This window comes from Kribbella antiqua (genome assembly GCF_004345665.1).
Taxonomy (GTDB): domain Bacteria; phylum Actinomycetota; class Actinomycetes; order Propionibacteriales; family Kribbellaceae; genus Kribbella; species Kribbella antiqua.
On record NZ_SLWR01000019.1, the window covers coordinates 1 to 57288 of the forward strand.

Here is a 57288-nt window from a genome sequence, read left to right on the forward strand (position 1 = left end):
GGACGACGCCCCGGCCCCTTCTTCACACGACGAGATGAAGACAACACAACCTCCCAATTCAGGACGAAGTGTTGCAACCGTCAGTAGAAACCACCCCGCCGCCAGGGGGTCAGTTTTCAGCTGCCGTTGACAAACTGGAGTCAATTCGGGATGTCGGAGTTGTCCATAAGGGCCGAGAGAGACGCACCTGACGCCTAGAGATGGCAGAGTTGACCCCATCGCGCAGCCTTTTAAACTGCAGGTGCAGCGATCGACCGGACCGAAGGTACGCCTTGAACAGCGCAGAGCGGGCCAACTCCGGTGGTGTTGCCTTCCCTGGCGCGGCGGTGTACGTCATGCTTCAGGCTCCGGGACGCTTGGGTTTCCTGGGATTGACTGGCGGGGGGCTTGCCATGGGGGTTTGTGTTCATGCGCGTGGTGCGATCGGCCGCGTGGCGCTGATGGGTGCGTTGCTGGCGTGTTTGGCGTCGTGTGGGGGGCAGAGCGGGTCGGCGCAGCCGACGGTGACGCAGACGATGGTGTATGTGCCGACGGTGCAGCCGTCGTCGCCGGCCCCGTCGGTGTCGGGTGGGGATGCGAGCACGATCGAGGGTCGGCTGGCGACCTGTCGCGAGCTGAGGTATTTCGATCTGGCGCCGGTGACGACAGGGAACTCGACGGTCGCCGGCGGCGTGCTGGGGCAGTGGTTCCGCGCGAACGAAAGCAATGACGATCCGCGTTGGGTGGGGTGCGTCGTGGAGGATCCGTCGAACGAGCTGGGTATGTACATCGCGTCGACGCATCTGCTCACTGGCATGGTCGAGGGCGGGGTGCGGCCCGCTGACGGTAGCGGGCCGGAGCGCACCATAGAGGTTCGGGCCACGGACCCCCAGCAGGTGGAAGGCAACTGGGTGAACGTTACGGAGACGATGAACCTGCACGTGGTGTTCCACGCGTTGGCGCCTTACAAGACGGGGTTCGTTTTCTTGAAGGGCCTGCAGATCACCGCGCGGAAGGTGGTCATCCATGGCACAGATCTGGGGCCGGGCGGCACGTACGGGACGATGTGACCGGGCTCTATGGGGTGGCCTGGGCAACTAAACCCAGCATGTACCCGGTCGCGCTCGAGCGCGGGCTGCCGGGCCAGGGGACGATACCTGGCCGGATGGCGTGCCGAGCCGGTGAGGCGGTGTGTTCCTGGGGGCGGGTGCCTACCGAGCAGTCGACCAGTGAAGTGCATCTTGTGCCACGCGAGCGTTGCGGTCCCGGGGCGCTCGCCTTAGGCGTGGTGCGGGTCGTGGTGGGAGGTGGTGTCAACTCATGCGGGATGTGGCCGTGGTGCGAAGAGAGTGATGGCAAAGTTGCTGGTAGAGGCCAGATGCGGCGGCGTCGTTCTTCTCGTAATAAGGTCGTCCGTACTCCCCAACTCGCCAGCGGACTGGCGCGAGCGTGTCGAGATCTCGCCGCAGCGCCGTGCAGCAGTGCCGAGCGGGCATTGAACTCGGTTCGCCGTCATGCTTGAGGTCGTTATAACCTGACTTGGGCCACGATTCGGGCCTGAGCGACGCGGCAGTGCGCTGACCTGCGAGTTTGCATGAGCTGCGGCGAGAATCTGCGCACCAATTCGGGTCATCAGCACCCGCCCGGCGCCGTCATTGCGATCATGCGGCCAGTACTCTGCATGCAATCTCGTTGCCTCGAGCAATGTCTTTTGCCCGGCAGCAGCCGCAGGCTGGCCGGTTCAGGCCTGAGGTGAGCCGACGCCCATGAAGGGGCACTTCCCATGTCAAATCGCCACGCGGACCGGTGCGGCACAACCGCCCCCGATGGACTACCCAAGCCAGATATCAACCCGAACGTCGCGTTGGAACTACCCGCGGCCGGCCCTCCGACATGCGCACTAACGTGGCCCAGGTCGGGTTCCACTGTGGTGGTCCGGTCGTGCCGGGGTTAGCGTGTTGGTCAAGATGTGTCGGTGGAAACGACGAGTCATGCTCCACTGCAGCCCACGAGCGCGTGAGTGCAGGCACGGTGCGACTCCGGCGAATGGTTCAGCGGCGCGAAAGGGGGAATAGGTTATGGATAAGAAAGTCACGATTTTCCGTCGGAGGGGCTCAGACATCCCCCGGAAGTCGAAGCGGTGCTTGTAGCGTCCGTAAGCACCGGGGCAGCCGTAGCTGTCCAAGCTGTGTTCGTCGATGACCCCGCGGGGGACTCGCCAGCGACCTCTAATGCCCATAGCTACGTTGACGAGCCATATTTTGATATTGTACGGGCGGAAATTGCCAAGCGATCTCAAGAATTCATACTTACCATCCGGCTCGAGGCTCCTATACCGGCGACTCTTCCCAATCCCCCTGGCGAAGATGGAACGTTTCTTTGGATGTTTGGCTTAGATACGCAGTCAGGTGATATCGCAGGCTTTCCCTTCCCTCCGGGAATTGGGGAAGCTCGGCGCTTTGAGTTCTTTGGTGTTCTGTCTTGGGACGGCGATGAATTCCAAGCTCGCCTAATCGATCGGACGCCGCTTGCGACGGGAGGAGAAGCCCTCACCCCACCGATTCCATACTCGATTAACGCAGCGAGGAATGAAGTGGCACTGAAAGTTGGGGCCGCCATGATCGGTGATCCAGCATCATTTAAGTGGCTCGCGATAACCGCGGTCCGTAGCGCGCACGAGGGGACAGATGGTGTTCACCCTGCTGACTTCGCCCCCGACGGACAACCGCAAATTGGCCCTAGTGCTGCTCCGCGGAAGTTCGTGGAGGGGTGTTGATCAGACCTGACTTGTGCCACGTTCGGGGGTCTCGGCTGAGCTCGGGCCGTTGACCTGCCGGTTTGTGCCGGTTGATGCCTCGATGTGTGCACTACGCGGGTGTCTTTGGGCTGTCGGTCGTGGCTCCGTGTGTGCGCACAGTGAAGACGGCCTCGGGTGCGACCGCGGTCCAGATCGTGTATTCCTCGCGGCGTGGCTCTCGGGACATTGAGCACATCGGGTCGGCGCACGACGACGTGGAGCTCGAGCTGTTGAAGGCTGCCGCGCGGCAGCGCATGGCGGCAGAGCAGGGTGAACTCGACCTCGGTCTCGAGGCCGAGCCCGCTGAGGGTGTGGGTTGTGGCGGACCGTTGGCGATCACCTCGTCGCGGATGGGGCACTTGTGGGACGTGTTGGTCCGCAGTCCTAATGGGGCAGCGCCTCGCCGACCGTGATGCCGCTCGTGGTGCGCGATTGCTGGCACCAACGAGGAAATTCGCGTGTGGTGCGGCAGAAGCCTCATGCAAACCGCTGGTAGAGGCCCTATCCGATGATGTCGTTCTTCCTCGTAATCAGAAGGTCGTCGGTTTGGCTTTGCGCTCCGTTCGTTGACCCCCCCGACCTGTTGACCGCCTCGCCCAGGTCGCCGCTATGACGGTGCTGCCGGCTTAAGTTCGGTGACGGAGGCCAAAGGCGGATCGTCGCCGGTAGCAACCGTCGCGCGCTTCCCGCGGGACGCGGTGACGAGACCTGCCGCCACCAGCAGTGCCACCGCGCGGTGGGCCGTACTGGCGGCGACGCCGTACCGGGCGGCTAGGTTCTTCTCTGATGGCAACGGATCGCCGTGAGCCAGAATGCCGGCGTCAATAGCGCCACGGAGATCGGCTGCGATGCGCTCGTATGGCTTCAGGTCTTCGTTCGTGACATCAGGCACGGCGGGCTTCGAGGCCTTGGCGTCACGCGCCGCCGGCCTGGTGGGAAGGCGCACGGGGGTCGCTCCTGCCGCGCGCTGATCTGCTTCGGACCACCAGGCCGTGTAGACCCGCAGTGTTGTGGTGCCACCGCCCGAGTGACCCAAGCGGCCAGCGGCGGAGCGCACGTTGTAGCCCGCCATGATCAGCTCGGTTGCGTTGTAGTGGCGGTGGTTCTTGAGCTCGGTATCGATCCCGAGTCGCTTCGCGAGCCTCGCATAGCGTTTGCTGACGGAGTCCGGATGCAGCGGCCGAATTCCGTCCGGCGCTGAAGAGAAGATGTACCCGTTCGGGTCGAATTGGATACCGAGCTCGCTGGCGCGCTGGCGGCAGCGTGCTTCGTGTTCGTCGAGGACTGCGTCGGGCTCAGTGTCCATGACGATCCGCCGCTGTTGATGCGTCATAGTGTCCTTCTCCTCGAGGTGGCCGGCGTCGTTCACGAAGATCGAGCGGCGGACGCTGAGGACCGATGTGGCACCTTCGCGGCGCGTGCGATCGCTCCAACGCAGCGCGCACATCTCGCCGCGGCGATTGCCGGTCGTTGTCTTCGTTGACAGGAAGGCGCCCCAGTCCTCGTCCTCTTTCCAGGCCTCTGTGAGCAGGCGGCCGACCTCGTCAACGGTCGGCGGGTGCGGGTCGGGCGTGGGCAGTCCTGGCTTGCTCGCATGCTCGGCGGGATTCACGGCGATCCACCCCCACACCACCGCGCGGTCGAGGGCGCCGCTCAGAATCCAGTGGATCTGACGAATGGTTGAGTCGCCGAGGCCTTTGCACACGTGCGGTTTGCACATGCGGCGGCACCGCCAGCATCCCTGTGGGTTGTCGCGACGGCAGCGATTTCCCTCGTGCTCGTCGCACTGATGAGGACGCGCCGTACGGTGCTGGATGAACTTCTTGCCGTCGCAGTGAAGACGGCAGCGGCGCAGCTCGGCATAGAACGAATCGAGAATCTCGACGCCGGTTCCAATCTGGCCGAGCTTGGACAGCGGTGTTGTACCCAGCAACGGCTTGATGTGGTTGTTGTATTTCGATCGGTATCCCCGCAGCGTCAAGACGTCGACGTCGACGACGTCGAGGTACTTGACCAAGAGTTGATCGACATTCGCGCGGGTCTTTGGGTTCCGCCCTTCGTCGACCTGGTTGAGGAAGCGGGTCTTGATCTTCTCTGCCTCCTGTGCCTGCTTCGGGCCAGGTGGCACGGTCTTGGTTAGGTAGAAGGGCTTCTTCGTTACAGGGTCTTGGCCGGCGTACACCCGGACTCGCAGTGCGCCGGAAGGTAGTGGCGTGATGTTGCCGCGCTGCCGTTCCCGCGGCTTCCCCGATGCAGCCATACCGCGACGTTAACATGAGTTCATGTCATGGGGCATGTCACGGACGGGGCTGGATCCGTCGCAGGTCACGGCCGAATGTGACCGTGACCTGCGGTGATGCGGAGTAGGGCGGGCGGGACTCGAACCCGCGGCCCAGGGATTATGAGTCCCCTGCTCTAACCAGCTGAGCTACCGCCCCTTGTGTCTGGCAGATCGTATCTGGTGGCGGGCGGAAACCAGGGGGCGGTCAGGGGTTTGACGGAGGGGCGGGTACGGCGGACCGGGCATGATGGAGGCAGACGAACGAAGGGGAGTCTGATGGGCTGGTTCATATTTCTCGTGCTCGTAGTGGGTGCGATCGCGGCGTACAAGTACCGGGTGCCGTTGCTGGCGAAGTTGCTCGGTCAGCCGGAGCACCGGATTCAGCGGGCCATCGAGCGGCGGAAGGGCAACAAGGGCTGAGCGGGGCATGAAAGAAGCCGGTTCCAGAGTGGAACCGGCTTGTTGTATTGCTCCCGCGACTGGACTCGAACCAGTAACCTGCCGGTTAACAGCCGGCTGCTCTGCCAATTGAGCTACGCGGGATCGTGGTGTTCCCTGCCCTCGATCCCCGAGGACCTGAGTAGGTTAGCAGGCCCGCGCCGTTCCACAAAAACGGGATTCGGGCCCGGCGGGGTTGGTTTCTGGGTCAGATTCCGAACTCGTCCCGGACCGACTTGAGTGCCGCCTCGGCCGCGTCGAGGACACCGGGCTGATCGGGCTCCAATCCCTTGTCCAGAACGAAGTTCCAGACCACCTCGGCGTTCGGGTCGGCCGGGTTCCGGCGGCCGACGACGCGAACGCCGCGTTTGCCGGCGAGCGGGACGTGGCGCTGGACCAGGACGCTGGCGTCGATGCGTTCGCGCAGCAGCTGGCCGAAGCGGCCGGGGTCGTCGACCGAGAGGTCGGTCGCGCGCAGTGGCGTGCCGAACGCGGTCGTCTCGTAAATGTGCAGGACGGAGGTCTCGGCGTCCCAGCCGGCGCGCTCGATCGTCTCCCAGCCGACGCGGCGGACGGCGGCCGGAGCGCCGGTAGCGTCGGTCGGGAGGTAGACGGCGGCGCGCGTACCTGCGACCCAGCGGCCATTCGCCAGCTCGACGGCGGCCAGGATGTGCTCCTTGCCGCCGGTAGAGGCGACGGACACCGCCTCAGTCAGCTCGCGCGGCCAGGACGTACGCCTCAGTCTCACTGCTTCATCATTGCAGTCGATCCAAACTCCTCAGTGGTCAGGCCGCGTAGTCGCGGAGGTGGTGGGTGGCCCGGCGGCGCAAGTTTCGAAGCGCCTCGCGTTCGAGCGCTCGGACCTCGTCTGCGGACAGCTGGAGGTGGTCGGCGGTCTCGTCGACTGTCGCCGGGGCGTGGCCGTGGAGGCCGTAGCGGTGACGCAAGACTTGCTGATGCAGGTCGTCCAGGAACTCCAGTTGGTAAGCCAGGTCCCGGCGCAGAGCCGCTCGCAGGACGATCGTGTCGTCGTCGACCAGCGGCTCGGTGTCGTCGAGGTCCAGCGCCTCTGGGTGGATCCGCCAGGCCTGGGCACGCTCGACGCGAGCGACGGTCAAGCCGGACGCAGCCGCGAGCTCGTTGGTGGTTGGTTCCCGGCCGAGGCGCTGCGTGAGGTCGTGACGCGTCGATCCCAGCCGGCACGCGTCCGTGTACGCCTGCGCCGGCATCCGCACCAGCCGCGACCGGTCCGAGATCGCGCGGCCGATCGACTGCCGGATCCACCAGATCGCGTACGTCGAGAAGCGGTGGCCGCGCCGGTGGTCGAACCGCTCGACCGCCCGCATCAGCCCGATGTTGCCCTCCTGAATCAGGTCGAGCAGCGAGATCCCCTTGCCGGTGTACCGCTTGGCCAGCGACACGACCAGCCGCAGGTTGCCCTCGATCATCCGCCGCCACGAATGCTTCCCGAGCGCGACCACCTGCCGCAGGTCCGCGGGATCATGCCGGCCAGGGTCGCCAGCCAGTCGCTCCGCCGCCAGCAGCCCGGCCTCGATCCAGTATGAGTGCTCGTGCACCTCCTCCAGTGTCAGTAGTTCGTGGTTCCCGATGTCGCGCAGATAGGCCACCAGCGCGGTGACATCGGCCGGTTCGCAGTCCAGCTCGGCCATCCTGTCCCCTCTCCTTGCCAAAGAGAGTGCCGTGTTTTGGGCACCCGGAGATCACCAATTCCGTAGTGGTGGATAACTCCGGGTAGCTGTGGATGAACCACAGTGCGCCGTACCAAAACTGCCTATCCTCAGGACCAGGACGGGTACGACGAGGCGAGCTCGGCGTACCGCTCGGACCAGTTGGGCAGGTGGGTGCCGGCCAGGTGAGCGTCGAGGCGGTCGAAGAAGGCGTGCGTACCGGGGATGAAGCCGCGGGCGTTGGCGACGGACAGGCCGGTGTGGGTGAAGGTCAGTAGCGTGCCGTCGCCAGACGAGCGGAGTTCGTAGCGGACGACGCTGTCCTCGACGATGCGCTGACGCCATTCGTGTTCGAGCACGTACGGCGGATCCCAGACCAGGATCCGGCCGGTCAGACGCTTGCTGTCGACGGCCGCTGGTGGTTCGTCGGGCACCATCTCGATAGTGCCCCCGTCGATGACCGTCTCCCCGAACCAGGCCTTGCGTTCCGAGGGTTCGGTGAGGGCCGCCCATACCCGCTCGATCGGGTGTGGGAGATAGCGCTCGAAGGTCATCGTGGCGCGGTCGCCGTCGATGGTCAGGGTGCCTAAGCGGTTCATTCGGGGGACTCCTCCTGAGTTCGGGAAAGGTGCTGCTCGAGGGCGTCCAGATGGCGCGGCCAGTACTTCCGGTAGCGGCTGATCCAGTTCTCGATCTCGATCAGCCGGTCGGCGCGCAGCGCGTAGATCCGCCGCTGCCCGTCCGGCCGGACCTCAACCAGCCCGACCTCGCGCAGGATCCGCAGATGCCGCGAGACCGCCGGCTGGGTGAGCCGGTCCAACCGCGCGACCAGCTCACCGGCCGGCCGCTCGCGCTCCGCCAGCAGGTCCAGCAATTCCCGTCGGCTCGGCTCCGCGATCGCCTCGAACACGTCCATGCCAGGAAGTATTACAGGAGGCGTATATACAGTTCAAGTGATATGTCTGAGCGGCGGTGAAATGGTCCCCGCTCAGGACTACCGTGGGCGGGTGCGAGTTGCGACCTGGAATGTGAACTCGGTCAAGCAGCGGCTGCCGCGGCTGCTGGGCTGGCTGGATGAGCGGCAGCCGGATGTCGTGTGCCTGCAGGAAACCAAGCTGGCGAACGACGCCTTCACCGAGTTGCTCGACGAAGAGCTGACCAGCCGCGGCTACCAGACCGCGCTGCATGGAGAAGTCCAGTGGAACGGCGTCGCCCTGCTCTCCAAGGTCGGGCTGGAGGATGTCGTCACCGGGCTCGCCGAGGCGCCCGGTTTCCCGCATCCCGAGGCGCGTGCGATCGCGGCGACCTGCGGCGGGATCCGGATCCACTCGCTCTACGTGCCGAACGGCCGGGTGCCTGATTCGGATCACTACCACTACAAGCTCGCCTGGCTCGCGGCCTTGCGCGCGGTGGTGGCGGCCGGGCCGGCCGATCAGATCGTCTGCGGTGACATGAACATCGCTCCGACCGACGCCGACGTTTTCGACCCAGCGGCGTACGTCGGTCAGACGCATGTGACGGCGCCGGAGCGGCAGGCTCTGGCTGACCTGATGGCGGCCGCCGACCTGCACGACGTCGTACGGGAGCGGTGGCCGGATGAACGGGTTTTCAGCTACTGGGACTACCGCGCCGGCATGTTCCACCAGGACCTCGGCATGCGCGTCGACCTGATGCTCGCGAGCGATCCGGTCGCGGATCGGGTCAAGGCCGCGTGGATCGATCGCAAGGCGCGCAAGGGGACCGGCCCGAGCGACCACGCGCCGGTCATCCTCGACCTCGACGTCGCGCCGGACGGCGACATCGGGCCGGTCGTCCCACCGCCGTCCGCGCCGCGGGTCGGTAAGAAGACCAAACTTCCGCAGAGCCGCTGATGCGTCGACTCGCCGCGGCCGCCGCCCTGACCGCTGCGGCTCTGATCCTCACCGCCTGCAATGACAGCAAGGGATCCACACCGTCGCCCGTCGCCTGGACCAAGGTCGACGTGGGGGCGGAGCCCGTCGTACTCACGGAACACGGTGGCCAGCTCTTGGTAGGGCTGCGCGATCGTGGCGCCAAAGTGGTGCCGCAACTCGTCGTACTGGACGGTGATCAGCGCAAGAAGGTCACCGTCACGCCGTCACCGCAGAGCCCGTACGCCTTCGAGGCGATCTGGTATTCGATCGCGTACGACGGCAAGCGCCTGCTCGCGCTTGGAGGAGCGGCCGGTGGGGCGCATTCCAATACGCGGTGGACGGTATGGACCGGCACGCTCGACAAAGGTTTGGTCGAGCATCCGCAGACGTTCGAGACGTTCGGCGGGCAGACCGCAGGCCAGCTGTTCTCGGCCGTGATCACGCCGTCGGGTGGCGCGCTGCTCGGATCGTGGGGCGGTGTGGAGACCGGCAACGATGCCTCCGTCTGGTTGCCACAGGGTGAGACGAAGTGGGTCCGGCAGAATCCTGCGAAGACGGCTCTGCAAAGCACACCGTCGCTGCTGGTCGGTGGGAGCTACGGTACGACGCTCGGCGAGGGCATCCTGCTGGTCGGTTCGCAAGTGCGGCTCGCGCCGAACGTGGTCGCCCAGGAGGCCGCCATCTGGCGATCCACCAAGCTCAACCAGGGCTGGAGCCGGATGGCCCTGCCGGAACCGGGTGACCGCAGTCAGGCGCTCACGGCGACCTGTACGACGTCGTGCGTCATCTCCGGGTACGTCGACGGACAGCTCGCGCTCTGGCAACTCGACGAGAAGGGCAGCGCGAAGCGCCTGACCAGTGTGCCCTCGATCCCGGTGGGGGACAAGGACAAGCTGCCGCCGCCGATCGTCGACGGCGACCGCATCGTCCAGATCGTTGCCCAGGACAACAAGGTAAAGGTGCTTACCTACCGGGACGGCGGCTGGACCGTGCAGGAGTCGACCGGCGCGGAAGGAGCCGTCGCCGACGCCGTACTGACGGAAGGCAAGGTCTACCTGATCGCCGGCAACGCGCTCTGGACGACAACCCTCAGCTGAGCAGGCCCTTCACGTACGCCGCCTGGCCCGCGTGCTCGAGGTCGTCGCCGATCACGCTGACCAGCCGGACACCCAGCGTGACTGGTGGATTCCAGCGCCGGTCGACGATCCGGTCGAGCTCGTCGTCGGTGATCGTCTTCAGGTACTCCAGCGTGCGCGCGTGGACGGCGTCGTAGTACCCGAGCAGCAACTCACCCGACACCTGCACCTGCGCGACCTGGTCTGAAGTGTGCCCATAGCCGGTGTCCGCGGCGTCGAACGGCAGCCCAAGCCGCTCATGCCACCCGTCGGCGGTCAGGACCTGCTCGTAGCCGCCCGCGTCGGCCAGGTGGTCGTCCTGGATCCGGGTCAGATGCCAGATCAGCCACGCGATCGAGTTCGCCGTCCCGCTGGGCCGGGTCGCGAGTTCCTTGTCGTCCAGTCCTTCGACGACGCCGTGCACCTCCTCCTGGATCCGGCTGTACGCGTCGATCAGCAGTTCACTCGTGTTCATGAACAGCCACGCTAGCGCGCGCCGCCGACAGTTCTAAGGTGGAGCAAACGACAAGAGGGAGCAATTGTGGAATACCGCACTCTGGGCGCGAGCGGCGCCGTCGTCTCCACCTATGCGCTCGGCACGATGACGTTCGGCAACGAGACCGACGAGGCCGGGTCGCACACGCAGCTGGACCGGTACGTCGAGGCCGGCGGCAACTTCATCGACACCGCGGACGTATACACCTCGGGCGTGTCGGAGGAGATCATCGGCCGCTGGCTGGCGAAGAGCTCCGCCCGCGACGACGTCGTACTGGCGACCAAGGGCCGGTTCCCGATGGGGGAGACGCCCAACGATGTCGGCACCTCCCGGCGACACCTGCGGCGGGCTCTGGACGCGTCCCTGAGCCGCCTCGGCGTCGAGCACGTCGACCTCTACCAGCTGCACGCGTGGGACCCGATCACCCCGCTCGAGGAGACGCTCAGCTTCCTCGAGGACGCCGTACGCGCGGGCAAGATCTCGTACGGCGGTCTGTCCAACTTCACCGGGTGGCAGCTGCAGAAGGCCTGCGACCTGATCGATCGGCGCGGGTGGTCGCGCCTCGTCACGCTGCAGCCGCAGTACAACCTGCTGGTGCGTGAGATCGAGTGGGAGATCGTGCCGGCCGCGCAGGAGAACGGTCTCGGCCTGCTGCCGTGGTCGCCGCTCGGCGGTGGGTGGCTGACCGGGAAGTACTCGTTCGACGAGGAGCCGACCGGCGCGACCCGCCTCGGCGAGAACCCCGACCGCGGCGTCGAATCCTGGCACCGCCGCAGCCGGAACCAACGCGTCCGGGATGTCGTAGAGGCGGTCCGGGAGATCGCCGAGGCGCGCGGAATCTCGATGGCGCAGATCGCCCTCGCCTGGCTCGTCGATCGCCCGGCCGTCACGTCGGTCATCCTCGGCGCCCGCACCCTGGATCAGCTCAACGACAACCTCTCCGCCGCCGACCTCCACCTCACCGACGAGGAGACCGAAAAGCTCAACCAGGCCAGCGATCCAGGCGCAGCCGACTACCCGTACGGCGGCCCAGGCATCGCCCAGCGAGACCGCCCGATCGCGGGTGGGCGCGGCTAGTCCGTTCGCTCCACAGCCGCGCGGAGGGCGGCGTACGACGCGACGAGGGCGCGGCGCTCCGCAGCCAGCAGCGGGTCGTCGCGATGGCTTCTGGCTCTGACCCATCGGTCGGAGAGGTCCATCGCCTCGACCCGCTTGCGCGCTGCCGGACGGACGTCGTCCGGCTCAGCGCCGTACACAAACGAATAAAGCTCCACGAGTGCCGCTTCAAGCTGTTCCGTGGTGACGGACTCGTCGTGCTGGTGCTCGCGATGGATCCGCCACCACTCGACCTCCAGCGCCGCCGCTTGCGCTGCGTCCAGATCCAGTGCGACGAGCTGATAGAAGCGGCGCATGTACTCGCGGGCCGCGTCCGGCTGGTTGTCGGGGTACGGTGCCCATAGCTGGTTGGCGCGCAGCACGTACCAGGCTCCGGCCAGGGTGCGATGGGGTGGCATGCCGAACGCGGCACCGACCATCCCGACGGACGCGACGAGGAAGCTGCGCCACTCGTGGCGGTAGTAGGCGGCCCAGGCGTCGGTCTCGCGGTTGCCGACGACAACGGGGTCGAACGACCGCGGTCCAGGTTTGGTGGCAGGCATGATCCCTCCCGCTGAGGAGATCCGATGAACGATGGTATTCCCGGCGTTGTCGCCAGGATGCAGCAACGGCTCGACGACCTGCCGGCCGAGTTGTCTCACCGGCGGATCTTCCTCAGCACGTACCTGCGCACCACGCAGGCCGTCGGCGCCGCGATCGAGCAAGCCCATTTCGAGGATCCGGAGTGGGTCGACGACTGGGACGTGAAGTTCGCCGAGCTCTATCTGGACGCCCACGACGCGGACCTCGCCGGCCAAAAGGTGCCACGACCGTGGCGACTTGCCTTCGAGGCGGATCCGGAGCTGCCCGCGCTGCGGCACGTGCTGCTCGGCATCAACGCCCACGTGAACTACGACCTGCCGCAGGCGCTGCTAGCCGTGATCAGCGACGACGACTTCACCGACCCGTTCCTGCTGGACCGACGCAGGCGTGACCACGAGCGGATCGACAGCGTCCTCGCCGGGCGTGTCAAAGCCGAAGACGATGAGCTTGGCGCCAAGGAGCTGCTCGACCGCGTGCTCACGCCGCTCAACCGGCGTGCGTCGCGGCGCTTCCTGCGGGAGTCCCGCCAGAAGGTCTGGCACAACGCCGCTGAGCTGCAACGCGCCCGCCTTGAGGGGGAGTACGCCAGCCGGCTGGCCGAGCTGGAGCTGCTCAGCGCGGCGAAGATCGCGGATCTACTCCGCCCTGGGCAGGTGCTACTCCGACTCGGGGTCACCGGCTTCGGCGTCACCCTGCCGCCACCCGCCTAGCTTCTCCGGGTTGAGGACGGCCCAGATGTGCTTGATGCGGTCGTCGGCGATGTCGAACGCCATCACCATCACGATCGCACCGTCGTGCTCCGCGACCAGGCCGGGGCGACCGTTGACGGTGCGCTCCAGCAGCGTGTAGCCGACGCCTCTGGCGGCGAGATCGGCGAAGTAGCGCGCGACCTCCGCGCCGCCTTCGACCGGGTGCGGTGCCGCATTGGCGACGCCGCCGCCGTCTCCGGTTGCGACGACACCGGGATCGAGCAGGCTGATGAGCGCCTGGATGTCGCCAGCTTGCCAAGCCTCCTTGAAGTTCCTGACGATGCCGGCGGTCGACGGTGCCGGAGTCGCGGGTACGTCGGCGTCGCGCAGCCGGCGCCGGGCCGACGAAGCCAGCTGCCGGCAGGCCGCCGGCGTACGGCCGACGATCTCGGCGACTTCGCCGAAGGGGTATCGGAACACGTCGTGCAGGATGAACGCGACGCGCTCGGCCGGCGTCATCGCTTCGAGTACGACGAGGAAGGCCATGTTGATCGACTCGTCGAGCGTGACCCGGTCGGCCGGATCCACCGGGCTGCTCCACTCCGTCCCGTCAGGCACCGGCTCCGGGATCCACTCGCCGACGTAGCGCTCCCGCCTCGCCCGCGCCGAGCCGAGCAGGTCCAGGCAGATCCGGCTCGCGACCGTCGTCAGCCAGCCGCCGGGGGACTCGATCGCGTCCTGTTCCCGCCGCGACATTGCGTACCACCGCGTGTACGTCTCCTGTACGACGTCCTCGGCCTCGGCGACCGAGCCGAGCATCCGGTAGGCCAGATTGATCAGCCGCCGGCGCTCACTCACGATGGCGCTCAGGCTCGGATCCATGTCGGTCACAGTGCACACCTTCCCTTCCTCACCAGTACGACGAAACACCCCGCCGAACTGTCAGGCCTGACACCCGTCCGGCCTGCGTCGTCGTACTCGTGACCGAACCATCCTGCCGGGAGAACGCCCATGAACATCGCACTGTGGATCATCGCGAGCCTGCTCGCCGTCGCCTCCCTGGCCGGAGGCGCCGTGAAACTGGCCCAGCCCAGGGAGAAGCTGGCCGCGGTCGGCTGGGGCTGGGTCAACGACTTCGGCGACGGCACTGTCAAAACCATCGGCACCCTCGAGATCCTGGCCTCGGTGGGTCTGGTGCTGCCAGCGCTCCTCGACATCGCCCCGGTGCTGGTTCCGCTGACCGCTGTCTGTCTGGTGTTGCTGATGCTCGGCGCGATGATCACGCACGTACGTCGGCACGAGGCCCAGCTGATCGTGGTGAACCTGGTCATCGTCGCCCTGGCCGGTTTTGTGGCGTGGGGGCGGTTCTAGTCGGGCAGTACGCCTGACCAGATGACGCCGACCGCCAAGCACCCGAGTGTGACCAGACCGAACAGTCCGACCCACAGCAGCGCCGGTACGCCGGTCAGCCGCCGTAGCTGGTCCGCGTCGGAACTGCGGCCGCCACCGCCTCTCCGCGAGTACTGGAGCTCTAGTACGGCGCGGGGCGCTGCGAGCAGCAGGAACCACGTCAGAAGATGGGCGAAGGCGGACTGGACAGCTGAGGAGCCCCACCACGAGACGCCGAAGACGACTGCGCCGAAGACCAGAACCGACCAGAGCCCGTACAGGTTGCGGATCTGGAGCAGGAGGATCGCCAGCGCGAGTAGCAGTCCCCAGAGCAGCGCGACGGCGTACCCGCGGCTGAGAACGAACGCGGCGGCCAGCCCGAACAGCGCGGGGCCGGGATAGCCGGCCAGCAGTACGGCGATCATGCCCACGCCGGTCGGTTTGCCACGCGACACGGTCACGCCGGAGGTGTCGGAATGCAACCGGATGCCGGCGAGCTTCCGCCCGACCAGTGCGGCGATCAGCCCGTGTGCGCCCTCGTGCGCGATCGTCACGATCTGCCGCGTGTTCCGCCACAACGGCCGCCAGCCGATCAGCACCAGCGCAGCGACCGCAGTACCGACCACCACTTGCCACGACGGCTGCGGCTGCACGGACGTCAAGCTGTCCCAGACCTCATTCATCAGCACATCCTTACAGGAGGGTGGTCAACGTTCGGCCGTTGACATCGGTGAAAGCGCGGACGACGGTGGAGGGATCGCCCGGGGAGGGGCCGCCGCGTTGGGGGAGACATGTCACAGCCACGCAGTATGAAAGCCACGTCGCAACAGAGCACCGCCAGGAAAGCCAGTACGGCCAAGAAGACCACGACCGCCAAGAAGGCACCGGCGAGGACGACAACAGCCGGCAAACGCGCCGCGAAGCAGACGCTCGCCCGGAGCGGGCAGGCAGCGGCCGTTGTTTCACTGGGAGAGTTCCTCGGTACGGCGGGGACGTTGACGATCGGGCAGCGGAAGCTGCTGGTCGAGCAGGCGTTGCTGATGCTCGAGCAGAACTACGTGCACCTGCCACTCAAGGCCGCGATGCACGCCGTGAACCCGCTGCAGCGCCTGCGGGTGATGCGGTCCCGGATGGAACGCCAGACCGGCGAGACGATGGAGCCGGAGTGGATCTTCCACCGGCAGATGTCGAGCATCTTCCACTCGGTCCGCGACCTGCACACCAACTACTTGCTGCCCGTTCCGTTCGCGGGCAAGATCGCGTTCCTGCCGTTCATGATCGAGAAGTGCTACGACGCGGCCGGTGCGGAGCATTACCTGATGACTCGCACGGTGACCGGCTACTCGGCTCCGCAGTTCGGCGCCGGTGCTGAGGTGACGCACTGGAACGGTACGCCGATCGCTCGCGCGGTCGCGCTGAACGGCGCGCAGTTCGCCGGCAGCAACGACGCCGCCAACCTCGCTCGCGGCTTGGAGTCGCTCACCCTGCGCCCGCTGGTGATCCAGTCGCCGCCGGACGAGGACTGGGTGACGCTGACCTACATCGGCCTCGACGGTTCCACGCAGGAGCTGCGCGAGCAGTGGAAGGTCACCACCAACCTGCCGCCGATGACGGACCTGGACGCGATCAGCGAGACCTCGGCCTCGATGGGCCTGGACCTCGACTCCGACGAGAAGGCCCGCGCGAAGAAGGTTCTCTACATCCGCGATGTCATCGAGTTGGAAGGCGGCCAGAGCTCGGCCGAGCTGAGCGCTCCGGCCGCTGTAAGCGGTGCGGACCTGCCGACCACGATGCCTGGCGTGTTCCGCGCGCGTGAGGTCGTCACGCCGTACGGGACGTTCGGGCACTTGCGGATCTTCACGTTCAGCGTGCAGAACCCGGTCGCGTTCCGGGACGAGTTCGCCCGGCTGGCTGCAGCGCTGCCGCAGAACGGTCTGATTGTCGACGTTCGCGACAACGGCGGCGGGCACATCTACGCCAGCGAGTTCACCCTGCAGACGCTGACGCCGCGGCACATCTCGCCGGAGCCGGTGCAGTTCATCAGTACGCCGCTCAACCTGCGGATCTGCCGCCGGCACAAGGACAACCCGTCGGGGATCGACCTGGGTCCGTGGTTCGACTCGCTCGACCTGGCGACCGAGACGGGTGCGGCGTACTCGGCGGCGAAGCCGATCACGCCGGAGGACGGCGCGAACGACATCGGGCAGACCTACCACGGCCCGGTGGTGCTGATCACCGATGCACGGGTGTACTCGGCGACGGACATCTTCGCCGCCGGATTCGCCGACCACGAGATCGGCACCATCCTCGGTGTCGACGACAACACCGGCGCGGGTGGCGCGAACGTGTGGACGCACGGCTTGCTCGCCGCGCTGCTCAACGAACCGCCGCCACCGGATCCGACCTCGCCGTACGAGGCACTGCCGAACGGCGCGAATCTGCGGGTCGCGATCCGCCGGACGCTGCGGGTCGGGGAGCTGTCCGGCACGCCGGTGGAGGATGTCGGCGTACAGCCGCACGCGACGCACAGGATGACCCGGGCCGACCTGCTGGACGGCAACGTGGACCTGCTGAACAAGGCCGGATCGTTGCTTGCGGCAATGCCGCACCGGCGTCTCGGTGTGTCGACCTCGCTCAGCGGTACGACGCTCACGGTCACGCTGGACGTGGACGGGATCGACCGGGTCGACATCTACCTGGACGATCGCCCGATCAGCTCCGAGGACCTGGCGGATGCGCCGCTGAACATCGACATCCTGGAGGTCGCGCCCGGCCAGCTCTTGAGAGCCGACGGCTACCAGGAGGGGGCGCTCGTCGCCTCTCGTCGCAACCGGGTCTGAGATCGTCCAACTGTCCGAGGAGGTAACTTTCGGATTGTGGACAATCTGCGCCTGACCGCCGAGGAAGAAGGGATGCTCGGCGGTCGGGACGGTGCCGGGGTCGCGCTGGCGATGCGGGTGATCGTGGGGCTGGCGCGGATCGCGGAAGCGCCGCGGCTGGTCGAGATCACCTCGGCGCATGTCGATTCGTGCCTGTACCACGGCCAGGTCAGCCTCGACTTCGCCCACCGGCTGGTCGACCTCGGTGCTATGGTGCGCGTCCCGACCACGCTGAACGTCGGCTCGATGGATCTCCTCCATCCCGGCCTGATCCGCAGTAGCACCTCGGCCGAGCGCCGGATCGCGACCGGCGGACGCGAGCTGATGTCGGCGTACGTCGCCCTCGGTTGCACCCCGACGTGGACCTGCGCGCCATACCAGCTTCCGGACCGGCCCAGGTTTGGCGAGCATGTCGCGTGGGCGGAGTCGAACGCGATCGTGTTCGCCAATTCGGTGCTCGGGGCAAGGACCGACCGGTACGGCGACTTCGTCGACATCTGCGCTGCGATCACCGGGCGAGCGCCGTACGCCGGATTGCACACAACCGAGGCGCGGCGCGGGACGGTGGTGTTCGACTGCCGGCCGTTGGGTGATCGGTTCCTGCGGTCGGAGTTGGCGTATCCGCTGCTCGGGCATCATGTCGGGTCCCTGGCCGGGAGCGAGATCCCTGTGCTGGTTGGGATTCCGGGCGATGTCGGCGAGGACAGGCTGAAGGCATTCGGCGCTGCTGCCGCCTCGGCCGGGGGAGTGGCGATGTTCCATGCGGTCGGGGTGACGCCCGAGGCGCCTGCCGCGGTTGATCAGCTGCCGCGCTACGACGTCGACCTTTCGACGATGCGGAGTACTCGCCAGAGATTGTCGACAATCTCATCCGGCGGGCTCGACGCGATCAGCGTCGGCACACCGCACGCGTCGTACGACGAATGTGTGCAGCTCGCGGAACTCCTGCGCGACGGACCGCGGATCGTCATGCCCCTCTATCTGTCGACTGGTCGGGCGACGCGTGCGCAGGCTGCGGAGTCCGGCGTACTGGGGAGCCTGGAAGCCGCGGGGGTGACGGTGGTCGTCGACACGTGTACCTACGTGACGTCGATCCTCGCGCCGGGCGTGAAGAACGTGATGACGAACTCGGGCAAGTGGGCGCACTACGCGCCCGGCAACATCAACGTCGACGTCGTCCTCGGCTCCCTGGAGGAATGCGTGGCATCGGCTCGGGCCGGTCGCGTCGTACTTGACGATGGATTGTTCGAGTCATGATCCAGGCGCGCACGCTCACACCAGGCACCGCTGTTGGCGAGGCGATCCGCCTGACCGCACCGCTGTCCTTCTGGGGCGGCACAGACGACGAGGGCCGCATCATCGACGCGCATCATCCGCAGTGCGGCGAGGTGCTGGCCGGCCGCGTGCTGGTGATGGAGTCCGGCCGGGGTTCGAGCTCAGCCTCCAGCGTCCTCGCCGAACAGATCCGCGCAAGCACCGCCCCCGCCGCCATCATCCTCGCCCGCCCCGACACGATCATCGCGCTAGGCGCTCTTGTCGCGCAGGAGCTGTACGGCCTCACCACCCCGGTCGTCGTCACCGCGTCGTACACCGAAATCCCGGACGGCCGACGGGTGCAGGTACATGCCAATCCCGATCGTGCGATTGTCAGCTGGTCTACATTCGGCCAATGAAGCTACGGGGTGCGGCCGCGCTGTGGGCCGCTGTTGTCTTGCTGCTCGCCGGTTGCGCGAGAACCGCCGAGCCTGATGCGAACGCCGCGGCCGCCTCCGAGGCAGCCAAGCTGAGGTCGGCTCTCCCGACCACCACGACTCCCGAGCCGACGGCGGACTCGACCGCGCCCGTCTCAGCGCCGCCGCAGCCGGCAGCGCTGGCGAAGAACCCGATCTACCACGTCGGCAAGCTCACCACGCCGAAGTGCGCTGAGCCTCAGATCGAGCCGACATCGCTGAAGAACGTCCGCGCGTACTACACGCAGTACGTTGCCTGCCTCGACAAGGCCTGGGCGCCCGCGATCCGCAAGGCAGGCTTCAGATTCACTCCGCCGAAGCTGGTCGTCGTCATGGGTCAGTCTCCGTCGTCGCCGTGCGATGTCGACGACGGAACCGACTACTACTGCGGCGACACGATCTACAAAGACGCCGAGCCCAACCTCGCCGCGTACAAGGAAGATCCGGACTGGGCGCTGGCGTGGATGGCGTTGATCATCGGCCACGAGTACGGGCATCACGTCCAGGCACTGACCGGCATTCTGGACGCGGAGTACCAGCGCAGTCTCACGTTGAACGGCGTCGACGCTCACCTCGAGGACGACCGACGGGTCGAGCTGCAGGCGTCCTGCTTCAGCGGCGTCTACGTCGGAGCGGACCGGGAATCCTTTCCAGTCACGCCGGAGTGGCTGAACACCTGGAATCTGTCATCCGGGAGACGATCGACTCCGAGCATGACCACGGCAAGAGCGAGAACCACGGCTACTGGACCACCGCAGGATTCGACGCGGCCTCCCCGGCTGCCTGCAACACCTACACGGCCGGCTCACCACTGGTCAGCTGAGCCCGGCGGCGGGACATGAGTGCGGCGGTGGTGGCGAAGAGGAGGGCGGAGGTGGTGAGGGTGAGGGGGAGGTTGGTCAGGTTGGCGAAGGCGGCGGTTGCGGCGCCGCAGGTGATGACGCCGAGGTACTCGGTTTGGGCCAGGAACGAGTGGGTGGTGGCGCGGATGTCCGCGGTCGTCCTGGCGTTCACCCAGATGGTGCTGATCACTCGGGTGAGCGGGATGACAATGCCTGAAACCAGTACGACGGCGATCGAGCCGGCGACTGGATCGCGGGCGAACGCGAGCAAGAGCGTGCCGATCGCACCGGCGACGGCGGTCAGGGCGTAGTAGCTGCGGGTGCGATCGCCGGCGATCCGCTGACCCAGCAGACGCAAGGTTGCGGCGCCGAGGATCAGCCCGATGACGCCGAGGATGGTGAACCAGAAGACTGGATCGGGTTCGCTGGGCAGGCCGAGGTCGAGGAGCTGCTTTTGTTGCAGGCGACCGACCGCGACCGAAGCGCCGTTGATCAGGAAGGTCGCGGCGAAGATCAGCAGGATTTCGCGACTTCGCCGTACGAGCGTCCACCCCCGGCGGAAGGTGTTCCAGGACGCCGACCAGCGGGCGGTGCGCACCGGGATGAACCGCTGCTCGGAGAAGCGGAGCACGACGTACAACGCCAGCGACATCATCGCGGCACCGGCGACGACGATCGTGACGTCCCGGCGGGTGGCCCAGGCCAGCAGGCCGAGGGCGATGAGGCCGGTCGCGGCGCCGGTCAGTTGGGCGCGGGCGGCGCGGGCGAGGACTGCGGGGATGTGGTCCGGCTGGTCGAGCTCATCGGTGATCCAGGCGATGTCGGAGCCGCTCGCGAAGGTCCACGAGATGCCCCACAGCGCCTGCGTCGCGAGGAGTGCCGGGAACGACTGCACCAGACCGGTGGTGAGCATCGCCGCACCCATCAGGACCTGGGAGATGACCAGCGACCACTTGCGGCTGACGGTGTCGGCGAACACGCCGGCCGGCACCTCGCAGACCAGCGCGACGGCACCCTGCACCGAGCCGATCAGGACGAGTTCGGCGGGGGAGAGTCCTGCATCGACAACCAGATAGACGCTCGTGACGAGCCACCATCCCCGGTGCAACACCGCCCGCAGCCACGTCCACCGGACGAACACAGTCACCAACCCACTCCGCACCTCCCTCCGCTCTGCCTCCACCCTCCACCGGCCGTGCTGCCGGCGCTAACGGATTTCTCACGGTGATGTGAGGTTCTTCATATTGTTCGTAACTATAAGCAGCTTGCGATAGTTTGGAATCGTGGCTGGGATCACAGCGGAAAACGAATGACCGTTCTTGATTTCCGCCCGGCCGCGGGAGCAGGGTTGAACCTCAGAGAACGAGCGTTCGGTTTGGGTTGGGGGTCGGCGTGGCGCAGATGACTCTGGAGCGGCCAGCGCTTCCGGTGGAGGTCAAGCCGCATGCCGGCGTACGGCGGATCGTGCGGGAAGTGCTGCTGCTCGCCGCGCTGTTCGGGGCCTACAACCTCGGCCGTTTCCTGTCCGCGGACCACGCGGGATCGGCGTACCGGCATGCCGACGAGCTCATCCGGTGGGAGGTCTGGCTCGGGCTGCCCAGTGAGGCGACCGTGCAGGAGCACGCGCTGCAGATCCCGGGGCTGGCCGACGCCGCCAATGTCGTCTACGCGAGCGTGCACTTCCCGCTGACGGCGATCGTGCTGCTCTGGTTGATGATCCGGCGTCCGGCCGAGTACGGCAAAGCGCGAACCGCGATGGCCATCCTGACAGGGCTGGCGCTGATCGGGCACATGTTCTTCCCGCTGGCGCCGCCGCGGATGATGCCGGGCTGGGTCGATACCGGCGTACTGCTTGGGCAATCGGTCTATGGTCCGACGACGGACTCAGGTGTGGCGAACCAGTTCGCGGCTATGCCGAGTCTGCATGTCGGCTGGGCGTTCATGGTCGCGGTGTTCATGATCCGGGCGACTCGATCGCGGTGGCGGTGGTTGTGGATCGCGCATCCGGTGATCACCTTCGCCGTCGTCGTGGTGACGGCCAACCATTACTTCCTCGACGGAGTAGTCGCGATCACCCTGGCGCTGCCGTTGCTGCTCATCTTCGACCCGCGGCGGGTGCGTCCAAAGAACGCACCCGCCGTCGTACCGATCGGTCAGCGCTTGGACGACTTGCCGGCCGCGGCCAGCTCCTCGTCGGCGCGGACCAGGTAGGGCTCGCGGTCCAGGACCAGCCGGGCCGCCGCCGCGCCGATGTCGAACCACAGGCCGATCAGCTCGAGTCGCCCTTCGTTCTCGGCCTTGCGTACGCAGGCGAAACTCCGCAGATTCGCCAGCTGTACGCCGACATTCGCGACCGACAGCTTGTCGGCCGGAGACAGCTTCGCGTCGGTGGCCGGGTCGACGATGTCTGGCATCCCGACAGCACGACGTACTGATGGCTCCAGGTGGCGGAGCCAGTTCTGCAGCCCTGAGCCGGCTGGAGCATTCGCCTCCAGCGCCGCCGCCGCGGCACCGCAGTGCGAGTGTCCGCAGACGACGATCGAACGAACGCCGAGTACGTCGACGGCATACTCGATCGCGGCGTCCACGGAGTTGCTGTTCGAGCCCTTCGGCGGGACGAGATTGCCGATGTTCCGCACGCAGAACTGCTCGCCGGGGCCGCTGGTGGTGATCATGTTCGGCACGATCCGCGAGTCCGCGCAGGTGATGAACAACTGCGCCGGCCGTTGCCCGTCGGCGGCGAGTTTGGCCAGCATCGGCCGGATCAGATCGGCCGACGCCTCGAACTCACGGATGCCGTCCAGCATCGAGGCGCGCTGGTCGGGCTCGGGAATCACCTGGGGTTGCCAGGGCAGCCGCCGGGCCGAGTCGGTGCTCATCGCGGCCCGGAACGCGGCCCGGTTGAGCTCGACCGAACCACCGCGGGCGAGGTGCCCGCGCCGCCAGTCCTCGATCGCCTCGTACGCCGCATGGTCGAGATGGTCGACCTCGAGTTCCACCCGGACCGGCGCGCCGACGGGAATCGTCCGCAGCGTCCGGACCAGCGACGCGACACCGAGGAAGACGAGCGTGCCCTGGATCCGCACGGTCCACAGCCCGTTCTCCTCGCTCGCGGTGACGGTCGCGCGGGCCAGCCGGTAGAGCACTCTGGCAATCGCCAATACGAGTCCGATCAGGACCCCCTCGGCCAGTCCGAGTAGGGCGACGCCGGCCGCGGTAACGACGTACACGAGCAACTCGTCATGCCGCTTGAGCGTCCGGATGTGGGCGAGCTGGACCAGGCGCAACCCGGTGACGAGCAGTACGCCGGCCAGCGCGGCCATCGGGATCAACTCGAGCATCGCCCCCGCCGCGAGTACGAACGCGGCGATCCAGAGGCCGTGCATGATCGCGGAGGCGCGGGTCCGCGCGCCGGCCGCGACGTTGGTGGAGCTGCGCACGATCACGCCGGTCACCGGCATGCCACCGAGTGCGCCGGACACCGCGTTCGCGGCGCCCTGACCGATCAGCTCGCGGTCGAGGTTGCTCCGCTTGCCGCGATGAAGCTTGTCCACGGCAACGGCCGAGAGCAACGACTCCACACTGGCAACCAAGGCAACGGTCAGCACCGCGGTGAAGATCTCCAACGGTGGGCCGCCGGGCATCGTGGGCAGGATGAGCTCTTGTAACGGCTGGTCCGGGAGGTCGACGCGGGTGACGTCGACCATGAAGACCGCGGCGAGTGCGGTTGCGGTGACGACGGCAACCAACGGCGCCGGAATCACCTTCGCTCTGGGGAGCCGAGGCCAGGCGAGCAGGATGACGATGGTCAATACGCCGACCAGCACCGAATGACCGTGATGCGCCATCAACTGGCCGGGAAGCGCCGCCAGGTTGGCGATGAGTGAGCTCTGCGCCTTTCCGCCGAGCACCACGTGCAGCTGCTGGACGGCGATGGTGACGCCGATCCCCGCGAGCATGCCGTGCACCACGGCGGGAGACAGGGAGAGAGCGAGCCGCCCGATCCGGGTGACGCCCAGCAGGATCTGTAACAGGCCGGCGGCGCAGGTGATGCCGGCGGTCGCGGCCCAGCCGTACTGACCGACGAGGCCGGCGACGACAACGGTGAGGCCGGCGGCGGGACCGCTGACCTGCAACGGGGATCCGCCGAGCGCGCCGGCGACGACGCCGCCGACCACCGCGGCCACCAGGCCGGCGATCAGCGGGGCGCCGGACGCGGCGGCGATCCCCAGGGAGAGTGGTATCGCGATCAGGAAGACCACCAGCGAAGCCGGTAGGTCATGGTGAAGGATTGACTTCCAGGTACTGCGTTCAGGCGCAGGACTGGAGGCAGGCGGGGAATGGGAAGTTGACATGGTCGGCACGGGTCCTCCGGCGTCGGTGCTCTGGGCAAGGAGCTCTGGGCATCAGGCGTCGAAACAAAGAGTGTCGATCTGGTTACCCATCGTACTGGCCCGTTCAAGCCCAGAACAGCGACAATTCCAATTCGTTGCCTAGGGCCCCGCTCACGCCGACAGCTGACGATTGCTCAGGGCATCTACCCGAACAGCACCCGCCGGGTGTGGTCGGTGTCCGTGTACTCCCGGACCGCGACGATCCGGTCGCCGGACACAGTGAAGACCGCCGCACATTTGTTGTCATAGGCACCACCGGCTCGCGCCGTCGCCTGAGAGGTCCACTCGGCGAACACCTGCTCCCCGTCGGCGAGGACGTTGGTCAGCGTGATCGTCACCCGCGTGCCCGGTGCGAACAGGTTGCCCGCGGCACCGAGAAAGTCGTCGAGGACCGCATCCCGTCCCTTCCATTCGCCGGACAACGGGAGTTCGCCCGGGTACGTCCACACCACATCCGGCGCGAAGCTGTCCCGCATCGTCTGCCGATCGCCGGCAGCCGCCGCCTCGACGTACCTGGTCACAACTGTCTTTGGATCCATCGGTGGTGTCTCCTCCTGCAGAGTCAGTACGGCGTTGCCGCGAATGCGACGGTTGCGTAGGTCGTCGAGTACGGCAGCCGTCTGCGACCAGTCCTCGACGCGGCCGATCTCGGGGTGCAGCCGGCCGGATGCGACCAGGCGGACCAGCGTCGCCAGGTCCTGGTCGTCGCGGCCGTCGGTGTAGTGGAAGTGCTTGATGATCGCGTTCTCCGGGCCGTCGAAGAGGCTGAAGAAGTCCAGCTCGACCGGCTGCCTGCTCGCTTCGCCGAACCAGATCAGTTGGCCGCCGGCAACGAGTTTCGACAGTGCAATCGGCAGGCTCGCGCCGCCGACGGATTCGAGTACGAGGTCGAAGGGGCCGCGCGCGTCCGAGACGTCGTACACGAGGGTCTCGGCGCCGAGTTCGAGCAGCCGGTCGCCGCGGGCGGGGGAGGAGACCACGGCGGTGACGGATGCGCCGGCTGCTGCCGCGAGCTCGGTGAAGTAGTGGCCGACTCCGCCGGAGGCGCCGGTCAGCAGGATCCGCCGTCCGATCACGCTGCCCGCCGTACGCAGCAATCGCAACGCGGTCAGCCCGGCCAGCGGAAGCGCGGCGGCCTGGGTGAACGAGATGTTGTCCGGCAGTACGGCGACCTGCGTGGCGGGCGCGGTGACACGCTCGGCCCAGCCGGAGTGCGGCAGATGCGCGACTATCCGGGATCCGATCGGCAGGTCGTCGTCGGTCGACTCGATCACGCGGCCGGCGATGTCCTTGCCTGGGCGCCAGCCTTCGCGTGGCTGCTCCAGCTGGAAGGTCTCGCCGCGGTTGATCGAGAAGGCCGCGACCTCGATGAGTAGGTCGCCGGCCGGCTCTTTGACTTCTGCCAGCGCGACCTTGCCGCTGTCCACCGGAACGATTGCTCTCATTGCCTTCTTGCTCCTTCACCTAGACTCGGCAACGACGCTACGAACCAGTCGTGGCGCTGCGGAAGACAGCACTAATTACTGCGCTAGGCACCGAATGGATACCGACCAGGTCAGAGGCAGGTGGGACGCCACCAAGGGCGCCTGCCCGACGCGTCAGGTGCTCGGCCGGATCGGCGACACCTGGACGATGCTCGTGATCAGCACGCTCGAGAAGCATGGGACCCTGCGCCACGGCCGGCTGACGTCGATCATCGAGGGCATCACGCAGAAGATGCTCACCCAGACCCTGCGGCACCTGGAACGCGACGGGATTGTCCAGCGTGATGTTGTTCCTACTGTGCCGGTGACGGTCAGCTATACCCTGACACCGCTCGGCCTGAGCCTGGCTGCGGCGGTCGCGACGATGCGTACCTGGGCATACGACCACATGGACGAGATCGCCACCGCGCGCGACGAGTACGACGCCAAACTCTGAGGAGTCACGTGGATCTGCAACTGTCCGGGAAGACCGCGGTGGTCACCGGTGCGAGCAAGGGAATCGGTCTCGCCTGTGCGGAGGCGCTGGCGTGGGAGGGCGCGAAGGTGACCGGAATCTCCCGTGATCCCGGCAATCTCGCGAAGGCGCAGGAGGAGCTGGCGGCCAAGGGGCTGAGCTACGACGTCGAGGCGGTCGACCTGACCGACGCTGACGCGACCAAGGCGGCGTTCGAGCGGATCGGCGTACCGGACATCCTGATCAACTGCGCGGGCGCGGCCCGTCGTACGCCGGTGGACGAGCTGGACAGCAAGGCGCTGCACGCGGCGATGGAGGCGAAGTACTTCACCTACATGCACGCGACCGAGTCGGTCATCCGCGGCATGGCCGAGCGTGGCAGCGGCGCGGTGGTGAACGTGGTCGGCCAGGGCGGACGCGCGGCGAACCCGCTGCACATCGGCGGCGGCGCAGCCAACGCGGCGCTGATGCTGGCGTCGGTCGGCTACGCCAAGGCATACGCCGGTCAGGGTGTGCGGGTCAACGTGATCAACCCCGGCATGACCCGGACCGCGCGCGTCAACGAAGGCCTCGAGGCAGCAGTCCGCGCCAGCGGCCGGCCGAAGGAAGAGCTGCTGCAGGAGATGGTCGCCGAGATCCCACTCGGCCGCGCAGGCGAACCCGACGAGGTCGCCAACGTCGCCGTCTTCCTCGCCTCCCCGCTAGCCAGCTACGTCACCGGCGCCATCATCACCATGGACGGCGGCGTCACCTCAGCCATCTAGGAGAACGGGGTGACTGGGCGGTCTTGGGGTACGCCGTCGAGGGTGATGTCGACGCGTTCGTCGAAGAAGCCGACCAGGCCGGCGACCGGTAGGAGGGCTGCGGTCGGGAAGTCGTAGGACCAGCCGACGTCGCGGCCATCGACGGACCAGTAGGCCGTGGTGCGGCCCTTGTACGGGCAGGATGTGCGGGTGTCGCTCGGCGTGAGGTTGTCGAAGTTCACCTCGGTGCGCGGGAAGTAGTAGCGCGGCGGCAGGCCAGTTTCGAAGACGATGACGGTGGAGCTGGATTCGGCCAGGACCTTGCCGTTCACCTCGACCTTGACGTGCCGGCCGGAGCGGACTGCGTCGCAGCGGGCGTAGGGGCTGCGCGGGTGGACGAACACCTCCTCGTCCTCCTCGAACCAGCTGTCGAGCGCGTCCCACTGGAACCGCACCAACCCGGCCGCGACCCCGTCGTCGTACACCCAGGCCCGGCCCGAGCCCGCGGTGTGCACCCGCGCGACACCGTGCTCGAACTCCTTGGTCTCACCCGTGTCCGTGAGTACGCCGTCCGCCACGTCACCGAGCGGAACGTAGTACTGCGGATACGGCGGGAACTCCCACAGATAGATCGCGTCCTGCGTGTCCAGTACGACGCGGCCGTCGAGCGTCGCGCGGATCCGGCGCGGGACCGGAGCAGTGCCGCCGGGCGGGACGAGGGGAGCCGGGTAATCGTTCATGGATCCAGTAAAGGCACGGGGCCGGCCCTGGGGAAAGGCCGGCCCCGCAGTCAGTTACACCGTGATCCAGTCGATGTCGGCGATGTAGCCGGTGGGGTTGTGGACCTTGATCGAGTTGGCTCCGGCGGAGAGCTTCATCGGGAGGTAGGTCACCTGCGGCGTACCCCAGTCGTTGTCGCCGAGCCCGTGATAGTTGACCCAGTAGGTGTCGGTGCCGTTGACCGTGAGCATGCTCTGCCGGCTGGTGTCGCCGTCGGTGTAGGCGATTTTCACCAGGTAGGTGCCAGTCGCCGGCACAGTGATGTTGTTCAGCGTCACAGTCGCGTCACCGCCGATGTTGCCGATCTTCGCGCCGCCCGAGCAGAAGGTGCAGCCGGAGATGCTCGCGTTCCCGGTCAGCGTGCTGCTCGACGCCTCCGCCTCGTACCGCACTGGTCCGCCAGATTTCGAGGTGAACATGGTGACCGGCGCGCTCGCCTCGGACGTTCTGTTTGCAACACCCTTCACGGTGAACGTGTACTGCGTCTGCGGCAACAGCCCGGTCACCACGGCACTTGCGCTCGAGGTGGCCGCCACTTGCTTGCCATTGGCAAAGACCTGGTACGACGATGCGCCCGTGCTCGGCTGCCATTGCAGGCTGACCGTCGTACGGCTGACGTCGGTCGCGGTCAGGTCGGCCGGCTTGGTCGGAGTGCTGAGCTTGTCCGGCGTGATCTTGTAGAGCTTCGATCCGTGCGCCGGCAGCTCCGCACTGACCTGGCCGGAGACGTCGCGAGTGTTCTGATCCGCCCAGATGTCGCGGACCGTTGCCTTGCCGGTGATGCCGAGCTGGTCGAAGTTCCCGGTCACGGTGGCAGGGGTCTCGGCCAGGTTGAAGAGGCCGACCGTGACGCTGCCGTCGGCGTTCTTGGCGTACCAGACCTGCTGCAGCTGGTCCTGGTTCAGCGGGCGGGCGGGATTGCCGGACTGGTTGATGGCGATGACCTCGCGGTTGGTCAGCAGCTTGAGGCCGTACGCGTCCAGCTTGGTCAGGTCGTCACCAGCGAACAGCGGTGCGGCGTTGATCGCCCAGAACGTCATGTAGCTCTGCCGCTCGGCCTCGTTCAGGCCGTCCATCTCGCCGACGCCGACGTTGATCGCGTCCAGGTTGTTCCAGTGGCCCGGGCCGGCGTCGTCGATCCACTGCGGCAGGTCCCACCAGCGCTGCTTCACCGAGCTGTCCCAGCGGACGATGGTGTCGCAGTAGCACTCCACGTCGGTGTCGATCCGCCAGCCGTTCGAGTTCTGCTTCCACACGTCGGCGTACCGGTGGCTGAGCGACCACGACAGCGTGTACATCATCGGGCGGCCCGAGTTCTGGACGGCGCGCCACCACGCCTCGATGTCCTCGGTGTTGTTGTGGTTCGGGTCGTCCGGCGCGCCCTTCCACGAGCCGGGGCCGACGCCGTCCATCTTGACGAAGTCGACACCCCAGTCCGCAAAAACCCGGGCGATCGAGTCGGCGTACTTCTGCGCGCACGGACTCGCGTAGTTGATCTTGTAGGCCTGATCCCAGCCGTTCGTCGTCCGGAGATCCGGGTAGACGATGTCGCGGGTGAAGCAGCCGGGCGCGTCGTAGATCGGGGTGTTGCCGTCCCGGTAGACGTCGAAGCCGAGGCCGACCACGGTGTAGATGCCGAACTTCAGGCCGAGCTTGTGGATGTCGTCGCCGACTGCCTTCATCCCGCGCGGGAACCGCGTGGCGTTCGCGACCGGGCGGCCGTACTCGTCACCGCCGAGCTGCCAGCCGGCGTCGATGTTGACGTACTCGTAGCCGTACGGCTTGAGCTTCGCCGCCATCGCCTGCGCCTGGGTGAGGACGTTCTTCTCGCTGATGAAGCTGCCGGGGCCGTCGGGATTCACGCCCGGGTAGTTGGTTGACTGCAGGCTCCAGCTGCTCCAGCCCATGTACGGCTTGGCGGCAACCTGCGGATACTTCGCCGGTACGGGCGCTTTCCGGGTCACGGCGGTCTGAGTCGATGTGAGCTGCGCTGCGTCGGCCGGCGCGATCGCGGCTGCTGTCGACACCAGAGCGACAGCGGCCAGGACGGCTGGGGTACGGCGTTTGATGCTGAACACGATGTTTTCCTCCGGGGGCGACCGGGGAGAGAGCGGACCCGGCCGAGCCTAGAGCGGGTTAATTTACATCGTCAAGTATCCAGGCGCTCGACTCGCTGTGACAGGACTGCGACAGAACCGAGATCAACTTCGGTTCGCAGGCGCGGCGTCGTACTCCACAGAAGGACCGGCCCGTGAGGACAGCCGGCCTTGTTGAGGGAGGGGATCATCATCGCTACGTCACGAAAGGTCGTTCGCTCGGCGATCGCCGTCGCGGGCGCGGCCGGGCTCGTCACGCTGGCCGGCTTGGGCGCGTCCGCGGCATCGTCGGGTACGACGTCATCGGCGCTGAAGTTAGTTTCCGGAAGCAATGACGTGACACTGGAGAGTATCGAGGACTACGGCGTCGACCTGGATCTCGGTACGCACCTGGTGGCCGGGAAGTCACCGATCGAGGTGCGGGCGACGCGGGCGTCGTACAAGGATCCGGTGGTTGCGACGCGGTATGTCAACGGGAAGCCGAAGGGCACGTTGCCGGCGACCGACTTCTCCGGAATGAAGAAGTTCCTGCACGTCACGATCACCGATGCCAAGGGCAAGAAGGTCGTCGACCGGGATCAGACCGTGTGCCTGAACGGGGAGGGCTCGAGGACTCGGCCGGACGCGCCGGACACTTCGCCGTACCCGGAAGGTTGCCCGGTCAACCCGTTCATGGTCGGCGCGGTCTGGGGGTTGCAGGCCGGCTGGTCGGTGAACACGTTCGACTGGGACAACTCCCAGCCGGCCAAGCTTGCTGTCGGCAAGTACAAGGCGAAAGTCACGGTGAACAAGGCGTATCGGGACTACTTCAAGATCGGCGCCTACGACTCGAGCGTCACGCTGAACCTGACAGTCAAGAAGGGGGACTCGTGCGGCGGCGGGCACGACGACGGGTGCATCGCAGGCAAGACCGCCAAGGCCGCTGCTGCCCCGAAGCCCAACGCGAAGCGCCCGACCGGGAAGCCGAGTGTGCCGAATGGGCCGAAGCCGGACCTGCGGCCGCTGCCCGCGTGGCAGATCTCGGTCGCGCCAGGTGACGAAGGTACGCCGAACGCGCAGCGGGACTTCCTGCAGTTCTCGGCGAACGTATGGAACGCGGGCCCGTCGCCGCTGGTGCTGGATGGATTCCGGCAGCACGGCAAGGACCTGATGGATGCGTACCAGTACTTCTACGATGCCAAGGGCAAGCAGGTCGGGTACCAGAAGACCGGCACGATGGAGTGGGATCCGCGCGAGGGTCACACGCACTGGCACTTCACCGACTTCGCGCGCTACAGCCTGCTGAACGCGAAGCAGTCCGAGGTCGTCCGCAGCCAGAAGGAGGCGTTCTGCCTGGCCGCGACGGACGCGATCGACTACACAGTGAAGAACGCCAACTGGCACCCGTCCAACACCGACCTGCACACGGCCTGCGGCAACCACAGCTCGCTGTCCGTTCGTGAGGTGCTCGACGTGGGCTCCGGTGACACGTACGTCCAGTCGTTGCCCGGCCAGTCGTTCGACGTGACGGACCTGCCGAACGGCACGTACTACATCCAGGTTGTGGCCAACCCGGAGAAGCGGCTCTACGAGGCCAGCACGAAGAACAACGTGTCGCTGCGCAAGGTGGTCCTCGGCGGCACCACGCACCACCGGACCGTCAAGGTCCCGCCGGTCGGCGCCATCAATGCCCCGTAGGTACTGCAACGCCCCGTGAGGGATTTGAGCTGAGATGCCCCGAAGGTGGCTGGCCACCTTCGGGGCACCGGACTCAGTGGTGTTGGGGGCGGCGGCGAGGGCGGAGGGGGCGGGTGTGAGGGGCGGTGCGTTGGTGCTGGCGGCGGCCCAGGACGAAGGGCCGGTTCGGGCGTGACGCCGGGCGGGCCGTTGGCGCCGACAGCTGGATGGGGGCTTGCTCGAGGTTGAGGCGTACGGGCGGCTGGTGCCAGGGGGAGCGGGTGCGGACGACGACGACGCGGAAGCGACCGTCGCGGCGGAGGCGGAGGCCGATCGCGACGGTTGCGACGGCGGGGATCAGGCCGGCGAGGAGCAGGCTGTTGCGGGCGCCCCAGTGCTGGGCGATGAAGCCGACCAGCGGTCCGCCGATCGCGCCACCCCCGATGAAGACCAGGTTGTAGATCCCCGACACCCGCCCGCGGAGCCCGTCCGGCGTGGTCAGCTGGACCATCGACTGTGCCGCGGTGAGGAACATCAGCGTTGCCATGCCCATCGCGGACAGCAGTGGGATGAAGGTCCACAGCGACGGCTGGATCGCGGCCACGATCTCGGTCACCGCCAGGATCGACGCGATGCCGACCAGGTTCCGCAACCGCGGCGTCCGGACCCGGCGCGCGGACAGCAGCGCGCCGGCCAGCGCACCCACCGCCACCACCGAGTTCAGTACGCCGTACCCCGAAGCGCCGGTGTGGAAGACCCGGTCGGCGAACGCGGTCAGCGCCACCGGCAGGCTGATCGTGAACATGCCGTAGATCCCGACCAGCGCGATCGCCCAGCGCACGGCCGGCTCGTGGAACGCGTATCGCACGCCGTCGCGCAGCCCGTCGCGGATCCGCATCCCGGCGCTCGCCCGCCGCGCCGCATGCAGACCCGGCATCTCGGACTCACGCATCATCAGCAGCGCCGAGATGGAGACGAAGAAGGTCGCCGAGTTGAGCGCGAACGCCCAGGCGGTGCCGATCGTGCCCAGCAGCGCACCGCCGAGCGCGGGGCCGATCATGCTGCCCAGCTGGAACGTCGACGAGACCATGCTGATCGCGTTGCGGACCCGCTCCTTGCCGACCAGTTCGGGCACGAACGACTGCCGGGTCGGATTGTCGACAGCGGTCGCCAGACCGAGGAACAGCGCGAGTGTGTACACCTGCCAGACCTGGACCTGACCGGTGAACGCGAGTACGGCGAGGATGCCGGCCGCGGTGCCCATCGTCGACTGGGTGACCAGGAGGACCTTCCGCTTCGGGAACCGGTCGGCGATCACACCGCCGTACAGACCGAGCAGGAGGGTGGGGAGGAACTGCAGGGCGGTGGTGATGCCTACCGCGGTGGCGCTGCCGGTCAGGGTGAGGACCAGCCAGTCCTGGGCGATGCGCTGGACCCAGCCGCCGGTCGAACTGACCAGCAGTCCGCTGACCAGGAGGCGGAAGTTGCGGACCTGCAGAGCGCTGAAGGTGTCCCGGAAGCCGGGCCTGCGGTCGGTGGGCGGGGTCGTCGTACTGCGGTGGGTGTGGAAGTCGGGGACGGATGGGACAGTACCGGTGGCCCGGGTGGTCAAGAGTGATCCCTACACGAGTGGACTGATCAGGGGAGGACACCTCCATCCTCACTGTTCGGTACTGAATTCCGACAGCGAATTACTCCTATTAGTCTTATTGCGTCGCGTAATGGGAGGTGCATCGATGTACGACCCGGACCAGCTGCGCACGTTCCTGGCGGTGGCCCAGTCACTCAGCTTTACCCAGGCGGCGGAACGCCTGGGCATCCGGCAGCCGACGGTGAGCCAGCATGTCCGCAAACTCGAGGCGGCTGTCGGGCGGCCGCTGTTCCTGCGCGACACGCGGACGGTGACGCTGACCGCGGACGGCGAGGCGATGGCCGGGTTCGCCCGGACCATCCTGGCCGCGCACGAGGAAGCGGTCGGCTACTTCACCGGATCCCAGCTGCGGGGGCGGTTGCGGTTCGGCGTCACCGACGATCTCGCGCTCACGCCGCTGCCGCGGATCCTGCGCGACTTCCGGCAGCTCTACCCGCGGATCGATCTCGAGCTGACGGTTGCCCAGAGCCCCAACCTGCTCCGCCGGGTGGAGTCCGGTCACCTGGATCTCGCCTACGTGAAGCACAGCGCCGGCGGCGGCTACGAGCCGAATGGACGGCTGGTACGGCGGGATCCGCTCGTCTGGGCCGGGATCGCCGGCACCCGGATCGCGCCGGACGGCCCGGTGCCGCTGATCGCGTACCAAGCTCCGAGTCTGAGCCGGTCGCTCGGCGTCCAGACGCTGGAGCAGGCGGGCCGGTCGAGCCGGATCACCTGCATCGTCCGCGGCGTGAACGGCGTACTCGCGGCGGTCCGGGCCGGGCTGGGCGTCGCCATCTTCACCCGGTCGCTGATGCCCGTCGACCTGGTCGAGCTTCCGCCGAGTGCCGGTCTGCCGGAGCTCCCGGCGATCGATCTCGTCCTGATCACCAACCCTCGCGCCGCGAAGGAGCCCGCCGAGGCGCTGACGGCGGCCATCCTCGGCAGCGACCGGGGCGGTGGGGTGGGAGACGTTTAGACACAGCCCCACTCAAGCCTGACGCCGCATAAACCCCGATCGAGCGGGCACCCGAGAGGTATCCCACCCTCGGAGGTTGATCATGGCGACGACGGTCGGCGACTACCTGTTGCAGCGGTTGCGGGACTGGCAGGTGGACACCGTCTTCGGTTACCCGGGCGACGGCATCAACGGGATACTCGCCGCCTGGACCCGGGCCAAGGAAGGCCCGCGCTTCGTCCAGGCCCGGCACGAGGAGATGGCCGCGTTCCAGGCGGTCGGCTACGCGAAGTTCACCGGTCGCGTCGGCGTCTGTACGGCGACCTCCGGCCCGGGCGCGATCCACCTGCTGAACGGTTTGTACGACGCCAAGCTCGACCACGTCCCGGTGGTCGCCATCGTGGGCCAGACGAGCCGATCCGCGATGGGCGGCTCGTACCAGCAGGAGGTCGACCTGCACTCGCTGTTCAAGGACGTTGCGAGCGAGTACGTCGAGACCGTCAACGTGCCCGAGCAGTTGCCGAACGTGCTCGACCGGGCAATCCGTACGGCGCTGTCCCGGTCGGCGCCGACAGCGGTCATCGTGCCGGCCGACGTACAGGAGTTGCACTACGAGGCGCCGTCGCACGCGTTCAAGATGGTCCCGTCGAGCCTGGGGTTCTCGGCCTCGATGGGCGCGCCGGACCAAGAGTCGCTGCAGCGGGCGGCCGACGTACTGAACAGCGGTCAGAAGGTCGCGATGCTGGTCGGCCAGGGAGCGCGCGGTGCGCGGCGTGAGCTCGAGATCGTCGCGGAGCTGCTCAACGCGGGCGTCGCGAAGGCGCTGCTGGGCAAGGACGTGCTGAGTGACCACCTGCCGTACGTGACCGGATCGATCGGGCTCCTCGGGACTCGGCCGAGCTGGGAGCTGATGCAGGGCTGCGACACGCTGCTGACTGTCGGCTCGAGCTTCCCGTATTCGCAGTTCCTGCCGGAGTTCGGGAAGGCGCGGGCGGTGCAGATCGATGCGGATCCGACCATGATCGGGATGCGGTACCCGTACGAGGTGAACCTCGTCGGCGACGCCGCGACCACGTTGCGCGCGCTCACGCCGTACCTGGATCACAAGGAGGACCGGTCCTTCCGATCCGGGATCGAGGAGAGCGTGCGGCACTGGTGGGACGTGATGGCGGGCGCCGCGAAGGTGGACGCGGATCCGGTGAACCCGCAGCGGCTGTTCTACGACTTCTCCATTCGGCTGCCCGACAACTGCATCGTGGTCGCGGACTCCGGCTCGGCGGCCGATTGGTACGCGCGGCAGCTGAAGTTCAACGACACCACTCGCGGCTCGCTGTCCGGGACGCTGGCGACGATGGGGTCCGCGGTGCCGTACGCGATCGGCGCCAAGATCGGGAACCCGGGCAAACCGGTTGTCGGCTTCTCCGGTGACGGCGCGATGCAGATGAATGGGCTGGCCGAGCTGATCACGATCAAGCGGTACTGGCAGGAGTGGGACGACCCGCGGCTGGTGATCGCCGTACTGCACAACAACGATCTCAACCAGGTGACCTGGGAGATGCGATCGTTGCAGGGCGCACCGAAGTTCCCGGACTCGCAGACGCTGCCTGATGTCGACTACGCCGCGTTCGCGCAGTCGGTCGGGCTGGCGGCTGTCGTCGTACGGGACGGTGATGAGTTGGGTGCGGCGTGGGACGCGGCGCTCACGGCGGATCGGCCGACGGTGCTCGATGTGTACTGCGATCCCGACGTACCGCCGATTCCGCCGCACGCGAGCTGGGACCAGATCCAGAAGACGGCCAAGTCGTTGTGGCACGGCGACGAGGACCGCTGGGGAGTCCTGAAGGAAGGCGTGAAGACCAAGCTGCAAGAGCTACGGCACTAGCGCGTCACCGCGGATGATCAAGGCGACGACGCTGACCACAGCGACCGCGATGGTGACCAGGAAGGGCGCGTTCTTCCAGGTCACGATGATTCCCAGCAATACGGCGACTACGCCGAGCGCCAGCCAGCCGATCAACCCAGCCGGTCCAGGCGGCGCGATGACGAGCAGGGTCGTTGCTGTCGCAAGTGGCACTGGCGCCAGGAGTCGGGCGGCGGCGCCGAGTCGTTGCGGCCAGCCCCTGACGCCGGTGGCCAGATCGTCGGCGAGGTCCGGTACGACGTTCGCCAGGTGGGCGCCGACACCGAGTAGTGCGGTCGCGCCGGTGGCCCACCAAGGCGCCCAGGTGTGGGTGGTGCCGAGCGTGACGAACGACGGGAGCGCACCGAACGCGACGGCGTACGGGAGCCAGGAGATGGCGGTCGACTTCAGGCCGAGGTTGTACGCCCAGGCGCAGGCGACGAAGAGCAGATGCATCAGTCCGGCGGCTGTTCCGTTGGCCAACGAGACGGGGATCGTCGCGACGAGCATGATCGCCGCGCCGATCGCGAGAGTGCGGCGACTCACCAGTCCACGTACCACCGGCTTGTCCTGGCGGTTAACAATGGTGTCGCGAGCGGCATCAATCGCGTCGTTGCTCCAGCCGATCGAGAGGTGGCCGGTGAGGATCGTTGCTGCGACGAGGAGACACCCGGCCGGACTTCGGCCGGCCGACCAGGCCACGGCCGTCACGAGCGCGGTGACGGCAACGGTGGGGCCGGGGTGGCAGGCGAGAGCCAGACCTTTGACGGTCTTCACCGACGTAACGATGCCACGATGACGCGGATCGCAGCGGTCCGGCCCGCGTTGCCCCCGTACCGCTATCCGCAATCCGAGTTGACGGAGGCCTTTGCCTCGATCTGTTTGCCCGATGGCAGAGGTACGGCGTTGCTCCGTCGGCTGCACGCGAATGCGGGAGTGTCGTACCGGCATCTCGCCTTGCCATTGGAGCAGTACGCCGTACTGAAGGACTTCGGGGAAGCGAACGACGCGTGGATCGCGGCGGCGGTCGAGCTGGGCGCCGAAGCGGTTGCCGGGGCGGTGAAGGACGCCGGGTTGACGCTGGACGATGTCGATTTGCTGATGTTCACCACCGTGACTGGGGTGGCGGCGCCGTCGATCGATGCGCGGTTGGCGTTGCGGCTGGGGTTGCGGGAGGACGTCAAGCGGGTGCCGCTCTTCGGGCTCGGGTGCGTGGGTGGGGCGGCGGGGATCGCTCGGGTGCACGACTATTTGCTTGCTTGGCCGAAGCAGGTCGCCGTACTTCTGTCGGTCGAGTTGTGCTCGTTGACGTTGCAGCGGGACGACTCGTCGTTGCCGAACCTCGTCGGTGGGGCGTTGTTCGGGGACGGCGCGGCGGCGGTGGTTCTCGTCGGCTCGGAGCATCCGTCGGCGTCGGGGCCTTCGGTGGTGGCGACGCGGAGCCGGTTGTATCCGGACTCCGAGCGGGTGATGGGTTGGGACGTCGGGTCGGGTGGGTTCCGGATCGTGCTCGGGGCGGATGTGCCGGAGGTGGTGCGGAAGTATCTCGGGTCGGATGTGCGCGGGTTCCTGTCGGACTTCGGGCTGACCGTGCCGGAGATCGGGACGTGGGTGAGTCATCCGGGTGGGCCGAAGGTGCTCGAGGCGGTGGCGGAGACGCTGTCGTTGCGGCCTGGCGCGCTGGACCTGACCTGGAAGTCACTCGATGCGGTGGGCAACTTGTCGTCGTCGTCCGTCTTGCATGTGCTGGGTGAAACGCTGCGCCTGGACCCCTCGGGGATGGGAGTGTTGCTCGCGATGGGTCCAGGGTTCTGTTCCGAGCTTGTGCTGCTGGAGTGGTGATGTACGTCGTACTCATAGTGCTGGTGGGGCTGGAACGGGTCGCCGAGCTGGTCGTGTCGCTGCGGAACGCGTCGTGGAGTTTCGCTCGGGGTGGAGTGGAGTCTGGCCGCGGGCATTACCCGTTCATGGTGGTGTTGCACACGGGGTTGCTGGCTGGGTGTCTGGTGGAGGCGGCTCATCGGCCGTTCGTGCCGGCGCTGGGGTGGTCGATGTTCGTGGTGGTGTTGCTGTCGCAGGGCTTGCGGTGGTGGTGCATCGCGGTGCTGGGTCATCAGTGGAACACGCGGGTGATCGTCGTACCAGGGCTGCGACTGGTTGCGCGTGGCCCCTATCGGTGGTTGCGGCATCCGAACTATGTCGCGGTGGTTGCCGAGGGCATCGCGTTGCCGTTGGTTCATACGGCGTGGATCACCGCGGTGGTGTTCACAGTGCTCAACATTCCGTTGCTGGCGGTCCGGATCCGGGCCGAGGAGGCGGCGTTGAAGGCCGCGCTGGTCGAGTGATCGACCTTCTCGTTGCCGGTGCGGGTCCCGCGGGCGCGGCGACGGCGATCCGGGCGGCCCTGTGCGGGCTGTCCGTTGTGGTCGTCGAGCCTCGCTCCGCTCCCATCGACAAGGCGTGTGGGGAGGGCATCGCGCACAGTGCTTGCGGTTATCTGGATCGCCTCGGCGTTCGGCTGTCGGGCCGTCCGTTCTACGGCATCAGATACCTCGACGCTCAACACCAGGTAGACGCCCGCTTCGACGCCGGACCTGGTCTTGGAGTACGCCGTACTGCGCTCCACGCATCGCTGATCGATCGCCTGGCCGAACTGGAGGTGCCGGTCCTGGACCGCCGCGTCGGCGCCATCACCCAAAACACGTCATCAGTCACCGCCGCCGGCATCACCGCCCGCTACCTAGCCGCCGCCGACGGCCTCCACTCCGGCATCCGCCGCCAACTCGGGCTCAACGCTGGCGCCGGCAACCGCAGCACTGGCGGCTCAGCCGCACCGCGGCTCGCCGCTCCAGCCACCTCCGGCGCCGCAGGCGCCGTCCGGCGCGGCCTGCGGCAGCACTTTTCGGTTGCGCCGTGGTCGGACCTGGTCGAGGTCTACTGGTCATCTCTCGGAGAGGCCTACTTGACGCCTGTGGCTGACGACCTTGTGGGCGTCGCCATCCTCACGTCGGAGCGCGGGACCTTTGACTCCCACCTCGAGGCGTTTCCGGCGTTGAGGCAACGGCTGCGTGGAGCGCCGGCTGCTTCTTCTGTCATGGGAGCCGGGCCGCTCCGGCAGCGGGTCAGTGGCAGGGTCGCCGGGCGGGTGATGCTGGTGGGGGATGCGGCCGGATACGTCGACGCGTTGACCGGGGAGGGGATCGCGGTGGCGTTGCGGACGTCGGCCGAGTTGGTGCGGTGTGTGCAGGAGGATCGGCCAGAGGCCTACGAAGCGGCCTGGCGGCGGGTGTCCTGGGAGTGCCGGCTGCTGACCGGATCCTTGCTGTGGGCCCGCAACAGCTCGTTGCTCGCACCCCGTATCGTGCCGGCGGCGGCCCTGCTGCCCGGTCTCTACGGCCGGATCGTCAACCGCCTATCGTGATTTCTCTTGGGGCCCGGCGATCGCTCAGACAACCGCCGGGCCCACGAGAAGCCCGAGCTTCCTGGTGAAAAGCTCGGACCGGCCGGTCCAGCCTCCTGGTGAAAGGCTGGAACGGTGCCCCAGCTTCCTGGTGAAAAGCTGGGACAGTCCTTGGGGTGTTGCTCGGTGTTTCTGAGGAAGACTTAATCAGGCGGATGTTGCCCATCCGTTGCCGGAATATGAAGCCTTGTTACGTAGCGCTGTGGTGAAGATCTCAGTGCTCGGTTCTCACCGCAGCAATCTGTAAGAGCAGAGCGAGGCGCTCGCGCGGATCCGACAGATCCAGCTCCGCTATTTCGCCGATCCGCTTCATCCGGTGCCGCAACGTGTTGGTGTGCAGATGCAGCTCCCGCGCCGCGCGCTGCGGCTGCCCGGGGTACTCGAGCCACGCTTGCAACGTTTCCACGAACCCGGTGTCGTGCTCGATGTCGTGCCGCAGCAGCGTTGCCAACGGCCCGTCCATCTTGGTGGTGTCCAGCGACGTGACCGCTCGGTGAACCGTCAGCACATGCCAGGCCTGCTCGACGCGCAGCGCCGGGCCCTGGGCGACTCCCCGTCGTACCAGGCCTAGAAGCTCGACTGCTTCGGCGCGTGAGCTCGGCAGGTCGGCTGGACCGCGTGCGGGACCACCTGCCGCGGCGATGGTGCCTGGAGTGGTCTTGGCCTGCTCGGTGACCAGCTTGCGCAACCAGTTCCACGAGCCTGGGCCGTCAGCGTCCGTGACGACCGCCAGCACGTTCCCGTCGAGGTCTGCGAGCTGCGGCTCGCTCCAGCCGTACCGACGACCAGTCGACTCCCACAGGTCGAGTTGCTGCGGTACGTCGTACCCGTCGGGCGAGCCAAGCGCGACAACACGCCATGGCTGCGGTGGGAGTCGTACGTCGACCGGGTTGTCGGGGGAGAACTGCCGCAGGATCGTTCGCAGCCTGTCGATCGCACTCCGCCGGGCCACGTCCGCCTGAGCCCGCAGCCGCAGCAGGTGCAGCGCCAGCACCGACGCGGCGTTGCTCAGCTCAGCGGTCACCTCGTCGCTGACCGGACCGTCCACCACAGCCCAGATAGACCCCAGCCACTCACCACCCGCCCGCACCGGTACCACGAGACGCGGCCGGATGCCGTTCGGGCCGTCAGGCACCAGGAAGGGCTCACTGGACTTGGCCAGCCGCCGGAAGATGCCCCGGGCCCGAAAGTGCGCAATCACCTCGGCAGGGACTCGACGACCGACGATGGTGGACACACGGGTGGGGTCGGTGAAGTCCTGCCCGGAGGAGTAGGCGAGTACGCGCGACTGGTTGTCTTCGATGGTCACCGGTGCGTCCACGATCGCTGCAGCGGCATCTGCCAGTGCGAACAGCTCCTGGTGGACTCCGGCGTCTCCGGCAGCGGGGGAGTCCGGTGCGGCGGCTCTGTCGATCACGCCGCGGAGCAGCCAGACCACATGTGCCCAGGTGACGCTCGGCTGCAGCGCCACGAGGGTGAGCAACCACCGCTCGGCTGCTGCGACCACCGTGGAGTCGTGCGCGAGCGTCGTACGCAGAACGACGCCTGACGCGTTGCCGGCGGCACAGCGCTCCACCAGCTCAACGGCGTCCTCGGCGTCGCGTAGACCGAGGCCGAGCACGAGGTCACCGGGCTGACCGGTGGCCGGCTCTTGCGGGTCGGCCAGGAAGACGTCGCGGACCTCTCCGTCGCCCTTGCCGGGCACCACCACCTCGAACAGGGCAGGGCCGACGGCGACGATCAGGTCAGGCGCGGTGATCATGGGGTTATTGTGCTCCGAGCACAGTCATTTGTCCCGTCAGTGGTGTGATCGCACCATGACAGCTGCTCGCCGGGGACGCACCATCGATACATGGTCGCTGCTGGTTCTGCTCACATCGTTCCCGATCGCGTCGCTGTCGTCGGCGCGGGCATGGTCGGACTCGCCACCGCCTGGTTCCTCCAGGAGGCCGGCGTCGAGGTCACCGTGCTCGATCGCGAAGGCGTCGCCGCGGGCGCGTCCTGGGGTAACGCGGGCTGGCTCACGCCGGGCCTCGCCACCCCGCTGCCGGAACCGGCCGTCCTCAAGTACGGCGTCCGTGCGGTGCTGAGCCCCTCCTCACCGGTGTACGTTCCACCGACCGCGAGCCCGCGGCTCCTCAAATTCCTCACCCGCTTCGCTCGCAACAGCACCGCCGGACGCTGGCAGACCGCGATGGAGGCGCTGGTCCCGATCAACCGCCAGGCGCTGACCGCCTTCGACTTCCTGGCCAAGGCCGGTGTCGAGGCGACGACGTACGAGGCGAAGTCGTTCCTGGCCGCGTACCGGACCGAGGCCGAGCGGAGCGTGCTGCTCGAGGAGATCGAGCACATCCACGCGGCCGGCCAGGGCATCGAGTTCGAGGCGATCAGCGGTGACGACGCCCGCGAGATCGAGCCCTCGCTGTCCGACGAGATCGGCGCCGCGATCCGGCTGCACGGGCAGCGTTTCATCAACCCCGGCGAGTACGTCCAGCTGCTGGCCGACTCGGTGATCGCCCGCGGTGGGCAGATCATCAGCGGCGTGCACGTCAAGGACATCGTGGACGAGATCCGCGGCGTCCGGCTTGTCACCGGTGACGGCGAGACCGACCCGTTCGACGCCGTGGTGATGGCGACCGGCGCCTGGCTGGGCGACCTGGCCCGCCAGTACGGCGTCAAGACCGTCGTACAGGCCGGGCGCGGTTACAGCTTCAGCGTGCCGATCGCGCACGTGCCGGCCGGACCGGTGTACTTCCCGGCGCAGCGGGTCGCCTGCACGCCGCTGGGTGACCGCCTGCGGGTCGCCGGGATGATGGAGTTCCGCAAGCCCGACGCGAAGCTCGACCCGCGCCGGATCGACGCGATCGTCGAGGCGGCCCGGCCGCTGCTGCGGGACGCCGACCTGGACGCTCGCACGTTCGAGTGGGTCGGCCCGCGGCCGTGCACGCCGGACGGCCTGCCGCTGATCGGCGCCACCGCATCGCCGCGCGTCTTCGCGGCCGGCGGCCACGGCATGTGGGGCATCACGCTCGGCCCGATCACCGGTCAGCTCCTGGCCGAGACGATCACCACCGGTCGCGCTCCGGCCGAGCTGGCCCCCTTCAACCCGCTCCGCTGACCACCGCGCCGGTCAGCTTCCGGTGAGCGGGCCCTGGCTCAGTCCCCTGCCCAGGGCCCGCTCCCATCACGCGAGGTACTTGCGGATGACTTCCAGGTCCGCGGTGATCGCCTTCTGACGCTCGGGCGCGTCGGCCTTGTACGTCGCCAGTTCAGCGGCGGCCTCGGCGGTCTTCTCGCGGAGTCCGGCGAGCTGTGCTGCCGCGTCCGCCTGGTCGGTCGTTATCCGTGTGCGCGTCAGCCAGGCGCGGTGGGCACCGACAGCGACGATCACCACTCCGACGACGATCCAGAACGGGTGCACGATGCCGAGACCGATCGCGACCCCGAGGCCGATCGCGGTGATCACCGTGGCGCCGGCGAGTGCGCGCGGCGTCAGCGGTGGCGCCGCGGCGTTGATCTTCGCGACGGCCTCGGCCATCGACGCCGGCTCCGGCCCCTCCGGCAGGAGCTTGACCCGGTGCCGGTTCACTTCGTAGGCAACCTCGGTCGGGCTGAGCCCAGCCGCCGTCTTCGCGAGCTCCTCGGCGTCTTTGAGTACGTCGTCCGCCACGACTCGGAGCGCGGTCGCGGCCAGGTGCGGCTCGTTGGTCTGGCGGAGGTCCGCGGCCAGCAGCTCCTCGACTTTTCCGGCATCGTCGGTGATCGCGGCGGCCTCTGAGTTGTTGGTGATCCGGGTCCGCAGTTCGGCGACCCGTGCCAAGGACCCCCGCTCAGGCTCGCTGCCCTCCGAGATCAGCAGGCGCAGCACGGCCGAGGCACTGTCCGGGGTGGGCTCTCCGGCGGCGTAGGCCAGGTCGCGGTCGGGCTCCCGCACGGTGGTGTCGCCGGCGATCGTCTCGACGGCGGTTTTGAGCTGGCTCAGGCGTGCCCGGGCGGTTGTCTGGGCGGCGACCTCGGTGAAGCTCGGTCCGGTTCGTCGTACCGAAGCTGCACGGCCCTCGACGACTTCCACCCAGTTCTTGGTCGAGGCCGTGAGCGGCTCCTGGATACGACCCAGCAACAGCTTCTGCCCGTCCAGGCCGAAGCCGCCGCGAGCGCCGGTGGTCCATAGTGCGCGCTGCAAGCGCGTGAGCGTTCCGTCGGCGGCCACCGTGCCGAAGGCTGTCTCCAGCCATTCCGTGCGGACCAAGTCCCGTCGGCCGAGTGCGGCGAGCGCGAGGCTGAGGAAGATCGACGTACGACGCTCGTCGAGTGCCATCGCCTCGGCGAGTGGGCCCTCCGACAGCCCGTCTGCAGACAGAGCATCGACTGCGGGTTGAAGCCAGTAACCGGCTACCTCACGCACGGGTCCTGGTGGTTGCTCGCCTGACGCCAGCGCGGTCAGCACCTGCCCGGCGTGGCGTCGTACCTCGGCCGCGGGCGCGAAGCCGATCAGGTCGTAGCGGATGTCGGAGAGCTCGACGAAGGCGTCGAACGCGTCCGCGAGCTGCGAGAGCCTGGACTCGAGTCCGCCTTGCACCTGGGAGAGCTTGGAGCGCAGGTTCGACGCCTCGCGCATGGCGTGCGACATCTCGTCGCGCAGCTCCTCGAGCTCGCGGTTCTGCCGGTTCTCGATATACCAATCGCTCATGCGGTCCCCTCGACGGATCGTGGTCGGGGAAAGCATCCCAATCCGGGAGGGTCAGCGGATGCGAAAGCCCCCGCGTGGTGCGGGGGCTTTCGGTTGGTGCTCAGTGAGTGTGCGGCTCGGTGCCGTGCTCGGCCTCGTGGGCGGCGATCTGCGCGCGTACCTCGTCCATGTCGACGGCGCGGAGCTGGCCGATCAGGTCCTCGAGGGCCGCGGCCGGCAGCGCACCGGGCTGGGAGTACAGGACCACGCCGTCACGCACCGCCATCAAAGTCGGGATGGAGCGGATCTGGAACGCCTGCGCCAGCTCCACCTGCTCCTCGGTGTCGACCTTGCCGAAAGTGATGTCCGTGTGCTGCTCGGACGACTTCTCGAACACCGGTCCGAACATCTTGCACGGGCCACACCACTCCGCCCAGAAGTCCACCAGGACGAGACCGTCGCCGCCGACCACCTCGTCGAAGTTCTGCTGGGACAGCTCGACCGTTGCCACTACAACCTCCGAAGTTAGATGAGTTCAGGGTTTTCAACATCGAGCCATCCGCCGATGTTCCCGCTGGCACGGCGTCGGTCGGACAAGCGTTTGACCGGTGGGATTTGGACAAGCGCTTGACCGGCGGCACGTCGTACCGGCGGGTGACCGGAATGCGGAAAAGCAGGTGTGACCTGGGCCACGTTCGCTCAGATCGGCATGTCCACGAAGGGTGACTGGTAGTCCTTGACCTCTTCGAGAATCGACGCGGCATCCGCTGGCGTCAGGTCGGCTCGCTCGCGCTCCGCGATCACCATCTGCTGCAGCAGCCGGGTCTCGCCGGCCGTCGCCAGGCCAGTGATCTCCGGGTGCCCGTTCAGCAGCCAGGCGGTCGCCGCGGTGACGTAGCGCTGCTCGTCGAACGGGCGGTACCAGGTGTCGTACGTCTTCTCCTCGCCGTCCTGCCAGTTGCGCCGGGCAATCATCTTGATCGTCATCAGCGCGGCGTCGGAGGCCTTGATCGCCTCGACCAGTGCGGCGTAGTCGGCGGCGTACTGCGGATCTGTGGACAACCGGTAGTTGAGCGGCGTGAGCACGCTGTCGAAGTCGAAGCGGCGCAGACCCTCGAGGTGGACCGCGGGAGCTTGCGCGGTGTGACCGGTGATGCCGATGGCCCGGACCAGACCTTCTTCCTTGGCCCGAATCGCTGCTTCCAGCGAGCCTTTGGTGCCAGTGACCAGGTCGAGATTCTCCAGATCGCACACCGCGTGCATCTGGATCAGGTCGACGTAGTCGGTCTGGAGACGCTCCAACGATCGGTTGATCTCGGCCCAGGCTTCGTCGTACGTGCGCCGCCCGGTCTTGGTGGCGAGGAAGATGCGGTCCCGGATCTCCGGCATCCGCGGACCGAGCCGGAGCTCGGCGTCGCCGTAGTCGGCGGCCACGTCGAAATGATTGATGCCCGCATCGAGGGCTTCCTGGATCGAGGCGTCGGCGCGATCCTGGTCGACCGCGCCGAGCGAGGCCGCGCCGTAGATCAGCACCGAGCTGTCGTGTCCGAGTCTGCCCAGTCGGCGAGTTTCCATCCTGGTCCTCCAGGGGCTAGCAGGGATGCTCCGACCCTATGCCCCGGTTAAGCGGTTTTGACCCCTCGGCACGGGAGAGTTTTCCACAGGTTCAGCCCACGATTCGGTTACTATGCGTGATCAGTTGATGCGTTCTTTACCATGTTGTTCGCACGGATATTCGAAACAGTCCGCGGCGTGTGGCATGGTGTGCGCTGCCCGATCGCGCGGGTCGGGCATGAGAGAGGAGCTATGGCGACGGTACCGAAGGTGTCACGCTTGCCCGGCGAGGGTGACACTGTGCGCGAGGCGGGTAACAGTATGGCTGCGGGGAGCGATGGTGTATCCGGATCCTGGTCCAAGGACTCCCGGAGGGCAGTTGCTTGCCGTATTGTCCCGGCTACTGTCCGCGTAACTGCTGTCTGAGGGGCGGGTAGCGATGAGTTGGTGGCGAACTGTGCTGAATCTGCCGCCAAAAGGTGAGCACTGGTCGGATCAACGCCGTACCAAGAAGCCGGGCAAGGGACGCCCGCAGAGCACCGCGCCGGAGTGGTGGGCCCACCCCGATGGACCGGTGTCACCCACCCCTCGCCAGGCACAGGGTGTAGCAGCCCAATACTCGGCTCCGCACACTCCTCCGCCGGCCGGCGGAGTGATGGCTCCGCCTCGTCGTCCGTCCGGTCGTACGCCGGAACCGTCCGGCCAGGCGCACCGGTCACCTGAACGTCTGAAGCAGCGCCCGTCGCATGGTACGCGCGCGGCCCCCGGACAGGGTCGTGAGGTGCTCGAGCCTGGGCAGACGCCGTGGTCGACCGAGCCGGAGTCCTCGTTCTCCACCTGGGCCCGGCGGTTCTTCCGCGGCCTGGTGGTCGTCGTACTGCTGCTGGCCGCGATCAGCGGGGTCCGCTCGTGGATCTGGCCGAACAACACCCCGGCGAACGTCGTCACCGGGCAATCCAACTTCCCGTCCGACGAGGCCCGCGCGGTCGCGACGAGGTACGCCGTTTCGTATCTCAGCTGGGACGAGGACAACCCCACCGCCCGGGCGAAGGCGATCGGCCTCGACCTGGCGTCGGGGATGGACACCACCGCGGGCTGGAACGGCAAGGGCAGGCAGGCGGCCAGCCAGGCGTACCCGGGTGAGGTGAAGGTCGACTCCAGCGGCGTGGCCGCCGTGGTCGACGTACGCGTGTTGACCCGCTCCTACGTGAAGCGTGGTGCGGCGTGGGCCGCCTCGTCGGACTCGTGGGTGCGGCTGTCGGTCCCGGTGGCCCGGGCCGCGTCGCGCGTGGTGGTCAGCGGACCGCCGATGTACGTGCCGGACAGCCCGGACGCGCTGCCGGACAACATGCCCGAGGCCGGCGCCCTGGACGCCGATCTGACCAAGGCGACCGAGGAGGACGCGAAGGCGTTCTTCACGGCGTACGCCGGTGACAACCCGTCCGCGGTGACCGCGCCGGGTTCCACGATTCGCGGCCTGGGGGGCCAGGTGAAGTTCGGCGAGCTGAAGGACTGGCAGGTCTTCACCGGCAACGACGACGAACGGCAGGCGACTGCCGTCGTCACCTGGGACGGGGCGGGGGACACCACCCTGGACCAGAACTACACGCTCACGTTGAGGCGGACGGTCGCCACCGACGGAGCACAGCGATGGCAAGTGGCTGCCGTCGGATGACACCAGCAACGAGCCGTCGGATGACCGAGGCAACAAGGGAGACACCGCAATGATGACGCACGAACTGGCTGCGAGCGTGGTTCAGCTCGCCGTGCCCATGGCCGACAGCAACGTTCCGACGGGCGCGGATTTCAAGGACTGGGTCCTGGTCATCGCGGGGAACATCTTCATCGCCATTCTCGTCCTGCGTGCCATCGGGCACTACTTCAAGCGCGAGTGGGGCGAGCTGTTCGGCCACATCGCGGCCGGGGTGCTGGTGGGCGGGCTGATCTACGCCAACAACCAGACCATCAATGTACTCAAGGGCTTCTGGGGATTGCTGTCCGGAGGTAATTGATGCGCGTCGGCCGTACCCTGACCCACCACTTCGAGATCGAGACCCGGCAGTACGACCTGCTCGGCATCGACCTCGGAGAAGGCGCCCGGCGCCGGATGATCATCTTCGGTGCGGTGATCATCGTGCTCTGGGTCGCTCTGCTCATCCCGTTCCTCGGGGTGCCCAAGAAGCCCACCGTCAGCCTGTACATCGTCCCGCCGTTCGTGATCACCGCGTTCGGCTGGCGACCCGGTAAGTTCCACGAACGCCGCCGCCGCGTGACCGAATGGGCGCTCGCCGTCCGCTACGCGTTGCGCGCCCACCGCCCGATCATCGGACTCGGCGCGCGGGCCGCCGACAAGACGGAGTACTTGCCATGGCGTGAGCGCGTCGCGACCCAGAAGGTGGCCAACCTGGCCAAGGCCAGAGTGACACCGGAGTGGGATCGCGAGGTCGTGGTGGAGCTGGATCCGAGGGTCCGCGCCGGCGCGGACATCACCGTGAACCAGCGTGCCCGCCTGCTCGGGGCGGACCACGTACAGCGGGTCAGTCGCAGGACGTCGTCTTCTGGGCTCGGTCGATCGGAGAGGAAGGGGCACGGATGAAGATCGCTGACAAGCTCCTGAACCTGGTGGGCGTCGGCCGCGAGCGCGGCCTGCCGCCCCCGCGTCTTGTTGCCATCGCCGATGGCCTGCTCGTCACCGAACGCAGCGCCGAGGCGTGGTTCCTGATCTCGGTGGCGAACACCGACCTGGCGACCGAGGCCGAGCAGGACGCCGCCCTGGACGCCGCGGTGAGCGCCGCCGCGACCATCCTCGGCGACCGGCTCAGCCACCTGAAGGTGGTCTGGGGCCGCTCGACCGGTCAGGACTACATCGACTCCGTGGCCGGCCACTACCGGCTCGGCGACCACGACGCCTGGGCCCAGACCCGGGCCGACCGGATCGACGAGATGCGGATGCCCGAGCGGTACGTCGCTCTCGGCGTACATCTGTCGGACCGCGACCCACGCGCCACGGCCCAGGTCCGCGGTTCCATCAGTGACGCCCTGGGTACGACGTCCTGGCGGGTGAGCGCTCGTGAGCTCGCCCACCTCGACGAGCGGGTCCGCAAGCTGGCCCGGCAGCTCGGGTCCACCGTCTGGCGGGCGCACACCGCGCCGGCCGAGGTGATCTCCTGGCTGATCAGCCGCGAGATGCACCGCGGTGCTGTCGCGGCTCCACGCCGAGGCCTGATCACCGGTGCGTCCCTGGCCCGGCTCACGTCCGGCCGGGTGGTTCCGTACACCGACCACCTGCGCATCTACGACACGCGTGGGCAGATCGCGGCGTACACGACTGTGCTCGCGATGACCGACTTCCCCGAAGAGCTCGAGACGCCGGGCGCGGGGGAGTGGCTGCGCACGCTGTCCGAGATCAAGGCGATCGACGACGACGGCGACGAGATCGACGTCACCGTCGAGGCGTCCGTCCGGTTCCGGGTGCTGACCAAGAAGACGGCCCGGCACCTGGTCGACGAGACCCGCAAGAGCGCCAAGGAACAACGAAGGTCCGCCGCCAAGGGCACCGCGGAGGAGACCGCCGACGAGATCGTCGAGACCGAACGCATCATGCGTGAGGTCAAGCGCGACATCAACCGGAGCGGTCTGACCCTGGTCGAGGACCACCCACGCCTGCTGGTCAGCGCGGACACCCGCGAGGACCTGGAGACGTACATCGACGCCGTCATCGCGCACTACGCCGACCGCGGCATCACCGTCGCCGTCGGCGCCGACGAGCAGCGCGACCTCTGGCTGGAATCCTTGCCAGGCGACCAGTTGCGGGTTCCCGACCTCGGGCATGTGCGGGAGTCGACCGCTTTCTTCGGGTCCTGGTTCTGGGGCGGCGCGTCCATCGGTGACGCGACCGGTCCTGCGATCGGGTATCTGACCGGGTCCACGCCTGGTCTGGTGCGCTTCGACGCTGCAGCCGGTTCTGCTCTTGGCGACGCGACTACGACGTTGTTCTTGGGTCGGTCCGGTCGAGGCAAGACGACTGCCGCGATGCTCGGTGGTTTGGATAGTGCCTTTGCCGGTGCCTGGGTTCCTTTGCTTGACCTGAAGGGCGACGCTGCCGGCGTATCCGCGGTTGCTGCGGAGTACGGCGTACCGACTGCTGTCATCGAGATCACGGCTCAGTTCTCTGGTGCTGCAGACCTCTTGCGTGTTCTGCCTGTCGATGATGCTTTGCTGCAGGCGCCTTCGCAGCTGATGTTGCTGCTGCCTCCGCATCTGCGTGGTGCGGCTGAGGCTCCTGTCGTCGCCGCGACGCGAGCTGAGATCCAGTCACCTGATCCCTCGTCGTGGGGTGTCATCCAGCGGCTGTGTGCGTCTGACTCGGAGACGGTGCGGACCGTTGGATTCGCGCTGCGGGACCTGGTCGAGACTGGTCTTGGTTCGGTCGTTGCAGGTCCTCCTTCAGGCTTGTCGTCGTTGACCACGAACCCGGGGTTGTGGGTCGTGCAGATGCCGGGCCTGACCTTGCCGTCGCCCGAGTCGGCGCCGGAGTCCTGGTCGCCGATCGAACGTGTCGGAATGGCCTGCCTGCGCGGCTGCCTCGCCTGGATGGTCCGTACGACGGGCCGCCGCGAGTTCCGCGGGCGCTCCAAGGTCGTCATCGTGCCTGAGGTCCATTTGCTGACGAAGACGCCCGACGGCGCGTCCTTCCTCGACTACATCGCCCGTGTCGGCCGTGCCCTCGGCGCCTCGCTGGTGCTGGACACGCAGGACCCGGCTTCGATCCTGAAGCTCCCGGGTCTGGTCGAGCAGATCACCACTCTGTTCGCCTTCAGCCTCCGCTCGCGCGAGCAGGTCGACTCGTTGCTCGAGCTGCTTGGGCGGCCGCAGACTCCGCCGTACCAGACCCTGGTCCGCGGCATCAACACCGCCGCCAACGGCAAGAGCATCCGCCACGGCCACTGCATCATGCGCGACCGCTGGGACGAAGTAGCCACCGTCCAGATCGACATCCCCAGCGAGCGCGTCGCCGAACTCCTCCGCACCACCCCGGAATCCGAGCACGCCGCCACCGAACCCACCCAACCCATCCTCCCGGCGTACGAAGAAGACCCCTTCGCCGACGACGACTACGAAGACCTCCCCACCCCCGCCGCCACCGCCACAGCCCAAGCCGAAGCCCACACCGCCGAACCGTCCCCCGTCGCCGCCCATGAGGCGGAGACCTACGAGGCAAGGGCGGCCTACGAGCCTGGGGCGGCTCACGAGGCAAGGGCGGCCCACGAGCCTGGGGCGGCTTACGAGGGCGGCGCGGCCTACGAAGCAGGGGCGGCATACGAGGCGAGGTCGGCCTACGAGCCTGGGCCGCCTTCCGAGGCCCACCCGGCTCCCCAGGCACCACCGGCGCCGGCCCAGACACCTGCCCCGACCCAGGCAGCACACGCGCCCACTCAGACGCCACCGGCGCCCCCTCGGGCACCATCCGCATCCGAGCCAGTATCCCAGCACAACGGCTACGCGGACTATGCCACCGGAGCCGAGCGAAGCGAAGGCGCCCACCGCGAAAACGGCCAGGACCACCACCACCCCCTCCGCTACGAATCCCCGATCGGCCCCGACGAGGTCTACGACCAAGAAGCCGACGAAGCCGCCTACAACGAAGCCATGTACAACGGCTACGAAGACCCCCAACCACCCCCAGCCCCCAACGGCTCCCCCAACAAGGAGCACGTCGCATGACCTGGTCCCGCCGTCTCCGCACGGCGACCACCGTCCTCTGCGTCTCCTTCATCCTCACCGCCCAACTAGCCCTCGCCGCCGACCCCAACCAAGGCCCAACCAACCCAACGGGCTTCGGCGACCTCCTCCCAACCCCAGACCTGACCCACGGCGACACCAGAACCCTCTTCGAGCAGTACAGCCCGATGGTCTACGGTCTGGACTTCGAGAGAAGCATTCGCGATCCGATGGAAGCCGTGTTCAACGGCTACGCACATATCGTGATGATGTACATCGTCGCCATCACGCGCGGTGCCATATCAGTGGGCTGGTGGCTCTTCTCGTTCACAGACGTTAAGCCGCTCACCGACGCGACCTCGGCATCTATCGGTGCAACTAGCACGCAGTTGGTTGGCTGGCTGCTGCCGTCAGCGCTGGCCTTTGGCGCGGTCGCGGCGTACACGCAACGCAAGACCACCGGCAGCGCATTGGGACAGCTCGCTTGGGTTTTCGTTGCCGGCGTCCTCAGCATCAGCTTCGCTGTTGCCCCGGCTACTTGGTTGCGTGGAGTCGACGGTGCCCGTCAGATGGGCGCGGGTGCAATCATGACGGCGTCAGCCGACGCTATGGGGCCAACGATGCAGAGTCCCATTGCGTGGCCGGAGCCCGGCTTCACTGGGACCGCGAGGGATACCTTGCTGAGGAAGTCCGCCGATGCAAGTTGGCGAGGATTCGCCGTTACGCCGTGGTGCATTGCTGAGTTCGGGTCACTCCAAGCGTGCGGGCGGTACGGCAAGGGAATGCTCGACGCCGGGACGGACGCGGACGCGAGGCAAAAGTACATTGACTCCGTCGTTGCTCCGGCAGAGGGCGGCGGTGACGCCCCCACGGTCAAGTGGGCGAAGGGTGACAATGCATTCGGCCGCATCGCCGTGGTTATGTTGGCCGCCATCGCGGCAACATTGTTTGCGTTTCTCAACATCTCGCTGGCCTTCACCGCTTTGATGGCCTTTGTGGGCTGCTTGTTGCTCCTTGTTGTTGGGGTGTTCTTTGCCTGTCTGTGGATCATCCCGGGGCGGACGAGGCAGTGGGGACTCAACTGGTTCGAGGCTTTGGTCGGTCTAGTGCTGCAGTCGTTCCTTGCGATGCTGGTATTTGGTACCGCCCTCACCCTCGTCACTGCCGTTTTCAGCCTGACCGGAGTTCTTGGTTGGCTTCCGGTGTCCGGACTCGCTATTGCCGTATTGATCGCCGGCTTCAGACTGCGCAGGCTGCTGGACAATCTGACCTCGATGATGCGACCTGGTTCCGGCAGCATTTTGCTAGGCGGCTTGGCTCGTCGAGGTGCTCTCGGGGTAGCCAGGCGAATGATCGGCGCACTCGGCAGCCGAAGCGCCGCGCCGGCACTTACCGAACGCAAGAAGGGGAGCCTGGTTCCGGACTCCAGTCCGCAGCACGTCTCGTCGGTGCGGGTGTATCGGCAGGCGCCTGCAGTTGGGTCCTTGGGCAGGGCGTCTGCGGGATCCACGCCGTACGAGCTGACCACTGGCGCCGAGCGGCGGCGGGCTGAGGGAGCCGGATCGCCAACTGGAGCGGGGCCCGGTGGGCAGCATGCTGCTGGTGAGGGGGTTCGGGCGGCTGGTGTCGGTGGGCCTCGTAGTACCTCTGCGGTCAACCTCGCACGTGCTCGCGCCCAGTCGAAGGCTGAGGGACGCCGGACGATCTCTGTCACAGCCGCCAATGTCGCGCCTGGCGGAGGCTCGGGAGGTTCGCGAAGTGCCTCGGTGGAGAGGCAGAAGGCCCGGCATTCCCGGCGCCCGGCGCCGGCACCGTCGTCGGTGAACGAGGTGCGGTACGAGCCGAGGGTGGTGCATACGCATTCGGCCAGCCTTCGCGAGGGTCCGCCGAAGGGTCAGCGCGCGCGGCGCAAGTCGCCTGCGCCGCAGGCGCGACGGTTCCGCGAGTACTCCGCGTTCACGAAGGACGGCGTGACCGTACACGTGCCGACGCGCAGGTGATAGCGGATGGCACGAAGGCACCGAGCGACTGAGAACCGCCGGGAGGGCGCCCGCGCAGCGCGTCATCGCGGTCCCGACAGCGAGCGGGTCGACTCCGCATACGACGGCACCGATGGACGACCGCGTCCCGGTGCTCCGGACGGCTGGCGTTCGCTGATGAGCGCGGATTACGACTATCCGGAGGAAATCGACAACCTCAGCGGTCGCGAGCGGCGTCGGGCAAAGAAGAGCTGGCGGCGCGATGACCATGCGCAGCGCATGGCCTGGTTGCGTAGCCAGCGGCAGGCCGAGCCGACCAGCCCGGCGGTCATCGTTGCCCTGGTCGTCGTGCTGGCGATCATCATCCTTGGTTTGGGCGGCGGTCTGCCACGGTTGCTCGGTGGTAAGAACTCGGACGACGGTGCCCCGATCGGCCTTCTCACTCCCGGCCGATCGGTCGTGCTGCCGACCGCGCCCTCGAACAGTCAGCCGGCAGGTGAGACGACGCCCGTCGCCACTCCTACCTTGACGCCTCCTCCGCCCGTGACCGAGAGGCCGTCTGCCGAGTCGACCGCGCTGGCAACTGACGTTGTCGGTGCCTGGGCACGCGCTTTCTACACTCGTGACCCAGCCGCCGAGACCTATGCGACGCTCGTGGCGAAGTGTGCGAAGTACATGACGCCGGAAGTCGCATCGAGCTTCAGTTCAGCGGGCGATCCGACGTACGACGCACTCAAGAAGGATGGCGGCAAGTCCACGGTCATCGCGGCGCCGGTCAGTACTCCACCCGTCAATGCCGACGCCCCGGTCGACACCCCGGAGCGGATCACGAGGTTCGTCAAGGTGACGATCGACGTGACCGGCAAGCACGCCCAGCGATTCGACGTACCCCTGCTCGTCACGCTGGTGAATCAGGACAACCAATGGGTCATCAGTGAGGTGTCCGGCGGTACCGGACCATGACCAGTTCAGTGGGGGATCGCGATGTTCGACGAGCGTGATCTCGGTCGGGGCGTCCTGTCGGTCGCGAGCCGGGGCGTGTTCTTCAAGGCCGCGGCCGCCTTGGCAGTGGTCGGCGTCGCCAGTTTGCTGATGCTGGCTCCTTTTGGAGGTACCAGCCAGCCTCAAGCGGCCTGCCTTCCGCTGGGGCCAGGTCAAGCCGACAACCCCAATCCCTCGGGAGCGCTGCGGGCCACCCAGCTCTACTTCGCCAAGCTGATCGACCAGGTCGCCATCGAACGGGGCCTGCCTGGTCGAGCGACGCTCATCGCACTGATGACCGCGCTGGTGGAGTCCGATCTGCAGAACCTGACCTACGGCGACGCCGACTCGGTCGGGCTCTTCCAACAGCGGCCCACGGCGGGATGGGCCGAAACAGCTGACCAGATCACGAAGGAGCCCGACGGGCCGGTGTACGCGACCAAGGCCTTCTTCGGCGGAGCCGATGGGCCGAGCCCGCCCGGTCTGGTCGACATCGACGGTTGGCCGTCCATGGCGCTCGGTGACGCCGCGCAGGCCGTTCAGGTGTCCGCATTCCCCGAGCGCTACGCACTGCGTGAACAAGAGGCGAGGCGGATCGCCGCTGAGGCCGGTATCGACCTGAACCGACCCGGCAACCCGTACGCCGGTCGCGCGAACCCGCCGTCGACCGGAACCGTCACCGAAGGCGTCGACCAGGACGACGACTGCGGCGGCCAGGGACTGATCTCCGGCCAACCGGTGAACGGTGTATGGCCCGAGCAGCAGCAAACCGTCACGGACCCGACCGGAACGGGCGGCCTGGTCACCCCACGTACGGCGGCCTGGGTCGCCGAGGCCCGCAAGAACCTGGGAACCCTGAGTATGACCTGCTGGGACGCCCACCTCTGGAACCCGACCAGCGACCACCCCCGGGGCAAGGCCTGCGACGTAATGGTCGGCACCGATGCCCGCCGATCATCCGCAGCCCGCGCCCGGGGCGACCAGATCGCCAATTGGGCCATCAAGACAGCAGGCCAGACCGGCGTACATTACGTCATCTGGTACGGCAAAATCTGGTCCGCCCGCCGAGGCACCTGGATCCCCTACAACGGCGGCGGCGTCTACAACCCCACCGACGCCACCGGCGGCCACTACGACCACGTCCACGTGTCCCTGTACTGATGATCGATGTCTCCGTAGTGTGCCGCGTGTGGCTGAGGTAACGCAGGAAGTGAGTGCTCAATGACCAGCCCAGGTAATCCGAACGACCAAAACGGTGCCTGGACAAACGGACCATGGCATCCAACCGATCCACCAAATCCCGATCCCCATCGAAAGATGCCGCCGTCTCCACAGTGGGGCCAGTTGCCACCGGGCGCGTCCGGCATATCGGATGGACGGGGCGGTCCCAGGACGACCGGCGGTCGTGTGGAGGTCTCGGCAGCCACAACTCTCCTCACTGCGATCCCGTGGTTCTTCTGGAGCTTCGTCACCGTCTCCTGGATAGCCGGAATCATCGGCTTCGGTTACGGGTGGATCCTCGTACTGGTCTGGATTTTGTCCGGAGCAGTTGTCTTCATCCATCCGGTCGAGGATTGGATTGCTCGTTACCTGTTCCGTCTCCGGAAGCCGACTCTGGTCGAAGATCAACGCATAGCTTCGGTCTGGCCGCAGTTGTCGAGCCGTGCTGGGGTGGAGGCCGGCAAATATTCCGTGTGGATTCAGGAGTCGGAAGATGCCAACGCGACGCCGACCCCCGGTCACGTCGTCGCCGTGACGACATGGTCGTTGTACAACCTGCCGGCGGCGCATTTGGAGGGCGTGCTGGCACACGACCTCAGTCATCACCTGGGCGGACGTACGTGGCTCAGTCTGCTGAGCTTCTGGTACTCGATTCCTGCTCGGTGCGCGCTCATCGGCGTACGTGCACTTGTGCGCTTGATGAAGGCTGTCCCTGCGGTCGGATGTCTGGTCGTTGGCTTCCTGACGCTCGGATATCTGGGGATACTGCTCGCGGTACTGACATTCGACGACAGTCTGACGTTGCCGCTCCTGTTCCTCACCCCGTTTGTCGCGCCGCCGATTCTCGCGTGGCTCGGTCGTCGAGAGGTCATGCAGGCCGATCGTCGGGCCGCGGCAATGGGCTATGGACCCACCATCGTGCAGGTTCTCTACGGGTGGCAGGTCCAGCATCAGAACATGCTCGGCCGAGAGGCCAACCGACGCTCCCAGTTGATGTCGAGCACTCCGTCTCTCGGCGACCGGGTCCGCGCGCTCGAGGGACTAGCGCCGCTGGCATAGTGCGTTGAGCAACATGGGGAATACCGGCTCCGGAATTCGTCCCGTTAAGTGCCGGCGGTCCTTGTCAGTAGCGCCGATGTTGGCTCGCCCCTGCTGAGCGGAGGCACATTCGATCTGGCTCAGTCCGCGATGCGCTTAATGTCGTGGGTTGCTTCTGGGGCGGTGAAGGTCAGCAGGTTGTGGGCTTCGGATTCGATGGATTGCCAGGTTTGGGATGTGAGCTTGGTGATCGGCTCGATTTCCAGGCTGGCGGTTTGTTTGTTGGGGCGGGTTAGTTTCCAGAGGGCGGCTGCGCGGCCGTTGTGGAGGGTGCTGCCTCGGGTCAGGACCTCTTGAAGGGTTAGTTGCCGGCGGGTGGCGGTGTCGATCCAGCGGGATCGGTCGGCGTGGGAGAGGAGGAGGTTGTCGTATTCCGGGAGGAAGCGAGTAGGGACCTCGGTGTCTTCGTCGGGGAGGGTGATGCCGGGCAGGTCGTAGAGGGTGCGGCCTGAGTCGGCGTCGGTGTAGGTGCGGAGGTCGAGGCGGTCAAAGACTTCGGCGAGCCGGGTGAGGCCGGACCAGGTTTGGGCGTCGGCTACCGAGGCCGGTCCGTACGCGGCCAGGTAGCGCCGTACGAGATCGTCGACGGACGGCGCG

50 protein-coding genes, 2 tRNA genes and 1 pseudogene (1 of these 53 only partly in view) are annotated in these 57288 nt (G+C 67.2%); 30 read left to right on the forward strand and 23 right to left on the reverse strand.

Annotated elements, in window-relative coordinates; translation table 11 throughout:
• The first annotated feature begins 272 nt into the window (after window positions 1-272).
• Both EV646_RS39145 and EV646_RS36925 read left to right on the forward strand, forming a co-directional pair.
• Complete coding sequence (locus tag EV646_RS39145) at window positions 273-1049, forward strand: hypothetical protein (protein ID WP_158291117.1); 777 nt, start codon at window positions 273-275, stop codon at window positions 1047-1049.
• 1780 nt (window positions 1050-2829) lie between these two features.
• Window positions 2830-3150 (forward strand): annotated as a pseudogene (locus EV646_RS36925) (hypothetical protein); the annotation flags it as partial.
• Window positions 3151-3383: 233 nt separating this feature from the next.
• On the opposite strand, the gene EV646_RS40480 reads toward EV646_RS36925, so the two are convergent.
• Entirely contained in the window at window positions 3384-5036 is a 1653-nt protein-coding gene (locus EV646_RS40480) for a GntR family transcriptional regulator (RefSeq protein ID WP_132157168.1), read from the reverse strand.
• Window positions 5037-5140: 104 nt separating this feature from the next.
• Window positions 5141-5214: transfer RNA gene (locus tag EV646_RS36935), tRNA-Ile, on the reverse strand.
• Between the two features lie 119 nt (window positions 5215-5333).
• Between EV646_RS36935 and EV646_RS39660 the strand changes: the two genes are divergently transcribed.
• Entirely contained in the window at window positions 5334-5477 is a 144-nt protein-coding gene (locus EV646_RS39660; protein WP_199237446.1) for a hypothetical protein, read from the forward strand.
• Window positions 5478-5527: 50 nt separating this feature from the next.
• Here the strand turns inward: EV646_RS39660 and EV646_RS36940 are convergent.
• From EV646_RS36940 to EV646_RS36960, 5 genes are all read right to left on the reverse strand, one after another.
• A tRNA-Asn gene (locus EV646_RS36940) sits at window positions 5528-5600 on the reverse strand.
• A 103-nt stretch (window positions 5601-5703) separates the two neighbouring features.
• Window positions 5704-6243 carry a hypothetical protein gene (locus EV646_RS36945; protein ID WP_132157170.1) on the reverse strand — a complete coding sequence of 180 codons (540 nt, stop codon included), beginning with the start codon at window positions 6241-6243 and terminating at the stop codon, window positions 5704-5706.
• 37 nt (window positions 6244-6280) lie between these two features.
• The gene (locus tag EV646_RS36950) at window positions 6281-7165 is read right to left on the reverse strand and encodes a sigma-70 family RNA polymerase sigma factor (protein ID WP_132157172.1); all 885 of its coding nucleotides are present in this window, start codon (window positions 7163-7165) and stop codon (window positions 6281-6283) included.
• A gap of 128 nt (window positions 7166-7293) precedes the next feature.
• Window positions 7294-7782, reverse strand: coding sequence for an SRPBCC family protein (locus EV646_RS36955; protein WP_132157174.1), 489 nt, complete (start codon window positions 7780-7782; stop codon window positions 7294-7296).
• Window positions 7779-8099, reverse strand: a complete 321-nt coding sequence (locus tag EV646_RS36960; RefSeq protein WP_132157176.1) for an ArsR/SmtB family transcription factor — start codon at window positions 8097-8099, stop codon at window positions 7779-7781. Before EV646_RS36960 ends, EV646_RS36955 begins: the two co-directional genes overlap by 4 nt.
• Before the next feature lie 91 nt (window positions 8100-8190).
• On the opposite strand from EV646_RS36960, the gene EV646_RS36965 reads away from it, so the two are divergent.
• A complete protein-coding gene (locus tag EV646_RS36965) occupies window positions 8191-9054 on the forward strand; it encodes an exodeoxyribonuclease III (RefSeq protein WP_241996570.1) in 864 nt (287 codons plus the stop codon).
• Complete coding sequence (locus tag EV646_RS36970) at window positions 9054-10172, forward strand: hypothetical protein (protein WP_132157180.1); 1119 nt, start codon at window positions 9054-9056, stop codon at window positions 10170-10172. The genes EV646_RS36965 and EV646_RS36970 overlap by 1 nt, the downstream gene beginning before the upstream one ends.
• Here EV646_RS36970 and EV646_RS36975 read toward each other — a convergent pair.
• Complete coding sequence (locus EV646_RS36975; RefSeq protein ID WP_132157182.1) at window positions 10165-10665, reverse strand: mycothiol transferase; 501 nt, start codon at window positions 10663-10665, stop codon at window positions 10165-10167. The two genes, EV646_RS36970 and EV646_RS36975, sit on opposite strands and share 8 nt — an antisense overlap.
• A 66-nt stretch (window positions 10666-10731) precedes the next feature.
• Here EV646_RS36975 and EV646_RS36980 point away from each other — a divergent pair, with 66 nt between their 5' ends.
• A complete protein-coding gene (locus EV646_RS36980; protein ID WP_132157184.1) occupies window positions 10732-11763 on the forward strand; it encodes an aldo/keto reductase in 1032 nt (343 codons plus the stop codon).
• On the opposite strand, the gene EV646_RS36985 is transcribed toward EV646_RS36980, so the two are convergent.
• A complete protein-coding gene (locus tag EV646_RS36985) occupies window positions 11760-12344 on the reverse strand; it encodes a hypothetical protein (protein WP_132157186.1) in 585 nt (194 codons plus the stop codon). The two genes, EV646_RS36980 and EV646_RS36985, sit on opposite strands and share 4 nt — an antisense overlap.
• Before the next feature lie 24 nt (window positions 12345-12368).
• Here EV646_RS36985 and EV646_RS36990 point away from each other — a divergent pair, with 24 nt between their 5' ends.
• A complete protein-coding gene (locus EV646_RS36990; protein ID WP_132157188.1) occupies window positions 12369-13094 on the forward strand; it encodes a DUF5995 family protein in 726 nt (241 codons plus the stop codon).
• Here the strand turns inward: EV646_RS36990 and sigJ are convergent.
• Window positions 13041-13955, reverse strand: a complete 915-nt coding sequence (gene sigJ, locus EV646_RS36995) for an RNA polymerase sigma factor SigJ (protein ID WP_132157337.1) — start codon at window positions 13953-13955, stop codon at window positions 13041-13043. The genes EV646_RS36990 and sigJ overlap by 54 nt on opposite strands.
• A gap of 129 nt (window positions 13956-14084) precedes the next feature.
• Between sigJ and EV646_RS37000 the strand changes: the two genes are divergently transcribed.
• Window positions 14085-14444, forward strand: a complete 360-nt coding sequence (locus tag EV646_RS37000; RefSeq protein WP_132157190.1) for a DoxX family protein — start codon at window positions 14085-14087, stop codon at window positions 14442-14444.
• On the opposite strand, the gene EV646_RS37005 is transcribed toward EV646_RS37000, so the two are convergent.
• A complete protein-coding gene (locus EV646_RS37005; RefSeq protein ID WP_132157192.1) occupies window positions 14441-15145 on the reverse strand; it encodes a M50 family metallopeptidase in 705 nt (234 codons plus the stop codon). The two genes, EV646_RS37000 and EV646_RS37005, sit on opposite strands and share 4 nt — an antisense overlap.
• Window positions 15146-15271: 126 nt before the next feature.
• Between EV646_RS37005 and EV646_RS37010 the strand changes: the two genes are divergently transcribed.
• The 4 genes from EV646_RS37010 to EV646_RS37025 are packed head-to-tail and all read left to right on the forward strand — an operon-like array spanning window position 15272 to window position 19913.
• A complete protein-coding gene (locus EV646_RS37010) occupies window positions 15272-17302 on the forward strand; it encodes a S41 family peptidase (RefSeq protein WP_241996571.1) in 2031 nt (676 codons plus the stop codon).
• Window positions 17303-17338: 36 nt separating this feature from the next.
• Complete coding sequence (locus EV646_RS37015) at window positions 17339-18598, forward strand: aconitase X (protein ID WP_241996572.1); 1260 nt, start codon at window positions 17339-17341, stop codon at window positions 18596-18598.
• Entirely contained in the window at window positions 18595-19014 is a 420-nt protein-coding gene (locus tag EV646_RS37020; RefSeq protein WP_132157196.1) for an aconitase X swivel domain-containing protein, read from the forward strand. Before EV646_RS37015 ends, EV646_RS37020 begins: the two co-directional genes overlap by 4 nt.
• Window positions 19011-19913 (forward strand): neutral zinc metallopeptidase, encoded by a 903-nt coding sequence (locus EV646_RS37025; RefSeq protein ID WP_132157198.1) that lies wholly within the window; start codon window positions 19011-19013, stop codon window positions 19911-19913. The genes EV646_RS37020 and EV646_RS37025 overlap by 4 nt, the downstream gene beginning before the upstream one ends.
• Here EV646_RS37025 and EV646_RS37030 read toward each other — a convergent pair.
• Window positions 19864-21060: an MFS transporter gene (locus EV646_RS37030; RefSeq protein WP_241996573.1), complete on the reverse strand. Its 1197-nt coding sequence runs from the start codon at window positions 21058-21060 to the stop codon at window positions 19864-19866. The two genes, EV646_RS37025 and EV646_RS37030, sit on opposite strands and share 50 nt — an antisense overlap.
• 254 nt (window positions 21061-21314) lie before the next feature.
• Here EV646_RS37030 and EV646_RS37035 point away from each other — a divergent pair, with 254 nt between their 5' ends.
• The gene (locus EV646_RS37035) at window positions 21315-22124 is read left to right on the forward strand and encodes a phosphatase PAP2 family protein (protein ID WP_132157202.1); all 810 of its coding nucleotides are present in this window, start codon (window positions 21315-21317) and stop codon (window positions 22122-22124) included.
• On the opposite strand, the gene EV646_RS37040 is transcribed toward EV646_RS37035, so the two are convergent.
• Window positions 22067-24268, reverse strand: coding sequence for a bifunctional SulP family inorganic anion transporter/carbonic anhydrase (locus tag EV646_RS37040; RefSeq protein ID WP_132157204.1), 2202 nt, complete (start codon window positions 24266-24268; stop codon window positions 22067-22069). The two genes, EV646_RS37035 and EV646_RS37040, sit on opposite strands and share 58 nt — an antisense overlap.
• Before the next feature lie 182 nt (window positions 24269-24450).
• On the reverse strand, window positions 24451-25752 hold the full coding sequence (locus tag EV646_RS37045; protein WP_132157206.1) for a nuclear transport factor 2 family protein: 1302 nt from the start codon (window positions 25750-25752) through the stop codon (window positions 24451-24453).
• A gap of 94 nt (window positions 25753-25846) precedes the next feature.
• On the opposite strand from EV646_RS37045, the gene EV646_RS37050 reads away from it, so the two are divergent.
• Both EV646_RS37050 and EV646_RS37055 read left to right on the forward strand, forming a co-directional pair.
• Window positions 25847-26227, forward strand: a complete 381-nt coding sequence (locus tag EV646_RS37050) for a winged helix-turn-helix transcriptional regulator (RefSeq protein ID WP_132157211.1) — start codon at window positions 25847-25849, stop codon at window positions 26225-26227.
• Window positions 26228-26235: 8 nt separating this feature from the next.
• Window positions 26236-27009, forward strand: coding sequence for an SDR family NAD(P)-dependent oxidoreductase (locus EV646_RS37055; protein ID WP_132157213.1), 774 nt, complete (start codon window positions 26236-26238; stop codon window positions 27007-27009).
• Here EV646_RS37055 and EV646_RS37060 read toward each other — a convergent pair.
• Window positions 27006-27728, reverse strand: a complete 723-nt coding sequence (locus EV646_RS37060; RefSeq protein WP_132157215.1) for a DUF427 domain-containing protein — start codon at window positions 27726-27728, stop codon at window positions 27006-27008. The genes EV646_RS37055 and EV646_RS37060 overlap by 4 nt on opposite strands.
• Before the next feature lie 54 nt (window positions 27729-27782).
• Entirely contained in the window at window positions 27783-29846 is a 2064-nt protein-coding gene (locus EV646_RS37065) for a fibronectin type III domain-containing protein (protein ID WP_241996575.1), read from the reverse strand.
• A 192-nt stretch (window positions 29847-30038) separates the two neighbouring features.
• Between EV646_RS37065 and EV646_RS37070 the strand changes: the two genes are divergently transcribed.
• Window positions 30039-31541 (forward strand): lysyl oxidase family protein, encoded by a 1503-nt coding sequence (locus tag EV646_RS37070; RefSeq protein ID WP_241996576.1) that lies wholly within the window; start codon window positions 30039-30041, stop codon window positions 31539-31541.
• A 73-nt stretch (window positions 31542-31614) separates the two neighbouring features.
• Here the strand turns inward: EV646_RS37070 and EV646_RS37075 are convergent, their stop codons facing one another.
• Window positions 31615-33132 carry an MFS transporter gene (locus EV646_RS37075; RefSeq protein ID WP_132157219.1) on the reverse strand — a complete coding sequence of 506 codons (1518 nt, stop codon included), beginning with the start codon at window positions 33130-33132 and terminating at the stop codon, window positions 31615-31617.
• Window positions 33133-33256: 124 nt separating this feature from the next.
• Here EV646_RS37075 and EV646_RS37080 point away from each other — a divergent pair, with 124 nt between their 5' ends.
• Complete coding sequence (locus tag EV646_RS37080) at window positions 33257-34129, forward strand: LysR substrate-binding domain-containing protein (protein ID WP_132157221.1); 873 nt, start codon at window positions 33257-33259, stop codon at window positions 34127-34129.
• Window positions 34130-34211: 82 nt separating this feature from the next.
• Window positions 34212-35990, forward strand: a complete 1779-nt coding sequence (locus EV646_RS37085; protein WP_132157223.1) for a thiamine pyrophosphate-requiring protein — start codon at window positions 34212-34214, stop codon at window positions 35988-35990.
• Here the strand turns inward: EV646_RS37085 and EV646_RS37090 are convergent.
• Complete coding sequence (locus EV646_RS37090; RefSeq protein ID WP_241996577.1) at window positions 35979-36785, reverse strand: UbiA family prenyltransferase; 807 nt, start codon at window positions 36783-36785, stop codon at window positions 35979-35981. The two genes, EV646_RS37085 and EV646_RS37090, sit on opposite strands and share 12 nt — an antisense overlap.
• A gap of 18 nt (window positions 36786-36803) precedes the next feature.
• On the opposite strand from EV646_RS37090, the gene EV646_RS37095 reads away from it, so the two are divergent.
• Genes EV646_RS37095 through EV646_RS37105 form a run of 3 tightly spaced genes read left to right on the forward strand, consistent with a single transcriptional unit; the run spans window position 36804 to window position 39429 of the window.
• Complete coding sequence (locus EV646_RS37095; RefSeq protein WP_132157225.1) at window positions 36804-37850, forward strand: type III polyketide synthase; 1047 nt, start codon at window positions 36804-36806, stop codon at window positions 37848-37850.
• Complete coding sequence (locus tag EV646_RS37100) at window positions 37850-38353, forward strand: isoprenylcysteine carboxyl methyltransferase family protein (RefSeq protein ID WP_199237451.1); 504 nt, start codon at window positions 37850-37852, stop codon at window positions 38351-38353. Before EV646_RS37095 ends, EV646_RS37100 begins: the two co-directional genes overlap by 1 nt.
• Window positions 38350-39429 carry an NAD(P)/FAD-dependent oxidoreductase gene (locus tag EV646_RS37105; RefSeq protein ID WP_132157229.1) on the forward strand — a complete coding sequence of 360 codons (1080 nt, stop codon included), beginning with the start codon at window positions 38350-38352 and terminating at the stop codon, window positions 39427-39429. Before EV646_RS37100 ends, EV646_RS37105 begins: the two co-directional genes overlap by 4 nt.
• 253 nt (window positions 39430-39682) lie before the next feature.
• On the opposite strand, the gene EV646_RS37110 is transcribed toward EV646_RS37105, so the two are convergent.
• Window positions 39683-41230 (reverse strand): helix-turn-helix domain-containing protein, encoded by a 1548-nt coding sequence (locus EV646_RS37110; RefSeq protein WP_132157231.1) that lies wholly within the window; start codon window positions 41228-41230, stop codon window positions 39683-39685.
• 90 nt (window positions 41231-41320) lie between these two features.
• Here EV646_RS37110 and EV646_RS37115 point away from each other — a divergent pair, with 90 nt between their 5' ends.
• Window positions 41321-42586, forward strand: coding sequence for an NAD(P)/FAD-dependent oxidoreductase (locus tag EV646_RS37115; protein WP_132157233.1), 1266 nt, complete (start codon window positions 41321-41323; stop codon window positions 42584-42586).
• Between the two features lie 66 nt (window positions 42587-42652).
• Here the strand turns inward: EV646_RS37115 and EV646_RS37120 are convergent, their stop codons facing one another.
• From EV646_RS37120 to EV646_RS37130, 3 genes are all read right to left on the reverse strand, one after another.
• The gene (locus tag EV646_RS37120; protein WP_132157235.1) at window positions 42653-44158 is read right to left on the reverse strand and encodes a hypothetical protein; all 1506 of its coding nucleotides are present in this window, start codon (window positions 44156-44158) and stop codon (window positions 42653-42655) included.
• 100 nt (window positions 44159-44258) lie between these two features.
• Entirely contained in the window at window positions 44259-44648 is a 390-nt protein-coding gene (gene trxA, locus EV646_RS37125) for a thioredoxin (RefSeq protein WP_132157237.1), read from the reverse strand.
• Window positions 44649-44836: 188 nt separating this feature from the next.
• A complete protein-coding gene (locus EV646_RS37130; RefSeq protein WP_132157239.1) occupies window positions 44837-45712 on the reverse strand; it encodes an aldo/keto reductase in 876 nt (291 codons plus the stop codon).
• 760 nt (window positions 45713-46472) lie between these two features.
• Here EV646_RS37130 and EV646_RS37135 point away from each other — a divergent pair.
• The 8 genes from EV646_RS37135 to EV646_RS37170 all read left to right on the forward strand — a co-directional run bounded on the left by EV646_RS37135 (window position 46473) and on the right by EV646_RS37170 (window position 56652).
• On the forward strand, window positions 46473-47366 hold the full coding sequence (locus EV646_RS37135) for a conjugal transfer protein (RefSeq protein WP_158291118.1): 894 nt from the start codon (window positions 46473-46475) through the stop codon (window positions 47364-47366).
• Window positions 47367-47415: 49 nt separating this feature from the next.
• Window positions 47416-47703, forward strand: a complete 288-nt coding sequence (locus EV646_RS37140) for a hypothetical protein (RefSeq protein ID WP_132157243.1) — start codon at window positions 47416-47418, stop codon at window positions 47701-47703.
• Entirely contained in the window at window positions 47703-48287 is a 585-nt protein-coding gene (locus EV646_RS37145; RefSeq protein ID WP_132157245.1) for a hypothetical protein, read from the forward strand. Before EV646_RS37140 ends, EV646_RS37145 begins: the two co-directional genes overlap by 1 nt.
• A complete protein-coding gene (locus EV646_RS37150; protein WP_132157247.1) occupies window positions 48284-51415 on the forward strand; it encodes an ATP-binding protein in 3132 nt (1043 codons plus the stop codon). The genes EV646_RS37145 and EV646_RS37150 overlap by 4 nt, the downstream gene beginning before the upstream one ends.
• On the forward strand, window positions 51412-53412 hold the full coding sequence (locus EV646_RS37155; RefSeq protein WP_132157249.1) for a TrbL/VirB6 family protein: 2001 nt from the start codon (window positions 51412-51414) through the stop codon (window positions 53410-53412). The genes EV646_RS37150 and EV646_RS37155 overlap by 4 nt, the downstream gene beginning before the upstream one ends.
• A gap of 156 nt (window positions 53413-53568) precedes the next feature.
• Window positions 53569-54354, forward strand: a complete 786-nt coding sequence (locus tag EV646_RS37160; protein WP_132157251.1) for a hypothetical protein — start codon at window positions 53569-53571, stop codon at window positions 54352-54354.
• 21 nt (window positions 54355-54375) lie between these two features.
• Window positions 54376-55533, forward strand: coding sequence for a VldE C-terminal domain-containing protein (locus EV646_RS37165; RefSeq protein ID WP_132157253.1), 1158 nt, complete (start codon window positions 54376-54378; stop codon window positions 55531-55533).
• Window positions 55534-55779: 246 nt separating this feature from the next.
• Window positions 55780-56652, forward strand: coding sequence for a M48 family metalloprotease (locus tag EV646_RS37170; RefSeq protein WP_158291119.1), 873 nt, complete (start codon window positions 55780-55782; stop codon window positions 56650-56652).
• Window positions 56653-56771: 119 nt separating this feature from the next.
• Here the strand turns inward: EV646_RS37170 and EV646_RS37175 are convergent, their stop codons facing one another.
• Window positions 56772-57288, reverse strand: the end of a protein-coding gene (locus EV646_RS37175; protein ID WP_132157257.1) for a winged helix DNA-binding domain-containing protein. 587 nt of this gene lie beyond the right edge of the window; 517 of the gene's 1104 nt are visible here — the last part of the coding sequence; the start codon falls outside the window, past its right edge; the stop codon is at window positions 56772-56774.

Bases quoted from the DNA above. Each gene is read 5' to 3' on its own strand.
- EV646_RS37165 (WP_132157253.1), top strand. From the start codon at position 54,376: ATGTTCGACGAGCGTGATCTCGGTCGGGGCGTCCTGTCGGTCGCGAGC.
- EV646_RS37085 (WP_132157223.1), top strand. From the start codon at position 34,212: ATGGCGACGACGGTCGGCGACTACCTGTTGCAGCGGTTGCGGGACTGG.
- EV646_RS37000 (WP_132157190.1), top strand. From the start codon at position 14,085: ATGAACATCGCACTGTGGATCATCGCGAGCCTGCTCGCCGTCGCCTCC.
- EV646_RS36990 (WP_132157188.1), top strand. From the start codon at position 12,369: ATGAACGATGGTATTCCCGGCGTTGTCGCCAGGATGCAGCAACGGCTC.
- EV646_RS36960 (WP_132157176.1), bottom strand. From the start codon at position 8,099: ATGGACGTGTTCGAGGCGATCGCGGAGCCGAGCCGACGGGAATTGCTG.
- EV646_RS37005 (WP_132157192.1), bottom strand. From the start codon at position 15,145: ATGAATGAGGTCTGGGACAGCTTGACGTCCGTGCAGCCGCAGCCGTCG.
- EV646_RS37150 (WP_132157247.1), top strand. From the start codon at position 48,284: ATGAAGATCGCTGACAAGCTCCTGAACCTGGTGGGCGTCGGCCGCGAG.
- EV646_RS37025 (WP_132157198.1), top strand. From the start codon at position 19,011: ATGAAGCTACGGGGTGCGGCCGCGCTGTGGGCCGCTGTTGTCTTGCTG.
- EV646_RS37115 (WP_132157233.1), top strand. From the start codon at position 41,321: ATGGTCGCTGCTGGTTCTGCTCACATCGTTCCCGATCGCGTCGCTGTC.
- EV646_RS36950 (WP_132157172.1), bottom strand. From the start codon at position 7,165: ATGGCCGAGCTGGACTGCGAACCGGCCGATGTCACCGCGCTGGTGGCC.
- EV646_RS37100 (WP_199237451.1), top strand. From the start codon at position 37,850: ATGTACGTCGTACTCATAGTGCTGGTGGGGCTGGAACGGGTCGCCGAG.
- EV646_RS37080 (WP_132157221.1), top strand. From the start codon at position 33,257: ATGTACGACCCGGACCAGCTGCGCACGTTCCTGGCGGTGGCCCAGTCA.
- EV646_RS37145 (WP_132157245.1), top strand. From the start codon at position 47,703: ATGCGCGTCGGCCGTACCCTGACCCACCACTTCGAGATCGAGACCCGG.
- EV646_RS36970 (WP_132157180.1), top strand. From the start codon at position 9,054: ATGCGTCGACTCGCCGCGGCCGCCGCCCTGACCGCTGCGGCTCTGATC.
- EV646_RS37120 (WP_132157235.1), bottom strand. From the start codon at position 44,158: ATGAGCGATTGGTATATCGAGAACCGGCAGAACCGCGAGCTCGAGGAG.
- EV646_RS37155 (WP_132157249.1), top strand. From the start codon at position 51,412: ATGACCTGGTCCCGCCGTCTCCGCACGGCGACCACCGTCCTCTGCGTC.
- EV646_RS37095 (WP_132157225.1), top strand. From the start codon at position 36,804: ATGACGCGGATCGCAGCGGTCCGGCCCGCGTTGCCCCCGTACCGCTAT.
- EV646_RS36985 (WP_132157186.1), bottom strand. From the start codon at position 12,344: ATGCCTGCCACCAAACCTGGACCGCGGTCGTTCGACCCCGTTGTCGTC.
- EV646_RS37140 (WP_132157243.1), top strand. From the start codon at position 47,416: ATGATGACGCACGAACTGGCTGCGAGCGTGGTTCAGCTCGCCGTGCCC.
- EV646_RS39660 (WP_199237446.1), top strand. From the start codon at position 5,334: ATGGGCTGGTTCATATTTCTCGTGCTCGTAGTGGGTGCGATCGCGGCG.
- EV646_RS36975 (WP_132157182.1), bottom strand. From the start codon at position 10,665: ATGAACACGAGTGAACTGCTGATCGACGCGTACAGCCGGATCCAGGAG.
- EV646_RS37035 (WP_132157202.1), top strand. From the start codon at position 21,315: ATGACTCTGGAGCGGCCAGCGCTTCCGGTGGAGGTCAAGCCGCATGCC.
- EV646_RS37045 (WP_132157206.1), bottom strand. From the start codon at position 25,752: ATGAGAGCAATCGTTCCGGTGGACAGCGGCAAGGTCGCGCTGGCAGAA.
- EV646_RS37010 (WP_241996571.1), top strand. From the start codon at position 15,272: ATGAAAGCCACGTCGCAACAGAGCACCGCCAGGAAAGCCAGTACGGCC.
- EV646_RS40480 (WP_132157168.1), bottom strand. From the start codon at position 5,036: ATGGCTGCATCGGGGAAGCCGCGGGAACGGCAGCGCGGCAACATCACG.
- EV646_RS37130 (WP_132157239.1), bottom strand. From the start codon at position 45,712: ATGGAAACTCGCCGACTGGGCAGACTCGGACACGACAGCTCGGTGCTG.
- EV646_RS37040 (WP_132157204.1), bottom strand. From the start codon at position 24,268: ATGTCAACTTCCCATTCCCCGCCTGCCTCCAGTCCTGCGCCTGAACGC.
- sigJ (WP_132157337.1), bottom strand. From the start codon at position 13,955: ATGGATCCGAGCCTGAGCGCCATCGTGAGTGAGCGCCGGCGGCTGATC.
- EV646_RS37060 (WP_132157215.1), bottom strand. From the start codon at position 27,728: ATGAACGATTACCCGGCTCCCCTCGTCCCGCCCGGCGGCACTGCTCCG.
- EV646_RS37160 (WP_132157251.1), top strand. From the start codon at position 53,569: ATGAGCGCGGATTACGACTATCCGGAGGAAATCGACAACCTCAGCGGT.
- EV646_RS37110 (WP_132157231.1), bottom strand. From the start codon at position 41,230: ATGATCACCGCGCCTGACCTGATCGTCGCCGTCGGCCCTGCCCTGTTC.
- EV646_RS37050 (WP_132157211.1), top strand. From the start codon at position 25,847: ATGGATACCGACCAGGTCAGAGGCAGGTGGGACGCCACCAAGGGCGCC.
- EV646_RS36955 (WP_132157174.1), bottom strand. From the start codon at position 7,782: ATGAACCGCTTAGGCACCCTGACCATCGACGGCGACCGCGCCACGATG.
- EV646_RS37020 (WP_132157196.1), top strand. From the start codon at position 18,595: ATGATCCAGGCGCGCACGCTCACACCAGGCACCGCTGTTGGCGAGGCG.